Origin of the sequence: Duganella sp. 1224 (assembly GCF_013408245.1) — a bacterium.
Taxonomy (GTDB): Bacteria; Pseudomonadota; Gammaproteobacteria; order Burkholderiales; family Burkholderiaceae_D; genus Rugamonas.
Genome location: NZ_JACBYS010000001.1, coordinates 913,018 through 970,205, shown reverse-complemented (window position 1 = coordinate 970,205; position 57,188 = coordinate 913,018). Strand labels below are relative to the sequence as shown.

The window sequence follows — 57,188 nt, the reverse complement described above, 5'->3', positions numbered from 1 at the left end:
GGCTGAACGGCTGCAGCGCATGTTCAGTGGTGCGCTGCTTCAGCGCCAGCCCCCAGCCATTGACCAGGTAATCGCGCAACTGCGACACCAGCACCGATGGCGGCTGCTCGCTGTTGTCGCGCACATTGCGGCCCACCCAGCTGATATACAGCTTGTCGCGCGCGGCCAGCACCGCTTCCAGCATCAGGTAGCGGTCGTCGTCGCGGCGCGAACGGTCGCCCGGCCGCGCCATGCCCGGCTGCGCCAGCAGGTCGAAGTCGGCCTTGGGGGCCCGGCGCGGGAAGTCGCCATCGTTCATGCCCAGCAGGCAGACCACGCGGAACGGCACGGCGCGCATCGGCATCAGCGTGCAGAAGGTGACGCCGCCGGACACGAACTGGTGATTCAGCGTCGGCTCGTCCATCAATCCCAGCCAGGCTTCGCGCAGCACGGCCAACGGCACCGCTTCCTCGTAGCCGGCGCCGTCGCAGGTGTCCAGCCATTTTTTCAGGGCGTCGTCCAGCTGCGCCAGCGTCAGGCGGTCGCCCTCCTCGCCGGCCTGGAAGAAGGCGGCCAGCAGCGCGCGCGCCTGCTCGCCCCATTCGGCCGGCGAGCGCGATTCCGCCAGCACGGCGCGCCAGTGCAGCAGCGCTTCCACCAGCTGCGCCAGCGAGCCGGCCAGCGCCGCATCCAGGCCGCCGACTTCGCCGTAGGGCTCAATGCCGGCGAAACTGTCGCCGGCGCCGCTGGCGTAACCCAGCAGCATGCGGCGCACGCCGAAGATCCAGGCATTCTGCTCGCCGGCCGGCCCCAGTCCCAGGCCGCTGCGGTGGCGCTGGTCCAGGCCCCAGCGTACGCCCGAGCCTTCGATCCAGCGGCCCAGCGTCGGCAGGTCGTCGTCGTGCAGGCCGAAACGGGCGGCCAGCGCCGGCACGTCCAGCAGGTCGCGCACCTCGCTCTGGCGGCAGCGCTGTTGCGGCAGGCGCAGCAGCCATTCCAGCGCCACCAGCAGCGGATTGACGCTGCGGTCGTTGACGTCACCGATCTCGAACGGGATGTAGCGCGGGTCGCTGCGCCGGTGCTGGGCGAAGACGGCATGGATCGCCGCCGAAAAGGTGTCAATGTCCGGCACCATCACCACCACGTCGCGCGGGCGCAGCGGACGGCCGCTGTCGCCGGCGTCGGCGAACATCTTCAGCAATTGGTCGTGCAGCACTTCCACCTCGCGCTGGACGCTGTGGGTGACGTGGAATTCGATTGAGCGGTCGCTGTCCGGCGGCGGCGTGTGCGGGTGCTCGGACATCGGCAGCAGCTCGCGCACGGCGGCCTGCACCTGCGTCAGCAGCGTATCGCCCATGCCGTCGCTGAACAGGTCGACGCGCAGCGGCGCCACCTGGTCGTTGTCGGCGGCGCGGGCTTGCGCGGCCTCGTCGAATTCGTCCAGCATGCGCACGAAGTCGCGCCCCTGCCGCCCCCAGCTGGCCAGCAGCGGGTGGCTGTGCGCGTGCAGCTCTTCCAGCGGGATCTGCCCCAGGTCCTGGCCATTGCGCAGCTGCTGGCGGCGGTGCGCGCTGCGCAGCAGGTCGCGGCCTTCGATGATGTCGCCCCAGTAGTACTGGCATGGATTGGGCACCGCCAGCAGCACCTGCGTGTAGCGCGAGATCGACGCCAGCGCCTCCAGCGTCTGGAACGGCAGCGCCGACACGCCGAAGATCACCACCCGGCGCGGCAGGCGGCCCAGCGGCGCCTCGCCGGCGGCGCTGGCGCGCACGAATTCGGTGTGCACGGTGGCGCGGCCCAGGCCGCGCTCGTGCGGCGCCACGTCGGCGATGACGGCGCGCCACAACTGGCCCTGCCAGCGCTGGTCGTCCGGCAGCGGCGTGACGTCGCCGCGCGCGCTGCGCAGCTGGTCGCGGCCGGCGGCCCAGTCATCCAGCCAGTCGGCGCGGTAGACCTGGTACTGGTCAAACAGGTCGGCCAGGCGCTCGGCCAGTTGCAGGCGGCGCTCGGCCTCGCCGTCCGCCAGGAAGTGGCGCAGCGGCGCGAACACCGGGTCCGCCAGCAGCGTGGGCAGCAGGCGCATCAGGCGCCAGGTCAGCGGGCCCTTGTCGAAAGCGGAAATGGGCGGCACGCGCTCGCGTCCCAGCATGCCGCGGTAGGCGTCCCACAGGAAGCGCGCCGGCAGCGCCACGCGCGAGGCGGCGCAGATGCCGACTTCCTCGGCCAGCGCGATTTTCAGCCACTCGGCCACGCCGTTGGACTGCACCAGGAAGATTTCCGATTCCAGCGCCCCCAGCGGGTGGTTGCGCAGCCATTGGAAAACGGCAGCGCGCAGTTGTTCCATCTGGTTGCCGTGCAAAATCAGCAGGCCGGGGGTGATGCCAGGGTGCATAGGACTCTTTGGTGGATTCGACCCGCTATTATCGCTCTATCCCGGGGCGTATGCCAGCAGCTCCTGCTCGATATGTTGATCCAGCACAGCGAGCATGGCGTGCATATCCTGCACCAGCCGGCGGGCGTTGGCGGTATCGCTGTCCTGGCGCACCTGTTCCAGCGCGTGGCACAGATTCCCGAACTGCATGGCGCCGACCGCGCGGGCGGAGGATTTGGTGCGGTGTCCCAGCTCGGCGAGGTGCGCCAGATCCTCCATCGCCAGCGCTTCGTCCATCTCCCGCAGGCCATCGCGGGCGGAGGTCAGGAACAGCAGCGCATACTTGCGCATCTTGTCGGCCTTGCCGCCGAAGGTTTGCGCCAGCGCTTCCACGTCAAACAGCTCGGCCGGCGTGGCGGCGGACGGCGACATCGGGCCGGCGGACGGCAGCGGCCCGGCAGCCGCCGACTGGCGCGGCGCGAACACCGGCGACGGCGGCGCCGCCTCCGGCATCGAAAAATAGGACGGCGGCGGTGGCGCCACCCGGCGCGCCACGCCACTGGCCTCGCGCGTCCGTTGGCTCATCCACTTGGACAGCATATTGAACAGCTGCTTGGGCGCGATCGGCTTGGTCACAAATTCATCCATGCCGGCCTCCAGGCAGCGCTGCTGGTCGTCGCGGCCGGCGTTGGCGGTCATGGCGATGATCAGCGTGGCGGCCAGCTTGGGGTGGGCGCGGATCAGCCGCGTGGCCTCGTACCCGTCCATGACCGGCATCTGCACGTCCATCAGCACGCAATCGAAGCGCTCCTTGAGCAGCAAATCGATCGCCTCCTTGCCGTTGTTGGCCACGCAGACCGTGGCGCCGGCATCCTCCAGCAATTCGCGCCCCACCTGCTGGCTGAAGATATTGTCCTCCACCAGCAGGATGGCGCCGCCGCGGATGCTGTCCAGCACATCCGGCTGCACCGCTTCGTCGCTGGGCGCCAGCAGCCGCACGCTCTTGGCCAGGCGCGCGGTGAACCAGAAGGTGCTGCCCTCGCCCGGCGTGCTCTCGACGCCGACGCCGCCGCCCATCAATTCGGCCAGCTGCTTGCTGATCACCAGTCCCAGTCCGGTGCCGCCGTAGCGGCGCGTGGTCGAGGTGTCGGCCTGGTGGAACGACTGGAACAGCTGCGCCACCTGGTGCGGCGACATGCCGATGCCATGGTCGCGCACCTCGAAGCGCACCATGATGTGGTGATCGCGCTCCTCCACCGGCCGGGCGCGGATGATCACCTTGCCGTTGTCGGAAAACTTGATCGCGTTGCTGGTGAAGTTGAGCAGCACCTGCTCCAGCCGCAGCGGATCGCCGCGCAACTGGTGGGACAGGCCTGGCCAGATCTCATACACCAGTTCCAGCCCGCGCGCCTGCGCGCTCTCGCCCAGTTGGCTGGAGATATTGGCCAGCAGCGCGTCCAGCGTGAAATCCAGCACCTCCAGGTCCATCTTGCCAGCCTCGATCTTGGAAAAGTCGAGGATGTCGTTGATGATGCCCAGCAGATGCTGACCCGAGTGGTAAATCTTCTGCAGATAGTCGCGCTGCTTCGGATGGGTGACGGACTTCAGCGCCAGGTGCGCCATGCCGATGATGGAGTTCATCGGCGTGCGGATCTCGTGGCTCATGTTCGACAGGAAGTCGCTCTTGGCCTGGTTGGCCGCATCCGCCTCGTCCTTTAACTGGTGCAGCGCCGTGACATCGGTGGCCATGCCAATCACCGCCGAGTAACCGCGCCCCAGCTCCACCGGCACCTTGACGGTCCACAGATGCAGCGCCGCGCCATCGCGGCCGGTGAAATGCACCTCGCCGGAGCGCTTGACGCCATCGGCCAGTACCGGCCGCTCCAGCGCCCAGTCGGCATCGGCGTCGGCGGCCGGTTTCACTTCCCGGTCCACCCTGCCGACGATCTCCGGCACCGGCTTGCCCAGGCACTCGGCCATGCGCGCATTGACATAGAGGTAGCGCCGCTCCTGGTCCTTCATGTAGACGTAGGCGTCGACGTTGTTCAGCACCGTGTCGAGCAGCAGCCCCTGTTTGATGGCGCGCCGGCGCGACACGTACAGCACGAACACATAGCTGTACAGCAGCAGCATGCCGGCAAAGCCGGTCAGCGCGGCGATCCACGGAAAATACAGATCGAAACCGGTCAGCAGCGCGTCCTTGCGGACCTGGAAATACGCCTTCCACAGGCGGCCGTTGAAATCGATCGGCAGCACCGTCTCCAGATAGTCGCCGCTCGGGTAGGCCGGCGGCGGCATCACCGCCGTGGTGCCGGTATCGCTGTACAGCAGCCGGTCGGCCGCCTCGATGACAAGACGGCGCTGGTCGGCGCTGGCGCTGCCGTCGGCATACAGCGTCAGGTGCACCTGGCGCACGGTCATTTCATCGATGGCGTCTTCCACCAGCTTGGGAATGCTGAAGCCCGCGCCCACCGAGCCCAGATAGGCGGCGCGGCGCTCCGCCACGGTGGTCAGCGGCATGTCACGACGGTACACCGGCAGCCGCACGGCCAGGGCGAGGTGCGGCGTCGGCGTGTCGATCGGAATAGGCCGGCCGGAGGAGCCGATCTCGCCGCTGTCCCGCGACGCCGCCAAGGCGCTGGCGATGAGCGGATTGACGGCGATGTCAACGCCGAGACGCTGCGACGCCATGTTGGCCGGTTCGATGTAGGTCAGCACCTCGTAGGTCGGGCGGCGCTGCGGCGGCGTAATGGCAAAGTCGGGATAGCCGTCGGCACGCATGGCGGCGACATACTGGTCGCGCTGCGCGTCGGTGACGTGGGCCGCCCAGCTCAGCGCGTCGATGGCGGGCAGGCGGCGCGGAATATCGAGGCTGGCCACGTACTGGTGGAACTGCTCGCGGCTGATATGGTCCGAGGTCTGGAACAGCGCGGCCAGGCCGCGTGTGAGGTCGGCATACGATTTAATGCGGGCGGAAATGCTGTTCTGGGTGCTGCGCGCGATATGCTCGAAACGCTGCGCGGCGTCGTCGTCCACGGTGCGCGAAGCGGCGCCATACAGAATGCTGCCCATGCCGGCGGCCATGGCCATCCCGACGCCCCAGAAGATCAGGCGCGAGCTGCGGGAAGGCTTGTTGTTGGCCGACTTAAGCATGCATCGTGGATGAAATTATTTGCACGAGCGCAGCATACTATCAATACGGCAATGGGGCCAGCGAAAGAATTGGTGAGAATTAACTGAAAACGAATGGAACCTGCCACAGCAAGCCGTGCTCTAAGAGATGAGGCTGTCTCAAGGAGGCGATTATGCTACACAACTTGGTCACATTCATGGTGCTAGTCGCGCTGACGAATCTGCTGCATGCGGATGAGGAACAAGAGGAATTCGCGGCTGTCTTGCAAGTGCCATTTCGTGCGGACGCGCACGGCGAGCGGGTGACGACGATGCACTTCCAGCTGCCGGCCGGCGCCCGCTCCTTGCGCTGGCGCCTGACCCTGCTGCCGCGCCATGACAACACGGTGGTACGCAGCTGGCAGGCCACCCGGCCGGCAACGCCGGGCACGGCCGAGGCCAGCGTGCGGTGGCGCGACAACCTGCCATCGGGCATCTACAGGATGCGGCTGCTGGCCAGCCTGGACGACGGCAGCGCGATCGAGCAGAGCTGGCCGGTGGCGGTCGGCGCCGTGCCGGCCGCAGCGCCACAGCCGGCATTTTCCGGCAGCGCGCCGACGTCAGTCGCGCCGGCCTACCATATCTACCTGGGCAACCTGCACAGCCAGACCAACCACAGCGACGGCGGCGGCGCGCTGGACCAATGCGCTGGCGCCCAGCAACCGCAGACCGGCGCATACGGCCCGGCGGACGCGTACGCCTACGCCGGCCAGCACGGACTCGACTTCCTGATGACCTCGGAGCACAACCACCTGTACGACGGCGCCGACGGCACCAACGCCGCCGCCGGCGCCACGGCGGTGCGCGCCCGCTTTCACGACGGCCTGCGCCAGGCCGCCCAATGGCAAGCCGGGCACAGCCGCTTTGTCGCGCTGTACGGCCAGGAATGGGGCGTCATCAGCCATGGCGGCCACATCAACATCCTCAACGCCGACGCCCTGCTTGGCTGGGAACACAATGCCCACGGCGACCTGCTGGCCGACGAAGAAACGCCAAAAAGCGACTACCGGCAGCTCTACCAGCGGATGCGCCGGCGCGGCTGGGTCGGCCAGTTCAACCATCCGCAGCGCGGCCAGTTCGCCATCGACGGCCAGCCGCTGGCCTGGACCGAAGACGGCGACGCCAGCATGCTGCTGTGCGAAGTGATGAACAGCAACGCCTTTTCCACGCGCACCGATGAAGGCGAGCCGCGTCACAGCAACTTCGAGGCCGCCTGCAACGCCTTGCTGGAGGCCGGCTACCACCTCGCCTTCAGCAGCAACCAGGACAACCACTGCGCCAACTGGGGCACGGCATACTCGAACCGCACGGCCGTGCTGTTGCCCCGCAACACCGCGCTGACGCCATCGAGCCTGCTTGAAGCGCTGCGGGCGCGTCGCGTCTACGCCACCATGGACAAGCAGAGCCAGCTGATTTTCACGGCCAACGGCCACATGATGGGCGAGCGCTTGCGGAATCGCGGCAAGCTGACACTGCGGGTTCGCCATGCCAACGCCGCCGGCCGCGGCATCGCGGCGGTCAGCATTGTCCACGGCGTCCCGGGCCGCAAGGGCAGCGTCGCCACGCTGACCACGCGCGCGCAGCGGACCATCGCGCCATCACCCGGGGAACACTTTTATTACGCCAGGATCACGCAAGACGACGGCAAAATGCTGTGGAGCGCGCCAATTTGGGTGACACAATCGACACCTTGAGCCGCCGCCAATCGTGCGCAATAGAAATTTTAATTACAGTAATATTTTTGTGGCTAGAAAAGCTGGAAGCAAAGTTACAAAAACGATAAAATATTGCTGATCGCCGTGGTGCGGCAGCGCACAAAATTGCTTGACTCCAAACTATACAAGAGTATCTTTTTACCTTCCAAACCGATACCCGCTACCAGCTCTGGCCGTGCACATTCCTAAAGTTCTCCTCGTCAACGACGATCCAGCGAGCCTGTACGCGCTGGAGAGCCTGCTGCTGGACGCGGCCGATCAGCATTTGTACGAGCTGATCACGGCCAGCTCCGGCAAGGAGGCCTTGCGCCAGGTGTTGCTGCATGAGTTTGCCGTGATTTTGCTGGACGTCAGCATGCCGGCGATGGACGGCTTCGAGACGGCCGAGGCCATCCACTCGCACCCGCGCTCGGCCGGCACGCCCATCATCTTCATCACCGCCCACTACGCGGACGAGCTGAACCGTCTGAAGGCCTACCAGAAAGGCGCGGCCGACTACCTGTTCACGCCGGTGATCCCGCAAATCCTGCAGGCCAAGGTGGCGGTGTTTGTCGAGATGGCGGCCAAGAACATCCAGTTGCGCATCAAGAGCGACGAGCTGGCGCGCCTCAACCAGGACCTGCGGGTGCAGCGCCTGCAGGATCTGGAGCGCATCAACGCCGAGCTGGAACAGGAGATCAAGGAACGCAAGCAGGCGGAGCAGCGCGCCTACGAACTGTCCACGCGCGATGCGCTGACCAACCTGCTCAACCGCCGGGCGCTGATCCAGCAGCTGGAGCACGCGGTCGCCAGCGCGGACCGCAGCGGCGTCGGCTTCGCCCTGCTCTACCTCGACCTGGACAAGTTCAAGCAGATCAACGACACCTACGGCCACGACGCCGGCGACGAGCTGCTGCGCCAGGTGGCGGCGCGGCTGACGGCGGCGGTGCGCGTGGCCGACGTGGTCGCCCGTCTCGGCGGCGACGAGTTCGTCGTGCTGATCGAAGGCAAATCCGCCTCCGCCAACGCCGCGCGCGTGGGCCGCAAGATCGAAATGGCCTGCGCGCTGCCGTTCGAGATCGGCAGCCATCGTCTGAAAACCGCCGCCAGCATCGGCATCGCGCTCTATCCGGAGGATGGCGCCAACGCCCAGTCGCTGATGAAAAACGCCGACACCGCCATGTACCACGCCAAGCAGAATGGCGCCACGCCGGTGCAGTTCTTCCACGAAGAGCTGAACGTGCGCGAACGCCAGCGCGAACAGTGGACGCTGGACCTGCGCAAGGCGCTGGCGGCCGGCCAGCTGGAGCTGCGCTACCAGCCGCAGGTCGATCTGCGCAGCGGCCGCGTGATCGGCGCCGAGGCGATGCTGGCATGGCGCCATCCGTCGCAAGGCCTGCTGGAGGCCGCGCAGTTCCTGCCCCACATCCAGGAACGCACGCTGCTCGACCGCATCGACGCCTGGGTCATCGCGCAAAGCTGTTCGCAGGCCTCGCTGTGGCAAAGCCTGAACGGCGCGCAGCAAGGGCCGACGCTGTGCATCTGGCTCAACCTGGCCACGCCGCAGCTGCATGCGGACCTGGTGCACGCGCTGCTGCCGGCCATGCGCAAGCACGGCCTGCCGGCGGGCAGCATCGGCATCGAACTGAATGAAAAACTGCTGCTCGGCCCCAGCGAGCCGCTGGCGCAGCTGCTCACACAGCTGCAAAGCGCCGGCGTGCGCACGGCGCTGGACGATTTTGGCAGCGCGCGCTCGTCGCTGGCGGCTTGCAAGCGCTGGCAGCTCAATGCGCTGAAGATCGACCGCGGCTTCGTGCATGGCATCGGCAACGACGAAGGCGGCACCGACATCGTGGCGGCCGTGGTGCATCTGGCCAAGGCGCTGTCGATGCGCGTGATCGCGCTGGGCGTCGAGACGCGCCAGCAGATGGAAGTGCTGCGCCAGCTGGGCTGCCACATCTGCCAGGGCGACCTGTTTTATCCGCCGTTGCCGGCGGCCGGCCTGCTGGAGCAGACCGGCGATACCTTGATCAACTTACCTTCCCTCCTAAACAACGAGGAATAAGCCATGAATAATATGACCGACCTGGGCGAACAACTGGATGCCAAGGTGCTGCTATCGACGTTGATGGCGCTGAAAAAAGGAGACTTTTCGGTGCGCATGCCATCCGACTGGATCGGCATGGCCGGCAAGATCGCCGACACGCTGAACGACATCATCGACACCAAGGCGCGCATGGTGCGCGAGGTAACGGAGGTCAGCCGCGTGGTCGGCCGCGAGGGCCGGCTGACGCAGCGCGCCGAAATGACCAACACCACCGGCGGCTGGGCCACGATTCTCAGCTCGGTCAACACGCTGATCGACGACCTGGTGCGCCCGACCTCGGAAATGGCGCGCGTGATCGGCGCCGTGGCCAAGGGCGACCTGTCGCAGACCATGGCGCTGGAGGTCGACGGCCACCCGCTGAAAGGCCAGTACCTGCGCGCGGCCATGACCGCCAACACCATGGTGGAGCAGCTGTCGTCCTTCTCGTCCGAAGTGACGCGCGTGGCGCGCGAGGTCGGCACCGAGGGCAAGCTGGGCGGCCAGGCGCAGGTGAAAGGCGTGGCCGGCACGTGGAAGGACTTGACCGACTCGGTGAACTCGATGGCGGGTAACCTGACCTCGCAGGTGCGTAACATCGCCGAGGTGACCACCGCCGTGGCCAACGGCGACTTGTCGAAGAAAATCACGGTGGACGTGCGCGGCGAGATCCTGCAACTGAAGGACACCATCAACGTGATGGTGGACCAGCTGCGCTCCTTCGCCTCCGAAGTGACGCGCGTGGCGCGCGAGGTGGGCACCGAGGGCAAGCTGGGCGGCCAGGCCTACGTGCCGGGCGTGGGCGGCACGTGGAAGGACTTGACCGACAACGTGAACTTCATGGCCTCCAACCTGACGGGCCAGGTGCGTAACATCGCGGCGGTGACGACGGCGGTGGCGAACGGCGACTTGTCGAAGAAAATCACGGTGGACGTCAAGGGCGAGATTCTCGAACTGAAAAACACCATCAACGTGATGGTGGACCAGCTGTCCTCGTTCGCCTCCGAGGTGACCCGCGTGGCGCGCGAGGTGGGTACGGAGGGCAAGCTGGGCGGCCAGGCGCAGGTGAAAGGCGTGGCCGGCACGTGGAAGGACTTGACCGACTCGGTGAACTCGATGGCGGGTAACCTGACGGGCCAGGTGCGTAACATCGCGGACGTGACCACCGCCGTGGCCAACGGCGACTTGTCCAAGAAAATCACGGTGGACGTGAAGGGCGAAATTCTGGAACTGAAAAACACCATCAACGTGATGGTGGACCAATTGAACTCCTTCGCTTCCGAGGTGACGCGCGTGGCGCGCGAGGTGGGCACGGAAGGTAAGCTGGGCGGCCAGGCCAACGTGCCCGGCGTGGCCGGCACGTGGAAGGACTTGACCGACGGCGTGAACTCGATGGCGGGTAACCTGACTGGCCAGGTGCGTAACATCGCCGACGTGACCACCGCCGTGGCCAACGGCGACCTGTCGAAGAAAATCACGGTGGACGTCAAGGGCGAGATTCTCGAACTGAAAAACACCATCAACGTGATGGTGGACCAGTTGTCCTCCTTCGCGTCCGAGGTGACGCGGGTGGCACGCGAGGTGGGCACCGAAGGCAAGCTGGGTGGCCAGGCGTATGTGCCGGGCGTCGGCGGCACCTGGAAGGACTTGACCGACAACGTGAACTTCATGGCCTCCAACCTGACCGGCCAGGTGCGTAACATCGCGGCGGTGACGACGGCGGTGGCGCGCGGCGACTTGTCGAAAAAGATTACGGTGGACGTCAAGGGCGAGATCCTGGAGCTGAAAGACACCATCAACGTGATGGTGGACCAGCTGTCCTCCTTCGCTTCCGAAGTGACGCGCGTGGCGCGCGAGGTGGGTACGGAAGGTAAGCTGGGCGGCCAGGCCAACGTGTCCGGCGTGGCCGGCACCTGGAAAGACTTGACCGAAAACGTCAACCAGCTGGCGGCAAACCTGACCAACCAGGTGCGCGCGATCGCGGAAGTGGCAACCGCCGTGACGCGCGGCGACTTGTCGCGTTCCATCCAGGTGGAGGCGCGCGGCGAGGTGTCCTACCTGAAGGACAACATCAACGAGATGATCCGTAACCTGAAGGACACCACGCTGAAGAACGCGCAGCAGGACTGGCTGAAGACCAACCTGGCGCGCTTCACCCGCCTGCTGCAGGGCCAGCGCGACCTGCAGGCGGTGACCAAGCTGATTCTGTCCGAACTGGCGCCGCTGGTGTCCGCCCACCACGGCGTGTTCTACATGATGGACTCGCAGGAGTCCGACGCCCGCCTGCGCATGATCGCCAGCTACGGCTACCGTTCCAGCCGCAAGCTGCCGACCTCCTTCCTGCCGGGCGAGGGCCTGGTGGGCCAGTGCGCGCTGGAGAAGGTGCGTATCTGGCTGACCGACGTGCCGCGCGATTACATCGTGGTGTCGTCCGGCCTGGGCGCGGCGCCGCCGACCAACATCGTGGTGCTGCCTATCCTGTTCGAACAGCAGGTCAAGGCGGTGATCGAGATCGCGTCGCTGGACCGCTTCACCGAAACCCACCTGTCCTTCCTCGACCAGCTGATGGAATCGATCGGCGTGGTGCTGAACACCATCGAGGCAAACAGCCGCACCGAATCGCTGCTGACGCAGTCGCAGTCGCTGGCGCAGGAACTGCAGCAGACCAACCAGGAGCTGGCGGAAAAAGCGCGCCTGCTGTCCGAGCAGAATATCGAGGTGGAGCGCAAGAACCGCGAGGTGGAACAGGCCAAACTGGCGCTGGAAGAAAAAGCCACGCAGCTGGCGCTGTCGTCCAAGTACAAGTCCGAGTTCCTGGCCAATATGTCGCACGAGCTGCGCACGCCATTGAACTCGCTGCTGATCCTGGCGCAGCAGCTGGGCGACAACCCGGACGGCAACCTGTCCGGCAAGCAGGTGGAATTCGCCAAGACCATCCACGGCTCCGGCTCCGACCTGCTGACGCTGATCAATGACATTCTGGACCTGTCGAAGATCGAGTCCGGTACCGTGACGCTGGACGTGTCGGAGTACCGCTTCCAGAACCTGCGCAACTACGTCGACCGCACCTTCCGCCACATGGCGGAGGCCAAGCACCTGGGCTTCTCGGTGGAGCTGAAGGACAATCTGCCGACCGCCATGATGACCGACACCACGCGCCTGCAGCAGGTGCTGAAAAACCTGCTGTCCAACGCCTTCAAGTTCACCACCCACGGCCAGGTATCGCTGGTCATCAGCCTGGTGAACAGCGGCTTCACCAGCGACCACCCCAACCTGCTGCACGCGGACGCCGTGCTGTCGTTCGCGGTCAGCGACACCGGCGTCGGCATCGCGTCGGACAAGCTGCAGCTGATCTTCGAAGCGTTCCAGCAGGCCGACGGCTCGACCGCCCGCAAATACGGCGGCACCGGTCTGGGCCTGTCGATTTCGCGCGAGCTGGCGCGCCTGCTGGGCGGCGAGATCCGCGTGGAGTCGGTGGTCGGCAGTGGTTCGACCTTCACGCTGTTCCTGCCGTATAACCGCGCGGGCTTCATCAATTACGACACCGGCCGCCAGCCGCAGGTGCGCCTGCCGGCGCCATCGCCGCAAATCGTCTACACGCCGCCGGCGCAGAGCGAACTGGTACTGGTGGACCACAGCACCACCATCGAGCTCGATGCGGACCTGAACGAATACAGCGGCAGCGATGACCGCGGCCTGGTGGCGCCGGGCGATCCGTCGGTGCTGATCATCGAGGACGACGAGCGCTTCTCGCAGATCGTGCTGGGCTTCGCGCGCGAGAAGAACTTCAAGGGCATCGTCACCATGCAGGGCGACTCGGCCCTGAGCCTGGCGCGCGATTACCTGCCGTCGGCCATCCTGCTCGACCTGGACCTGCCGGACATCGACGGCTTCACGGTGCTGGACCGCCTGAAACGCGACCCGAGCACGCGCCACATCCCGGTGCACGTGATGTCGTCGCTGCGCGAACGCGAACGCGCGCTGCGCCTGGGCGCCATCTCCTACCTGAACAAGCCGGTCAGCAAGGAAGCCTTGCAAGAAGAGTTCTCGCGCATCCAGAAGTTCCTGCTGGGCGGCAAGCGCAGCCTGCTGGTGGTGGACGACGAGGAAGCGCAGCGCAACTCCATCATCGCGCTGATCGGCGATGCCGACATCCACATCGTGGCGGTCGATACCGGCCAGGCGGCGCTGGACGCGCTGCGCGAACAGCACTTCGACTGCATGGTGCTGGACCTGACGCTGCCGGACATCAGCGGCTTCGACCTGCTGGACATCATCGGCAAGGATGAATCGCTGCGCGACGTGCCGATCGTGATCAACACCGCCAAGGATCTGAACCGCAAGGAAGTGGCCAAGCTCAAACGCTATGCCAAGACCATCGTCATCAAGGACGCGCGCTCGCCCGAGCGCCTGCTGGACGAAACGGCGCTGTTCCTGCACCGCTCGCAGGCCAGCCTGCCGGAGGCGCAGCGCAAGATGCTGGAGGAGATCCACGCGGCCGAAGGCGGCCTGGCCGGCCGCAAGGTGCTGATCGTCGACGATGACCTGCGCAACATCTTCGCGCTGTCGTCGCTGCTGGAGCGCCAGCAGATGCACGTGCTGTTCGCCGAAAACGGCCGCGATGGCATCGAGGTGCTGGAGCGCGATCCGACCATCGAGATCGTCCTGATGGACATCATGATGCCGGAGATGGACGGCTACGACACCATGCGCGCCATCCGCCGCATTCCCAAATTCAGGTCGCTGCCGATCATCACCCTGACGGCCAAGGCGATGAAGGGCGACCGTGATAAATGTATCGCGGCCGGCGCGTCCGACTACATCACCAAGCCGGTGGACGTGGCGCAGTTGCTGTCGCTGATGCGCGTGTGGCTGCACTGACATGACGTCGCTGCTCTCCACCATCAAGGCGGCATTGCGCGGCGTGGATGAGGAACCGTCCGATCCGCCGCTGCCGGCCCTGCCGCCGCAGCCCACCAGCGTGCCGGTGATTGTCTCCGCCGGCGGCGCCGCGCGGCGCCACTCGCCGTCGTCGGTGGAGGAACTCGAACTGGAGCTGCTGCTGGAGGCGCTGTTCCAGTGCCACGGCTACGACTTCCGCGGCTACGAGCGCGCGGTGGTGGCGCGCAAGGTGCAGGCCTTGCGGCTGCATCTCGGCCTGTCCACCATCTCGGCGCTGCAATCGCGCGTGCTGCACGACGAGGAAACCTACCACGCCCTGCTGCGCGCGCTGTACGTGGAACCGGCGCTGATGTTCGACAACGCGCAGGAAGTGTCGATGTTGCGGCTGTCGCTGGGCGTGTGCCTGCACGGCGCCGCGCTGCCGCGCGTATGGCTGGCCGATTGCGCCGGCGCGCAGCAGGCCTGGACGCTGGCCATCCTGCTGGAACAGGAACAGCTGGCGCCGCGCACCGAAATCTACGCCACCTTCGCCAGCGACACCATGCTGGCCGATGCCCGGCAGGCCAGCCTGCCGATGGCGCGCCTCGGCGAACTGCAGGCCAACTACCTGCGTGGCGGCGGCGTGGGCAAGCTGATTGATTATTTCGATGTCAGCGCCGACGGCCTGCACGCGGTGCTCAAGCCGCACCTGGCCAGCCGCATCACCTGGGCGCAATACAACCTGGTGACGGACGCTTCGTTCAACGAATTCCAGATGATCCTCGGCCACCGCGCCCTGCCCGACTTCGGGCCGCTGCTGCGCCGGCGCGTGCTGCAGCTATTCGACGACAGCCTGGCGCCGTTCGGCATGCTGGCCGTGGACCGGCCGCTGGACGACCACGATCCGCTGTCGCGCCACTACAAGCCGATCCTGGCGCACCAGTCCTGGTACAAGCGCGTGGCCTGACCCGCCGTCAGCAAGCGGCGCTGGGCCGTTCGGCGATGCGGTCGCGCCACGACTGCAGGTGGGCCATGCCCTCCTGCCCCGGACGGAATTTCATCAGCCCGCGCGCGAACTCCAGCGCGCAAAACGCCGTGATGTCGGCAATGGTGAAGCGCTGCCCCGCCACAAACGGCTGCGCGGCCAAGGCCTGGTCCAGCCAGCGCGCGATGTCGCGCATCTTTTCCGCCTGCGCCGCGCCATAGTCGGGAAACTGCGGCTGCTCCAGCGCCGCCAGGCCGGGATGCACATGCCGGATCGCGTTGGCGGCGCCGAGAAACAGGTGCAGCTCCACGCGCCGGTCCGCCATCTCGATAAAGGCCCGCTCGTCGTAGCCCTCGCCCATCAGGTTGGGCTCGGGCGCATACCCTTCCAGCCAGGTGCAGATGGCGCGCGTCTCGCACAGCACGCGGCCATCGTCCAGCTCCAGCGCCGGCACCCGGCCCAGCGGATTGCGCGCCAGGTACTCGGCGCTGCGATGCTGCCCGGCGCCCAGGTCAATCTGCACCTGCTCGATGCCGGCAATGCCCTTTTCGGCGATGAACATGGCCACCCGGCGCGGATTCGGCGCCCGCGCGGCGGTGTAGAGCTTCATCGCGACTGGCCCCGTTCCAGCATGCTGCTGGCGGTGGTCGGGTTGGGACGCTCGGCGCGCGGCGGCAGCAGAATCCCGCGCTGCACGGCCGGCCGCGCGGCGATCGCCGCCAGCCAGCGTTGCAGATGCGGCAGATCGTCGACCGTCACGCCGGACCACTCGTGGGTGTGCACCCAGGCCCAGTTGGCGATGTCGGCGATCGAATACTCGCCGGCCAGGTACTCGTGTTGCGCCAGGTGCGCGTCCAGCACGCGCAACAGGCGCTTGCTCTCGCCCTGATAACGGTCGATGGCCGGCTGGATCTTCTCCGGGAAATAGCGGTGGAACACATTGGCCTGCCCCATCATCGGGCCGATGCCGCCCATCTGGAACATCAGCCATTGCAGCACCTGCGAGCGGCCCCTGGCATCGGTGGGCATCAACTCGCCGGTCTTCTCGGCCAGGTAGATCAGGATGGCGCCGGACTCGAACACGGCGAAATTGTCCTCGGCGCGGTCGACAATGGCCGGGATGCGGCCGTTGGGATTGATCGCCAGGAACCAGGGTTGCTTCTGCTCGCCGGCCATCAGGTCCAGCGTGTGCAGCGTGTAAGTCAGCTCCAGCTCTTCCAGCGCGATGGAGACTTTGTGGCCGTTGGGAGTGGCCGCTGTGTACAAATCGATCATGTCTGTGCCTTTTGCCTGGTGAACGTAGCCAGATCATAATCCCATTTGGGATTTGACAGCGCCCGCGCTTCGCCGTAGATTGCACGCTTGCCCAAAAGGCCAACATTTCAAAGGAAAAGCATGCAACGCAGTTTGATTTCGCTCGCCGTCATGGCGCTGCTGGGATTGTCCGCCGGCGCCCCCACCCTGGCCGCTGCACCTGCCGCGAAAGCCGCGCAGGTCACCACCCAGCTCCCGCGCACGGCCGTGCCGACGCACTACGCCCTGTCGCTGACGCCCGACGCGGCCAACAGCCGCTTCAGCGCCACCGTGACGATCGCGCTCGATGTCAAACAAACCACCAGCAGCCTGACCCTGAACGCCGCCGACCTGAAATTCAGCGCCGCCGCCCTCAGCGCCGGTCCGGGCAAGGCGCCGCAAGCGGCCAGCAAGATCGACGTCGACAACGACAAGCAGACCGCCACCTTCCACTTTGCCGACGCGCTCAAGCCGGGCAGCTACCAGCTCAAGCTGGACTACACCGGCGTGATCGGCACCCAGGCTTCCGGCCTGTTCTCGCTGGACTATGAAAACGGCGGCGCCAAGCAGCGCGCGCTGTACACCCAGTTCGAGAACTCGGACGCGCGCCGCATGATCCCGTCGTGGGACGAGCCGTTCTACAAGGCCACCTTCGCGCTGGAGGCCACCATCCCGGCCGGCCAGATGGCGGTGTCCAACATGCCGGTGACCTCCACCACCAAGCTGGCCGACGGGCGCGAACTGGTGCGCTTTGCCACTTCGCCCAAGATGTCGACCTACCTGCTGTTCTTCGGCCTGGGCGAATTCGAACGCGCCACCGCCGTGCAGGACGGCGTGGAACTGGGCGTGGTCACGCAGAAAGGCGCGCTGGGCCAGGCCCAGTTTGCGCTGGACTCGTCGCGCGACGTGCTGAAAGAGTACAACGACTACTTCGGCGTGAAGTATCCGCTGCCAAAACTGGACAACATCGCCGCGCCGGGCCGCAGCCAGTTCTTCAGCGCGATGGAAAACTGGGGCGCCATCTTCACCTTCGAAAACTCGATCCTGCTGAACCCGCGCGTGGCGACGCAGTCGGACAAGGAAGCCTCGTTCCTGGTGGCCGCGCACGAAATGGCGCACCAGTGGTTCGGCGACCTGGTGACGATGGCGTGGTGGGACGACCTGTGGCTGAACGAGGGCTTCGCCACCTGGATGGAAACCCGCACCACCACCCGCCTGCACCCGGAATGGAATTGGGACCTGCGCACCGTCGGCATCCGCGAAGGCGCGATGGAGCTGGACGCGCTGGCCACCACCCACCCGGTGGTGCAGCGCATCGCCACCGTGGAGCAAGCCAGCCAGGCGTTCGACAACATCACCTACAGCAAGGGCGCATCGGTGATCCGCATGCTGGAGAACTATGTGGGCGAAGATGCGTGGCGCGCCGGCGTGCGCAGCTACATGGCCAAGCATGCCTACGGCAACACGGTGTCGGACGACCTGTGGCGCGAAGTGGAAAAGGCCGCGCACAAACCGGTCACCGCCATCGCCCACGACTTCACGCTGCAACCGGGCGTGCCGCTGATCCGCGTGGCGGACGCCGTCTGCAAGAACGGCAAGACCACCATCCAGCTGACGCAGGGTGAGTTCAGCAAGGACCAGGACAACAAGAAGCCATTGAGCTGGCGCGTGCCGGTGATCGCGCAGACCATCGGCAACGCCAGCGCGCGCACGCTGGTCAGCGGCGGCAAGGGTTCGCTGACGCTGCCGGGTTGCGGCGCGGTGCTGGTCAACGCCGACCAGACCGGCTACTACCGCACGCTGTACACGCCGAAGGCCTTCGGCGCGCTGGCCGGCAGCTTCGCCAGCATGTCGACCATCGACCAACTGGGCCTGCTGTCGGAAAGCTGGGCCATGGGCCTGGCCGGCCTGATGCCGGCGTCGAGCTTCATGGACCTGGCCAACAACGCGCCGGCCAACGCCGCGCCGGAAGTGTGGCAGAAAATCGCCGGCACGCTGGCCGGCCTGCACGACAGCTACGAGGGCAAGCCGGAACAGCGCGCGGCGCTGGACCGCTTCGCGCGCGCCAAGCTGGCGCCGGTGCTGGCGCGCATCGGCTGGGAAGCGTCCAAGGACGAAGCGGGTCCGGTGGCCAATCTGCGCGAGACGCTGATTGTGGCGCTGGGCGAAGTGGGCGACGAAGGCGTGATCGCCGAGGCGCGCCGCCGTTATGCCGCATCGGCCACCGATCCATCGGCGATGCCGGCCGCGCTGCGCCAGCCGATTCTGGGCGTGATCGCCGCCAACGCAGACGTCGCGACCTGGGACCAGCTGCGCGCCGCCGCCAAGGCCGAGCAATCGAACCTGATCAAGTCGCAGCTGTACGATCTGCTGGGCGCCGCCAGCGACAAGGCGCTGGCCCAGCGCGCGCTGGACCTGGCGCTGACCGATGAACCGGATGCCACCGCCGGCGCCTCGATCATCAGCCACGTCGCCAGCAACCACCCGGACCTGGCGTTTGACTACGCCCTGTCGCACCGCGAGCAGGTGGAAAAGATTGTCGATGGCGCCTCGCGCAGCCGCTACTTCCCGGGCCTAGGCCGCCGTTCGGCCGATCCGGCGATGATCGGCAAGCTGCAGGCGTACGCCAAGGACAATCTGCCGCCAGAGGCGCAGGGCGACGTCAAACGGGCGATTTCGGCGATCGAGTACCGCATCAAGGTGCGCACCCAGCGCCTGCCGCAGATTACCGACTGGCTGAAACAGCACGCGGTATAAGCAAAAAAAAACCAGCGTCATCGCAAGATGATGCTGGTCGCAAAACGCTCGAGAGCGTGGGGATGTCCGGATGTCCGCCGACTATGGTGTCGTCTGGACTGAATTTGTGCCGGGCTTAATAGGTCCGGCAACCTGGCGCTTGGCTTAGCCTCGCGCTATGGGTGCTACTTTGCCACCGATCGGCAAGCGCAGGCTTAGGAGTTCATTAAGAATGGGGGTGGTGCCGGTGTTTAAGGCCACCGGCCAGCCCGCTGAGCCATGCGCCGCGAACATCCGCGCCGTCTTGGGCCCGGAGTCGGAAGGCGCACGCTGTCACCAGCGGAAGCGATAATAAATGGACAATATGACGGCCAAATGACGAATCTGAAATCCCACCTGATCGCCACACTGTGCGCGCTGTGGACGCTGTGGACGCTGAGCGCCTGCACGCCGCTGCCGCCACCGGCCAGCGCGCCGGCGACCGCGCCCGCCGCCAAGGCACCCGCCGCCGCGCCATCCGCGCCACGGCCCGTCACGCCGGCCGCGCCGGACGCCGGCCCGCTGCTGCGCATCGATAGCGCGCAATCGCTGATCGTCGCCACCGTGCGGCGCGGCGGCATCCTGGCGCGGCTGGGCCACGATCACGTGGTGGCCAGCCATGCCATCAGCGGCACCGTCTCGCCATCGCGCAATCGCGCCGATTTCACGTTCCGCCTGGACCAGATGAACATCGATGAAGCGGACCTGCGCCGCGCCGCCGGGCTGGAAAAGCAGCCATCGGCCGACGCCATCGAAGGCACGCGCCACAACATGCTGACCAAGGTGCTGGACGCCGACCGCTATCCCGTCGTGACCGTGCACGCCGAGCGCCTGGCCGCCGGCCAGCCGCTGCAAGTGGGCATCACGCTGCACGGCGTCACGCGCACGCTGGCGATTCCGGTGGCGCTGCGTGAAGCAAATGGCGTCATCAACGTCCAGGGCACGGTCAACCTGAAGCAAACCGATTTCGGCCTGACGCCCTTCTCCGTCATGGGCGGCGCCATGTCCGTGCAGGACCAGATGGAACTGCGCTTCGACCTCACCGCCAGATAAAAAAAAGCCCACGCACTTCCGATGGTGCGTGGGCAAAAGTTTCAAATCGGGAGAGACTTGAAAGAGCAAAGACAGTATCTCAGCCGACCATGACGCCATGATGACATCGCGTCCTCCCGCACCAAATTTCTTCAGCGGGCGATGATCAGCCGCAGGCCTAGGCCGACGAACACCGCGCCGGCCACCCGGTCCATCCACTTGCCGGCGCTCGGCGTACGGTTGATCCAGGCCCCCACCGCGCCGGAAAAATAGCCCAGCAATCCAAACAGCAGTACCGCCTGCAGCGTGAACACCACGCCCAGTTGCGCGGTCTGCCACGCGGCGTCGCCGCGCGCGGCCACCACAAACTGCGGCAGGAACGACAGGAAGAACAGCACCACTTTCGGATTGATCATGTTAGCGAACAAGCCCTTGGTGAACAGCCTGCCCAGGCTTTCATCCGGCAAGGCGCCACCCTCCACGCGCGCGCCGCCACGGCTGCGCAAGGCGCCGATGCCAAGCCAGATCAGGTAAGCGCCGCCGAGCAGCTTCAAGGCCCCAAACGCCAGCGGCGAGGCCTTGATCAGCGCACTCACGCCCAGCGCCGCCAGCAGCGTGTGACTCAGGCAGCCCAGCGCGCAGCCGAGGCCAAACACCATGCCCTGGCGCCGCCCGCGCGTCATGCCCACGCTCAGCACCATCAGGTTGTCCGGCCCCGGCGAAATGGTGATCAGCATGGCGGCGCCGAGGAAACCGGCAAACTGTTCTGGTGAGATTAGCAAGATATTTTCCTGTTGCCCAAAGTCAGCATCATACCAAAGCGGCAAGTTCTCGTTTAAAATGAAGCTCACTATCCCTCACGGACGACGGCGCACGGAACACGAATGAGCAGAGCGAGCAAGATCCTTGGCCTTTCCGCATGCCTGCGCCACTATGCCCTGCTCCTGCTGCTGGCGGGCTGCTGCTTTCACGCCGACGCCGACGCCGGCGCCGCCACCATCACCACACCGATCGCCCTGAACAGCGACAGCGTCGATCTGGCCAGGGCCGGCCAGCTGTTTGCCGACCATGGCGAACCTTATCCGGTCAACGCCGCCGGCCTGCCGGCCATGCTGGCCAGGCTCAAGCCGGCGTCCAAGGTCAATCTGCTGGGCGGCAGCTACTGGCTGTACGCGGAACTGCGCAACGACAGCCGCCAGCCTTACTGGGTGATCGATCCGAACGACACGCTGATCGACATGGTCGACATCCAGATCTACGGCGAGGACGGCAGCATCCGCCAGATGCTGACCGGCTACCGCCAGCCGCATTCGTATCTGCTCCACTACGGCAAGGACGTCGACCTGCAGCCGGGCCAGCGCTACCAGGTGCTGATCCGCTTCTCCAGTCCCTACTACGCGCGCACGCCGGTGTTCTCGGTGCTGCCGCGCACCGCCTACCAGCAACTGGTGGCCGAGGAAAACGTGCTGATTATCGGCTCGGTGGGCGCGCTGCTGGCGCTCACCGTGTTCAACTTCTTCATCTACTCGATCACGCGCGACCGCTCGTCGCTGTACTACTCGATGTATGTGCTGTGCTACGCGGTGGCCTGGGGCATGACCTTCCACCTGGCGGCCGACCTGTTCGAGTGGCACGACCTGCACTGGCACTACGTACCGTTCTTCCTGCTGCCGGTGCTCAGCACGCTGTTCTACACCACCTTCCTGCGGCTGAAGGAAAACGCTCCACGCCTGTATCTGCTCAGCCGCGTCAACATCGTGCTGCCGCTGCTCACGCTGCCCAGCTGCTTCTTGGCGCTGAGCTACGCGCACACCATCGCCACCATCGTCATCACCATCTGGATGACGATGGCGCTGACCACCGGCATCGTGGTGTGGCGCGGCGGTTACTATCCGGCGCGTTTCTTCGTGCTGGGCTTCGTGGCGCTGATGGTGCCGGGGCTGATCATCCTGCCGGCCAACGTCGGCCTGATCCCGGCGCTGGTCAGCAACGCCCAGCTGTTCACGCTCCTCGGCGGCACGCTGGACGGCGTGCTGCTGGCGTTCGCGCTGGCCGACCAGATCCGCCTGCTGCGCAACAACCTGGAACAGCGGGTCAACGAGCGCACCGCCGAACTGACCGAGGCCAAGGAACATGCGGAAGTGGTCAGCCGCCACCGGATCGACTTCCTGTCGGCCATGAGCCACGACATCCGCACGCCGCTGGCCGGCGTCATCGGCATGATCAAGTTCGCCATGCGCGACCAATCGGTGCGCGGCAGGACCGAGGAGTACCTGCGCATCGGCCTGCAGAACAGCGAAGCGCTGCTGGCCATCCTCAACGACATCCTCGACTTCTCCAAGATCGACGCCGGCCGCCTGTCGATCGAAACCGTGGACTTCGACCTGATCGCGCTGATTGACGACGCCATCGGCATCCTGCAGCAGCAGGCCGACGCCAAGAGCCTGCTGCTGCGCTCCGACCTGGCGCTGGACCTGCCGCGCTACGTGCGCGGCGACCCCACGCGGCTGCGCCAGATCCTGCTTAACCTGCTGGGCAACGCCATCAAGTTCACCGACCGCGGCGAGGTGCGGCTGGACGCCTCGGCGCTGCTGCTGGCCGATGGCCACGCCAGCGTCACCTTCAACGTCAGCGACACCGGTCCCGGCATCCCGGCCGACACCTTGCCGCGGCTGTTCCAGAAATTCGAGCAGGCCGACCACTCGACCACGCGCCGCTACGGCGGCACCGGCCTCGGTCTGGCCATCTGCAAGGAGCTGGTGGAGCTGATGGGCGGCGCCATCAGCGCCGACAGCCGGGTCGGCGCCGGCTCCACCTTCAGCTTCACGCTGCCGCTGGCGCTGGGCGCGGCGCCGGCCGCCGACGCCACCGCGCTGCCGCGCAAGGAGCACCACGCCTACCGCCTCCGGGTGCTGTGCGCGGAGGACGTGCGCACCAACCAGATCATCGTCAGCACGCTGCTGGAAGGCATGGGCCACGACATCCGCATCGTCGAAAACGGCCTGCAGGCGCTGCACGCGCTGAGCACCGCCGCCTACGACCTGGTGCTGATGGACGGCCGCATGCCGATGATGGACGGCGAACAGGCCACGCGCCTGATCCGTTCCGGCGGCAGCGAGGACTACCGCGTGCTCGATCCGTCGATTCCGATCATCGCGCTGACCGCCAACGCCAGCGACCATGACCGCGCGCGCTACCTGGCGGTGGGCATGGACGGCTTCCTCAGCAAGCCGGTGGACGAGCGGCTGCTGTACGACCAGGTGGAAAAAGTCATCGCCCAGCACCTGAGCCGCGGCCGGCCGCTGCGGCCCACCGACGCGGCGCAGTTGACGGCCGAGCGGCTGCAATCGCTGGACGAGCAGTTTGGCGTGACGCCGGCCGACGCCGCCCCGGACACGGTGCGCATCATGCCGCTGGCCGGGCTGTCGCACAAGCATATCCAGCGCATCACGCAAGCCTTCCTGGACGAGGCGCCGCGCCGGCTGGAGACAGCGCGCGCGGCGGTCGTCGCCGGCAACAGCGGCGCGGCGGCGGCGGCCATCCACGCGCTCAAGGGCAGCGCCGGCTACCTGAACTCGACGCATCTGCACTCGCTGTGCCAGGAAATGGAGGCCGCCGCCAGCGCCGGCGACCTGGTGGAGGTGATCGACATGCTGCCGGACGTGGAAGCGGCGCTGGACAAAGCCTGCACCGACCTGCGCGCGGCCGCCGCCTGAAACACCGGGGTCAGTGCCGACATTCGGACATTGGGTCGCGCGCGACCCAATGTCCGAATGTCGGCACTGACCCCGGGTTCTGCACAATGTCCGAATGTCGGCACTGACCCCGGGTTCTGCAAAGTGTGGGATTTTGGGCGACAATGGAGGGCTACGTTCACCATGCATCGGATATTCCATGAATCCTCACGATAGCGCGCTGGCTGCGCGCGACGGCCTGCCGCCCGATGCGCGGCGGCTCGCCATGCTGTCGGTCGCCATCGGCGTCGGCATGGCCTCGCTCGACACCGCCATCGCCAACACCGCCCTCCCGGCCATCGCCGACCAGCTGCACACCACGCCGGCGGCCTCGGTCTGGATCGTCAACGTGTACCAACTGGCCATGGTGGCCACGCTGCTGCCGTTCGCCGCGCTGGGTGAGGTGATCAGCTACCGGCGCGTGTGCCTGTTCGGCCTGACCGTGTTCACCATCGCCTCGCTGGCCTGCGCGCTGGCGTGGTCGCTGCCGTCGCTGGTGGTGGCGCGGCTGTTCCAGGGCGTGGGCGCGGCCGCCATGATGGGCGTGAATACCGCCATGCTGCGCGCCATCTTCCCGGCCGCGCTGCAGGGGCGCGGCTTCGGCCTCAACGCGCTGGTGGTGGCGGTGGGCTTCGCGGTCGGCCCCACGGCGGCGTCGCTGATCCTGGCCGCCGCCTCGTGGCCCTGGCTGTTCGCCATCAACGTGCCGCTGGGCGTGATCGCCGTGCTGCTGGGCCGCCGCGCGCTGCCGCACACCGCGCGCGCCAGCCACAAGGTCGACGCGCCCACCGCCCTGCTCAACGTGTTCGCCTTCGGCCTGCTGATACTGACCTTCGGCGACGCCGCCCACCAGGAGGGCTGGCACAAGCTGGCGCCGGAACTGATCGCCACGGCGGTGTTCTTTGCCCTGCTGCTGCGCCGCCAGGCCGGCCACGCCGCGCCGATGCTGCCGGTGGACCTGTTCAAGCGGCCGCTGTTCGCCTTGTCGGCGCTGACCGCCGTGTGCACCTTCGGCGCGCAGGGCCTGGCCTTCGTCTCGCTGCCGTTTTATTTCGAGCACACGCTGGGCCGCTCGCCGATTGAAACCGGCTTCCTGATGACGCCATGGGCGGTGCTGGTGGCGGTGATGGCGCCGATCGCCGGCCGCCTGAGCGACCGCTATCCGCCCGGCGCGCTGGGCGGCATCGGCACCGCCATCCTGTCCTCCGGCCTGGTGGCCATGCTGCTGCTGCCGCCCAGCCCCACGGTGATCGACATCGGCTGGCGCATGGCGTGGTGCGGCATCGGTTTCGGCTTCTTCCAGGCGCCCAACCTGAAAGCCATCATGGGCAGCGCGCCGCCGTCGCGCGCGGGCGGCGCCAGCGGCATCGTCGCCACCGCGCGGCTGATCGGCCAGGCCACCGGCGCGGCGCTGGTGGCGTACTGCTTCACGCTGTCGCCGGTGCGCGGCACCTCGTACGCGCTGATCCTGGCGGCGGCGTTCGCGGCGGTGGGCTGCGTGGCGAGCTTCTCGCGGCTGGTGGTGCGGCAGAGCCCCTGACCAGCGGTCAAGCGTGAGCCGCGCCGGCGCGGACGCTGTTACAATCTTTATCACATCTTCAGGAGATTGCAGCATGTCCAACCGTACGCTTATTCTGACCGATACGCTGTATGACTATGTGCTCGGCCATTCGCTGCGCGAGCATCCGGCGCAAGCCGCGTTGCGCGCCGCCACCCGCGGCCATGAGCGCGCCAGCATGCAGATCTCGCCCGAGCAGGGTCAGTTCATGGCGTTGCTGGTCAAGCTGATGGGCGCGCGCAACGCCATCGAGGTGGGCGTGTTCACCGGCTACAGCGCGCTGTCGGTCGCGCTGGCGCTGCCGCCGGAAGGCAGGCTGGTGGCGTGCGACATCAGCGACGAGTACACCAGCGTCGCCAGGCCGTTCTGGCAGCAGGCTGGCGTGGCCGACAAGATCGACCTGCGCCTGGCGCCGGCCCAGGACACGCTGCAGTCGCTGCTCAACGACGGCGAGGCCGGGCTGTACGACTTTGCCTTCATCGACGCCGACAAGGTCGGCTACGACGGCTACTACGAGGCCTGCCTGCAACTGCTGCGCCCCGGCGGCCTGATTGTGCTGGACAACACGCTGCGCGACGGCCGCGTCGCCATGCGCGCCGAGGACCCGGATACCGCTGCCCTGCAGGCGCTCAACATCAAGCTGCGCGAAGACCTGCGCGTCGACCTGTCGATGCTGCCCATCAGCGACGGCGTAACGCTGGCACGCAAGCGCTGACCGCCAGCGCGGCGCGTGCCCGCCACCCGGCTACTTCGGCCGCGCCGGCGTGATCGCCTCATCCGGCTTGTGCAGCGCGCCCTGGCGCAACTGGCCGACCGCCGCCGCCACCGAGCGCGCCACATTGCGCACCTCTTCCTGGAAGGCCTCGTCCTTGTCGAGCGTGGCGTGGCTGTCGGCGTACGATTCGTAGTAGCCGACATAGCGGTCCAGCGCCGACTGCTTGCCGGCATCGATCAAGCCCATCCAGTCCAGCCAGTCGGCCAGGTTGCGGCGCAGGCTTTCGGTGCCGGCCACGTCGCCGTGCACCACCAGGCCATAGGCGCGGCCGGCCAGGTGCTTGGGATAGTCCCAGCCCTTGAGCTCCAGCGCCTTGGCCTCGGCAGCTTTTTTGCCATGCGTGGTGGTGGGATCGGGATTGCCGCCGTCGGCGCACACCAGCCGGTCGATCATCAGCTTGAGCACCGACGGCGCCTGATACCAGTAGGTCGGCGTCAGGATGATGACGCCGTGCGCGGCCACCCACTTCTCGTAAATTTCCGCCATCCAGTCGTTGACCTGGCGTTCGCCGTGATTGGGATAGCAGCTGCACGGCCAGTGGCACAGCGGCATGGCGGTCGAGACGCAGCCCTTGCACGGATGGATGTGCAGGTCGTAGCCGGAGATGAGCTGGCTCAGGTCCAGCACATCCACCTCGATCTGCGCCGCTTCCAGCACTTCCTTCGCCCATAGGCTCATGCGGAAGGTCTTGGAAATCTCGCCGGGACAGCTGCCGTCATTGCGCGCCGCGCCGATGATCAGCAACACGCGGGAGCGCGTCTGCGGATCCTTCTGCCGCTGTTCGGCCACCAGCAGGCGGTCGCGCGTGGCCTTCCATTCCACCGACAGATCGTAATCCGGGTCGGCAAACTCGCTGCCGGCCTTCTGCGTGACCGGCGACTTGCGGCCGTCCTGGTAATTCTTCCAGGCGATTTCCTCGACCTGCGCCAGCGCCGCCTGCACCGGCTCAAACGTCGGGTCGGTGAACGAGCGCATGAACTGCAGATGAAACTCCTGGCGCGCCAGCGGCTGCGGCGCCTGTCCTTGTCGTACTTCGGGCATGTGGCCTCCTTTGTTCTGGACAGCTTGGCATGCCGCAGGGTCGCGCTCCGTTCGCTCACGCACACTCCTACAGGGGCACGGCATGTGCGCCTACGGCCTGCGCGACAACACGGGCTTAGCATAGCGCTACATTGTTTTGACAAGGAGACGCATCATGAGCCAACCCAATAAGCCCGATCCGCGCGGCTTCAAGCCCGGCGCCAACATGCCGCAAGAAGGCTACGATCCCAAGACCCAGGGCATGTCGCAAAGCGGCAATCACGCCACCGGCCATCCGGGCAACGACACGCCGCACACCAACCAGCAGAGCGCCGCCGCGGCAGCCACCGCCGCCACGCACCGCGACAAGAAGGCCGGCGCGCGCGGCGACGATTATAGCGACAGCAACCGCGCCGACAAACAATCGGGCAACCGCTGATTCCAGTTTACTGGACGTGGATTTCCTGTAAAATGGAAATCCATGGACATCAATCTTTTGATCGCCCGCCGCGTGCGGGAATTGCGCGACAGCCAAAGCCTGTCGCTGGAGGCGCTGGCCACGCGCAGTGGCGTCAGCCGCTCCAACATCTCGCTGATTGAACGCGGCGAGAGCAGCCCCACGGCGGCGGTGCTGGACAAACTGGCCAGCGCGCTGGGCGTGGCGCTGGCTTCCCTGTTCGAAGACAAGGATGGCGACAGCGCGCCGTCGCCGGTGGCGCGCGTGGCCGAGCAGCCGGTATGGACCGATCCCGGTTCCGGCTACATGCGCCGCAGCCTGTCGCCGTCCGCGCCGTCGCCGCTGCAACTGGTGGATGTGGTATTCCCCGCCGGTCAGCGCGTGGCCTATGACAGCGTGCCGCACAACGCCGACATTCACCAGCAGGTATGGATGATCGAGGGCGCGATGGAGATCAGCGTCGGCGATCAGCAATGGCGGCTGGCCGCCGGCGACACGCTGGCCATGCGGCTGGATCGCCACATCGTCTATCACAACCCGACCAGCCAGCAGGCGCGCTATCTCGTGGCGCTGGTCACCGCCGCCCGGAGGACCGCATGAGCGCGAGCCGCGACGCCAGCAAGGCAATGAACGCTTCGCCTGCCGCGATGGCTGCGCGCATGGCGGCCGCCATCACGGTCCGCCGCGTCGGCGCCGACGAGGCGGCGCGGCAAGCGGACGCGCTGGCGCAGGCGCTGGCCGATGTGCTGATCGATTGCGTGGAAGGCGGCGCCTCGGTCAGCTTCATGCTGCCGCTGACGCGCGAGAAAGCGCTGGCCTTCTGGCACGGCGTGCTGCAAGGCGCCATGCGCGGCGAGCGCGTGCTGCTGGTGGCGCAAACAGCGGCCGGCCGCATCGTCGGCACGGTCCAGCTGATCACCGCGCAACCAGACAACCAGCCACACCGCGCCGACGTCGCCAAGATGCTGGTCCACCGCGACGCCCGCCGCCAGGGCGTTGCCGCGCAATTGCTGGCCGCCGTCGACCAGGCCGCGCGCGACGCGGGCAAGACCGTGCTGGTGCTGGACACCGTCACCGGCGGCGACGCCGAACGCCTGTACCAGCGCGCCGGCTGGCAGATCGCCGGCACCGTGCCCAACTACGCGCTGATGCCGGACGGCGCCTATTGCGGCACCACCTTCTTCCACAAGCAGCTTTAAAAGTCCGTCTCGCCCTCGATCACGACCGGATAACCGCTGATCGCGCGCGACGCCTGCATGCCGGCCATTACCGCCGCCTCCACGCAACCGGCGTTGATGCCGGTCTTGATCCAGTCGCCGGTCAGGAACAGGTTGGCGTAGCCCGATTGGTCGGTGCGCAGGCGATAGCGGGTCGAACCGACCACCGACATCACATAGCGCTCGGACGGATCGACGTTGGCGCGCCAGTACTGCGCGTCGAAGCGCTGCACGCCGGTGGCCTCGCTGCCATCCACCAGCCATTGCCACGGGAAGGCGCCCGCCGGCCCGGCCGCCGACCACAGCGACGCGATCTCCTTGCCCAACTGATTGATCGCCCCCTGCTTCGCCACCTCCGCCATGCGCGCCGGGAAGCCATGGTCGCTCACCGGCGGATAGCTGTCCACCGGCAGCGCGCTGCAGAAGTAAGACACATTGCGCGGATCGAGCGGCGCCGGCCAGTCCTCCCGCACCAGCAACTGGTCCATCGGTGCCCAGGTGTCGTAGGGCTCGGTGAAGCCGCTCAGCACCGGCTGCTGACCATCGGGCTGATACGCCCATCCCATCTGCGTCAGATCCTTGTTGAGCCAGACCTGGTAGGCTTGCGTGGCCACCGTCCGCACCTGCTCCGAGGTCGCCAGCAACGCCGGGCTGTGCGCCAGCAACTGCGGGCACAGCGTCGGCAACGAGCCGATCGAAATGCCGAACACCACCTGGTCGAAATCCACGCCGCGCTTCAGCGTCACCGCCGGCAGGTCCTGGCCAAACGCCTCGCGATACACCTCCGGCCAGTCGGTCCAATGCGATTCCAGGTTGATGCCCCTGGCCTGCAACAGATCCGCCTGCGCCTTGTCGATCTGCGGATACAGCGGCTCGCTCGGCCAGCAAGCGAGTCCCTTCACCGGCACCAGCGGATCATAGTCGGCGCCGGCCAGCGCCACCTGCTTCGTCATGCGGATGCTGCCGATCTGCGCGCCATCCGGCACCAGCTCCTCGACCTTGTGGAAGAACTTGAATTTCACGCCGCGCTTCAACAGCGCCTGGTACAGCGGCGTAAAGATGGTATCGCCCATCCCCGCCTGCATCTTGAACATGATGCCCCCCTTGTAGGCCAGGCCGATGCGCGCCATGGCCCGCAGCATGGTGCCGGCTTCCGCGTTCGGCTTGTCGAAATTGCCGTCCTCGTAGGCGAAGATCAGGTCATAGAAGCCGCGCACCGGCGCCGACTGCACGCACAACTGCTCGTCGCCGCCGTGCTTGCGCAGCCAGTCGCGGAAATCGATGTCGTTGATGACATCGAAGCCGTGCCGTATCACGCCGTCCTCGAACACGCCCTTCATCACCGTGATGCCCAGGTCCAGGCAGATGAACAGGCGACGGATATCGTCAGCCACATCGCCGTCGGCGCGGGCGATCAACTTGTCATAGCGCGCATGCAGCTTGCCGCGCACGCCCGCCATGGCGCCGGCCAGCGCCAGGTGCTGGCCCTCGTCGGCATCCTCCGCCATGTTGAACACCATGCCGGACAAGGCGCCCGCCAGCAGCGACACATCGTCCAGCAATTCTTCCGCCGACGACACCACGCCCTCCGCCAGATGATACAGCCAGTCCGGGATGATGCCGGTGTGGTGCGGATGCGGCGGCAGTGCCATTTCTTTGGTCAGCCTATCCAGGCTGCGGATCCATTGCTCGATCCAGCCGACCATGGCCACCGCCATCTGCCACAGCGTGATCTTCTGATCGCCCTCGCCCGGCTCGCCCGGCAACGTGGGGAAGACGATGGACCAGTTGTGCCACTGGTCGCCCACCCGCTCCGACAAGGCCACGTAATCCTGCTGCTTGAAGGCGTCGCGCCACGTCGCCAGCGGCGCGCCCGGCGGACGCTCCAGCGCGGCGTAAGTAGCCTTGATCATCTTGAAGGCGTTGGAATAGAAGCCGAACCAGATATGCAGGCCATGCTCCTCGATGCGCTGTCCATGGTGCGCATTGCGGCCGCTGGCGCCCTTGCCGCCCAGGCGCCAGCCCTGCTGGTAGACCGTGATGTCGTAGTTGTTCTGCCACCCCGGCTGGTCGCTCAGGTAGTAGGCGGTGGTCATGGCGCTGACGCCGCCGCCGAGGATGGCGATCTTCTGCGGCGCGATGGACGAGTTGTCCACCAGCTCCTCGCCCGGCTGCGCGGTGAAGTCGAAATTCAGGTAGTACGGCAGGATGGCCTGCTGCGCGCCAAGCTGGAGACCCAGCGTGTCGTTGAGGGGAAAGCTGTCGAAGGCGTGCAGCACGGCCTCGTAGTCGTGGCCCAGCAGCTTGCCGCCGTGGATCTTGTCGATGGTGGCTGGCGCGGCCAGGACGGCCTGGTACACCGCCTTCAGGCCCAGGCTGTCCGGGAACTGCTTGAGGAAGATCTGGTCGATGCGCGGATTGCGCAGCAGCGAGATGATGTCTTCCCAGCCAGCGACATCCATGTTGAAGAAATCGGGGATCGACAGGAACAGTTCTATCGCCTGCTCGATCAGCTCCAGCAGGCTGCCGATCTCGCGCTCGGCGCCGTTGGCCTGCGTGGCCGTCACCTCCAGCAGCGGATGCAGGGCGATCTTGGTCTCCGGCGAAAACGGGTGGAAACCCTTGGCCGACAAGGCGCAGCGATGCGCGCCGATCTCGTATTCGCACAGATACTTCGGATAGCCAAACAGCTCTCGCCCGTTAATCAGCGCCATCGCGTCGTCAACGAAGATGTGCGCCGGGTAGTAGTAGATGTGGGCCAGTTCGCCCTCGTCATCCATGGCGCCGACCATGATCCAGGTGACGATGTCGATCTCGGTGATCCAGCCCTTGGCGTGATCGACCGGGTTGGCCGAATCGGCGTGGTTCACCTGCGTGAAGGTGATCAGCACGTACGGCGAAATCGCCTTGAACGTCATGCGCGGCCCGGCCACCGCGTTCAGTGTGCCGTCCAGCGTGGCCTGCAGTTTCGCCAGGTCGCCCTTGACGAAGAAGCCGTACATGTCAGCGTTTTTCAACTGCAGCGGTGAATGCATCATCACCGAGCCGCCCTGGTAGATGTAGGAAGGTCTGGTCGCCATGATCCTGTGCATAAAAGTTTGGACTAGCCCTAGTGTATTTCAAATTTGGCATCTGTTGCCAAAAATAAATTGCATAATGGCGGTGTAGAATGGCGCCATGGCCAGAGATCCTCATGAACCACGCGCCTGGGTGCGCATGCCGTCCGGACGGCGCCTCGATTTGCTCGACCCCACGCCCTTCGACTGGGACGACAGCGATCTCGCGCTGGGACTGGCGCGCACCTACCGCTGGGGCGGGCATTCGGCGTGGCCGTTGCCGCTGTCGGTGGCGCAGCACTCGCTGACGGTGATGCACGTGCGCATGGCCGCCTGCGCCGCCACCGGGCTGACGCTGGCGCCGCTGGCGGCGCTGCGCGAACTGCTGCACGACGCCGAAGAAGGCCTGCTCGGCTTCGACTGCATCTCGCCGCTCAAGCCCTTCCTCGGCGCGGGCTTCAAGACGCTGTCGCAAAAACTCGACGCCGCCGTGTTCCTGCGCTACGGCCTGCCCGGCTGGACGCCGAAGGAACACGCCGCCCACAAGCTGGCCGACCGCCTGGCCGCCGCCGGCGAGGCGGTGCACATCGCCGGCTGGTCGGCCAGGGAAGTGCAGCAGACGCTGAAGATCACCGCCCCGCCGCTCAGCGACGATCCGCTGCACGCGGTCTACGGCGGCACACCCTGGGAGCCATGGCCGCCGGCGTTGGCCGCCGAGCGCTTCCTCGCCGAGCTGGAGCGCCTGAAAGCGCTCAGCGACAACACGCCCTGAGATCGCGCAGACCTCTGCGCACCCACGCCTTGGCGGTGCCCAGCGGCACCCGCATGTGCGCGGCCAGTTCACCGTGCGACAGGCCATGATAGTAGGCCAGCATAATCGACTGCCGATGGGACGGATCCAGCAGGGACAGGCAGCGCTGCAAGGCGCCGCGCTCGATCGCCTCCAGGTACAGTTGCAACTCGCTGACCGCTTCGGCCGGACCTTCGTCGTCCGCGTCGCGCGCCTCGCAGGACGGCGCGGGGCAGCTCTCCAGTTCCAGCTTGCCCTTGCGCAGCCGGTCCAGCGACTTGTTGCGCGCGATGCTAATCAGCCACGTCATCGGCGCCGATATCCCTGCCACGTAGGTGCCGGCCTGCTGCCACACGTTGATATAGGTTTCCTGCAATATCTCGTCCGCGAGTTCCGCTTTGCGCACCAGGCGCACGATCACACCGTACAGGCATCTACTGGTGAGGTCATACAGCTGCCTGAACGCGGCATGGTCGTGACACGATATTTGCCGCAGCAGATCCGCCAGGCGCTGGCTGTCCGCCGTCATTTCGGGTACATCCATTACCAGCCACTATTGCAGGAAGCCGGTCAGCACGTTGTTGAAGGTGGCCGCATCCTGCCACGGCGCGAAGTGGCTGACGTGGTCCAGCATGATCAGCGTGGCGCCGGGAATGGTGGACGCGACGTATTCCAGGTGCCGGCGGCTGATGAACTCATCCTCGCTGGCGCCCACGATGGCGATGCGCGGACCTCTGGTGGCCGCCAGTTGCGCGTCGCTGTAATTGGGCTCGACGGCCTGCATCTTGCGCACCTCCGTGGTCAAGCGCCCGAATCCGCGCGGGTCGGCGGCGACGCTGGCGTATTCCGCCTCCAGCCGCGCCCCGACTTCGGCGAACAAGGGCGAGTTGCGCGGCGGCGTCAGATAGCGCTGATTCATGTTCGGTCCAAACGCGAAAATCCGCTTGACGCGCTCGGGGTGGCGCATCGCCATCACCAGGCTGATATTGGCGCCATCGCTCCAGCCGGCAACGTCGGTCTGGCCGATGCCGAGCGCGTCCATCACCGCCACCACATCGCTTTCCATCAGCTCATACGACAGCGGCTGCGTGCCGAGGGTGCTGCGGCCGTGGCCGCGGCTCTCGATCAGGATCACCCGGTGTTTGCCGGCCACCAGCGCGGCCACCTGCGCTCCCCAGCTCAGGCTGGTGGCGCGGCCGCCGTGCAACAGCAGCACCGGGCTGCCCTCGCCCACGATGCCGTACCAGATGCTGGCGCCGGCATGGTCCACATGGCCTTGTTGCGACAACGCCGGCAGCGGCGTTGCCGGCGGCAGCGTGGGGGTCTGCGCCAGCGCCCCGCCGCTCCATAACATCAAGGCGGCGATCAGGCCGGAGAAGGGAATCAATTTACTCATCGTCGTACATCCTTTTAGTTGTCGTGCCCTTTTTGCGGACACAAAATTGCGTCGAATAGTAAACTGCCGGGATCGCCCGATAAATGTGCCTTTGACGACATCACTGATCAAAAAATGAAAACAATCAGCCGCGACCACCGCCTGGCCGACCCCGATGATCTGCGCATCTTTACGCTGGTGGCGCGCCTGTCCAGTTTTACGCTGGCGGCCCACCATGCCGGCGTGCCGCGCGCCAGTATTTCGCACGCCATCCAGCGCCTGGAAGAGCGGCTGGGCGCGCGGCTGCTGCAGCGAACCACGCGCCGCGTGCACATCACGCGGGAGGGCGAGGAACTGCTGGAGCGCGCCGAGCGCCTGCTGGACGAACTGGACGAGATCGGCGCCATGTTTCAGCAAGGCGCCGACCTGCGCGGCCGCCTCCGTGTCGACATGCCAATCAGCATGGCGGCCGAGGTCATCCTGCCGCGCGTGCCCGAATTCCTCGCCGCCCACCCGGAGATCCAGCTGGAGATGTTCAGCACCGACCGCAGGGTGGATTTGATCGGCGAAAATGTCGACCTGGTGGTGCGCGCCGGCGAGATCGTTGATCAGACGCTGGCCTACCGGCCGCTGCTCACGCTCGATCTGCTCAATGTCGCCAGTCCGGCCTACGTGCGCCAGCATGGCCAGCCGCGCGAACCGGGCGAACTGGCCGCGCACTGGCTGATCAATTACCAGCCCAATCCCACCAGTCCGCCGTCCGCCTTCGAGTACCTCGACGCCGCCAGCGGACAGGCGCACCGGGTGCCGATGCGCCACAAGATCACGGTCAACAACACCATCGCCTACAACGCCGCCTGCCGCGCCGGCCTCGGCATCGCGCAGTTGCCCAAGGTGCGGGCGCTGGCGGAAATCGGCAGTGGCGCGATGCTGCTGGTGCTGCCGCGCCACGTGCCGGCGCCGATGACGATGAACTTGCTGTTCCCGCACCGGCGCACCATTCCGCGCCGGGTCCGGGTGTTCGCGGACTGGCTGGCCGGGGTGGCGCGCGACATTGTCCTGCATGCCTGAGGTCGGCCGGACAGCGCCGCCCGCGCCGGCGATTGTGCATTTCATACCGCGTTTTATGCCGCCCAGCACATTTGACTATACAACTTGCGCGCCGCTGCGCATACTTGGACGGCCACTCCCGGCACAACCGACTGTATTCTGATAATGAGATTGAAATCGACTGTATCCGCAGGCCTGCTCGGCCTGCTTTCCCTGGTGTGCTGCGTGGGCGGCGCGGCGGAGCCGGCCGGCGGCATCACCTATATCCCGCTGCAATTCCGTACCATCTCCGGCGTGCGCCCCTTCATCGACGTGGAGATGGGCGGCAAAAAGTTCCTGATGAAGGTGCATTCCGGCGCGGAGTTGACCATGATGACCATCCACGCGCACGCGCAGGCAGCCGGCGTGACCGGCATGAAGCATGTGGGCAGCTACGGCATCAGCAAACCCGGCGAGGTCAGCCAACTGGGCATGGACGCCGGCGTGCTGCCGGAAATGACGGTGGCGGGAAAAACCCTGCGCAATCTGCCGATCAGCGTGTTCGAAATCCCGCAGGACCCGCCGGTGGACGGCATGCTCGGCTCCAAATGGCTCAAGGCGCTGCGGGCGATCGTGGATTACGACAAGCTGCGCTTCGGCCTGCCCGCCACGCCCGAGGACAACGTCCTGGAAGACCAGAAACTGCTCGGCGAAGGCTATATCGCGCACCGCTTCACCTTCAATGACGCCAACGGCAGCTACCAGATCGACGGCGAGATCGACGGCGTCAAAACGCCCATGACGCTGGTGACGGTGGCGGAAAACGTCGTCGATATCGAACTGGCAAGGGAAGCCGGCATTCCGCTGGGGCCGGTCTTCGACACCTACGCCGGCCCCGGTGGCGCGGTCGGCGACGCCTATCTCGCCAAGCGCATGGTCAGGCTGGTGGTCGATGGCCAGACCGTGGTGTCCGACCGCCCGCAGATTTACGATACCTATGCCTACCACGGCGAACCGCGCAAGGCGGCGCGCGACAATGCCCACAGCGTGCGCCTGGGCGCCGATTTCCTGCTGGCCAACCAGGCCGTGATCGACTTCGGCACCAACACGCTGTTCCTGCGGCCGCTGTCGGTGACCGATCCCGCCGCCGCCGGAAAATAGCCGTCGCCAAGGTGGCCGGTTGCCCGCCTATACCAACGTATAACTATACGCGGCGGGCAAGGTTGACGAGAATGAGCTCATCAACTTCACCTGGAGAGCCAGACCATGAATACCGCATCCGTTCTCATCGCCGACGTCCACCCGCTGATCCGCGCCGGCATGGCCGCCCTGATCGAGTCCGACGGCAAGTTCACGCTACTCGGCCAGGCCAGCGATGGCGAACAGGCCATTGAAATGTGCGACCGCCTGCAACCGGACCTGCTGCTGATGGACCTGAACATGCCGGGCTGCGACGCCGTCGAAGCCATCGGCCGCATCCGCGCCCACAACCCGGACGCCAAGGTCATCGTCCTCAGCGGCCACGATGGCGAGGAAGACGCCGACCGCAGCATGCGCGCCGGCGCCCACGCCTACATGCTGAAAAACGCCCCGCTGGACGACCTGATGACCTGCATCCACGCCGTCCTGCAAGGCAAGAAGTTCATGATGCCGGAACTGGCCGTCAAGCTGGCCAGCCGCATCCACGGCAACCAGCTGACCCCGCGCGAACGCGACATCCTGATGCACCTGGCCACCGGCAAGAGCAACAAGGTGATCGCCCGCGTGGCCGGCATCGGCGTCGGCACCGTCAAGTTCCACGTCAAGAGCATCATGTCCAAGCTCAACGTCTGCACCCGCACCGAGGCGGCCATGGTGGCCGCCAAGCGCGGCCTCGTGCACCTGAATTAAAGGGGCTGGACATGCCCGGCTTCCGTGATAAACTTGCTAATTTTTCCGGAAGCCAACATGACCGTCGGGATAGACTCTGTCAGCCTGGATCCGGCGCTGCAAGCCAGTGCCGTGTTCGCCGAGTTCCAGCAGCGCGCGCAGGGGCTTCCCGCTGACGACGATTACCCGTGGCAGCAGGCACTGCGCCACAGCCTGAACGACGAACGGCTGGCCGACGCCGATGCGCGCGAACTGTTCGAGTATCGCATCGCCACGCTGCTGGCGGACGGCTGGCAACCCGGCCACGAAGCGCTGCTGGTGGCCGCCATGTCGGTATTTGGCTGGCGCGAACATCGCCAGCGCCTGCAACTGCTGGGTGACGCCGGCGCCCTGCTCGACGTCGCATGCGGCGAACGCGCCGCTTACGACCAGCAGCCGGCCCGCGAGCGCGAGCGTCAGCGCCAATTGATTGCCCGGTTGCGCGACGGCACGCCGCCCGCCACCGGCCAGCTGGCCTACGCCGCGCCGCTGCTGGAACAACTGCTGGCGCGCTACCCCACCTGGCTGGGCATGGTCACCAGCGTGCCGCACATCCTGCAATGGCGCGCGCAGTACGCGCGGGTGCCGGCGTGGCGCAAGCTGCCGGCACGGATCGGCAAGACCGGGCTGCTGATCGGCGGCGTGCTGATCGCGCTGACGATTGTGGTGGGCCTGCTGCCAGGCGGCGGCGACACCCGCCGCGCGCCGCCGCTGACCGCCGCCAACCTGACCGAGCGCGGCACCGACGCGCTGGACCAGCGCAAACTGCCGGAAGCCATCCACTACTACACGCAGGCGATACGGCTGGCGCCCAAGGATGCCACCCTGTACAGCATGCGCGCCATCGCCCACGCGTGGAGCGGCGATTTCGATCCGGCACAACACGATCTGGACCGCTCGGCCGAGCTGGACGGCGCCAATGCGCTGCTGTTCCGCGCGCGCGGCATCCTGGCTTACGAACGCAAGCAGTACAGCGACGCCGCCGATGCCTACACGCGTTCGCTGCAACTGGAACCGGACCACTTGTTCACGCTGCTTCAACGCGCCCATACCTGGCTTGCGCTGCACGATTATCCGCAGGCGCTGGCCGATGCCGACCAGATGCTGAAACTGAATCCCACCTACGGCACGGCGCCCTACTGGGTGCGGCTCCGGGTCGCCCGCGCGCAAAACAATCACGCCGACGCCATGCGCCAGATCCAGGCCATGCTGACGGCGCTACCGGAGAACAGCTACGCCTACCACACGGCGGCGCGCGCCTACATGCTGTGGCAACAGCCGGCCGATGCGCTGGCGGTGCTGAACCGCGGCATCGAGCGCAAGCCGGACGCCGACCTGTACTTCCTGCGCGCGCAGCTACGTCCGCAGGCGCAACTGGCGCAGAAGCGCGACGACCTGGCCAGGGCGCTGTCGCTGGCGCCGACGTCCTTCCAGCTCGCGCGCACCGCCGCCGAACTGGAAATCAATAGCCGCAACTTCAGCAAGGCCGTCCCCATCCTCACGCAAGTACTGCAGCGCGGCGGCGTGAACGACAGCCAGCGCGCCACCTTGCTGGGCTTGCGCGGCATCGCCTACACCGGCGCCGGCAACGGCAAGCAGGCCCACAGCGACTACCAGGCCGCCCGCGCGCTGGTTGACAACGCCATCGGGCTGAACAATCTGTGCTGGCTGCTGGCCACCCACAATACCTCGCTCGATGAGGCGCTGGCGCTGTGCGACGCCTCGCTGTACCGCCTGCCCGACTACGCCGCGGCGCTGGACAGCCGCGGCATGGTGCTGCTGCGCCTGGGACGCTACCAGGACGCCATCGCCGCCTACGACGCCGCGCTGGCGAGGCGGCCCGATTTTGCCGGCTCGCTGTACGGACGCGGCCTGGCCAGGCGCAAGCTGGGCCAGCACAGCGCCGCTGACGCCGACCTGAAGGCTGCGCGTGCCCTCGATGAGGATGTGGACGAGGACTTCCGTACCATGGGTCTGGTGCCCGCTCAGGCTTAAGGCAGAGGCCGCACTGGATGGGAGGCTCTAGACTGCCCCATTCTGATCGACACTGGAGGAACCATGTTTACCTTATCGCGCCGCCTGCTGGCGGCCTGCCTGCTGGCCTGCGCCGGCCTGGTCCACGCCGCCGCGCCGTTCGCCACCACCCAGGCGCCCGGCTACTACCGCACCACCGTGGGCGAGTTTGAAGTGACCGCGCTGTCCGACGGCACCCACGTGTTCCCGGTGGACACGGTGATGACCAACATCACGCAAAAACAGGCGCTGCAAGACCTGGCCGACGTCGACCTCAAGCTGCCGGTCCAGGGTTCGATCAACGCCTTCCTGATCAACACCGGCAGCAAGCTGATCCTGGTGGATACCGGCGCCGGCGCGCTGTACGGCCCCTGCTGCGGCAAGCTGCTGACGCATCTGCGCGCGGCCGGCTACCAGCCGGAGCAGGTCGACGAGGTGCTGATCACCCATCTGCACAAGGACCACGCCGGCGGCATCCTGCGCGACGGCCAGGCGGTCTTTCCCAATGCCGTGCTGCGGCTGTCGCAGGCCGAGGCCGACTACTGGCTGACGCCGGCCAACAAGGCCGCCGCGCCGGACTTCCTGTCCACCTTCTTCGACGCCGCCCAGGCCGCGGTGGCGCCCTACCAGGCGGCCGGCCGCTACCAGCCATACAAAAACTTCGGACCGCTGGAAGCGGGCATCGACGCGCTGCGCGCGCCCGGCCACACGCCCGGTCACGCCGCCTACCTGGTGCAGAGCAAGGGCCAGCAGTTGCTGATCTGGGGCGACATCGTCCACGTGGCCGGCATCCAGTTCCCGCATCCGAGCGCCACCGTCAAGTACGACAGCAGCGCGCCGGACGCCCAGGCCACCCGCCGCCAACTGCTACAACTGGCGGCCGGCAAGCACGTGACCGTGGCCGCCGCCCACATCGCCTTCCCCGGCCTGGGCCACATCCGCCTGCACCAGGGCGAGTACCAGTGGCTGCCGCTGAACTACGACGAAACCCCGGCCAGCAGGGACTAACCCTATCGGGTATGTCACTTATTGCAAATCTGCCGTATTTCACACTTCTGGCCTATCCTGCATGATGCGTGCTGAAACAACCTGTTCAACACCATGGGAACCGCAGCATGGCCAGTATCCAGCCCTCTCCCGACCTGCGCCCGGCGCGCATCAACGCGCTGGGCCAGTTCGCCGCCTCGATCGCGCATGAAGTCAAGCAGCCGCTGGCGGCGGTGACGCTGCACGCGCAAGCCTGCCTGCACTGGCTGGCGCAGGATCCGCCGGCCATCGAGCAGGCGCGCGCGGCGCTGCGCGTGGTGCTGGAGGCCAGCAGCATCGCCTCCGGCATGGTGCGCAGCCTGCACGGCATGGCCTGCCAGGCGGCGCCGCAACGCCAGACCTTTGTCGTCAACGACGTGGTACGCGATGTGCTGCAACTGCTGCGCGGCGAACTGCGCCAGCAAGGCATTGCCGTCAGCGAGCAGTATGCGCCCGACTATCAGCTGCACGCCGACCGCGTGCAGCTGATGCAGGTGCTGATGAACCTGGCGCTGAACGCCGTCGACACCCTCAAGGACGTGCACGACCGCCCGCGCGCGCTCAGCTTCAGCACCGCGCTGATGGACGGCGCGCTGCGCGTCAGCGTGGCGGACAACGGCGCCGGCATCGCGCCGGCGTTGGCGGACCGGGTGTTTGAACCGCTGTTTTCCACCAAGCCAGGCGGCACCGGCATGGGGCTGGCGATCTGCCGCGCCATCGTCCAGTCGCACGGCGGCCGCATCTGGAGCGCAGCCGCCGCGCCGCACGGCACCGTATTTCATCTCAGCTTCAAGGAGTACACCTTATGGACCCCATCTCGATCCTGATCGCGGACGATCACCCCCTGATCCTGGCCGGCCTGAGTTCCCTGCTGGGCACCATGCCGGCGTTTCGCGTGGTGGCGCAGGCCAGCGACGGCCAGCAGGCGGTTGAGCTGTACCGCCAGCACCAGCCGGACGTGGTCATCATGGACCTCGGCATGCCGCGCCTGAACGGCGTCGACGCCATCGAACAAATCCGCGCCGGCGACCCCGACGCCAGCATCGTCATCCTCACCACCTTCCAGGGCGACGAGGACGTCTACCGCGGCCTGCGCGCCGGCGCCAAGGCCTACCTGCTGAAGGACGCCGACTCGGCGCAACTGGTCGACTGCCTGCGCACCGTGGCCAGCGGCCAGCAATTCCTGCCAGCCGAGGTGGCCAGCAAGCTGGCCGAGCGCAAGGCCACCAGCCAGCTGTCGCGGCGCGAACTGGAAATCCTCGCCTACATGGCCACCGGCAAGAGCAACAAGATGATCGCGCGCAGCGCCGATATCGAGGTCGGCACCGTCAAATTCCACGTCAACAACATCCTCGCCAAGCTGAACGTGGCCAGCCGCACCGAGGCCGCCACGGTGGCGGCCCGGCGCGGCCTGCTCAGCGTCTTCTAAGCCTTACTTGGCCGGCACGGCGGCCAGCACCTTGTGCTGGCTGCTGGTGCGCTCCGGCGCCTTGTGCACCATGGTGTAGGCGTAGTCCACGCCCATGCCGTAGGCGCCCGAGTGTTCCTTGGCGATGGCCATCACGCCATCGTAGGTTTCGCGGCGGGCCCAGTCGCGCTGCCATTCCAGCATCACCTGCTGCCAGGTCACCGGCACCACGCCGGCCTGCACCATGCGCGCCATGGCCTGGTCGTGCGCTTCCTTCGAGGTGCCGCCCGAGGCGTCGGCCACCATGTAGATTTCGTAGTCGCCTTCCAGCATCGCGCACAGCGCGAAGGTGGTGTTGCAGACTTCGGTCCACAGGCCGGCCACCACGACTTTTTTCCTGCCGTTGGCCTTCAGCGCGTCACGTACCTTCTGGTCGTCCCACGAGTTCATCGACGACCGTTCGAGGATGTCCTTGTCCGGGAAGACGTCCAGCAGTTCCGGGTAGGTGTGGCCGGAGAAGGCTTCGGTTTCCACGGTGGTGATGGTGGTCGGAATGTTGAAGACCTTGGCGGCCTTGGCCAGCGCGACGGTGTTGTTCTTCAACACCTGGCGGTCGATCGACTGCACGCCAAACGCCATTTGCGGCTGGTGATCGATGAAGATCAGCTGGCTGTTCTGCGGCGTCAGGACTTCTAATTTCGGATTGCTCATGATGGTGTTCCATGTGGTGTAAAAGGAACCTCCATGTTAGGAGGCGACAGCGGCCCGCACCACTCATCTAAATATAGGCGGTGCGGGCGGCGCGCCTCTGCTAAGATGGGCCATCATGAAGACACAACTCACCGAACTGGCACGCGCGCTGCGCGACCTGCACAAGCAACTGATCAACCTCGAAACCCAGTATTTCGGCGCCGTCGGCAGCCCGCTGGAACATCTGCAGCTGATCACCAACCACCCGCATTTCGCCTGGCTGCAAAAGCTGTCCGGCCTGATGACGCAAATCGACGAACGCCTGGACGAGCCGGAGCCGGTCACGCCGGAGGAGGCCAAGGCCTTCCGCCAGTCGCTGGAAATGCTGATCGGCCCGTGCGAGGAAGGCGACCAGGCATTCCGCGCCAAGTACAACGCGCTGCTGCACGACGGCCCGGAGCTGGTGATGGCGCACGGCGCGGTGCGCAAGCTGCTGGCGCAGATCTAAATAAAAGCTATCGCAAAGATAGATACAATAAAATTTACCAATCGATGTGCGGAAGGTAATCTGGCAACAAGTTCCACAGATTACGAGATGACCATCATGCACATCAAAGCCCGCCTCCACGCCCTGCCCCTGCCACTCAGCGCCATGGCGCTGCTGGCCGCTTTTGCGCTGGCCAATCTCCAACTGCAAAGCGCCGGCTGGGCGCTGTTTGGCGCCGGTGTCATCCTGTGGGCGCGCTTTGACGCCAGGCAGTTGCTGAAGGCCGACCGCTACGGCCTGTCGCCCGCGCTGGCCCTGCTGGCCTACCCGGCGCTGGCCGGCGACCAGGCCGAGGTCGGCATCACCTTCGGGCTGGCCTTGCACGCGCTGGTGGTCTTTCTGATCATCACCAGCCGCCATCTGTCGGAAGACATAGCGCAAGGCTTTTCTCAGCAAAAAGAGATAAGCCAGCGTATTTAAAGTGGTTTTTTCAGATATCCACATCAATTGTGGATAAGGGTGTGAATAACCGCCACTTGACAGCCAAGAAGCCCTGTAACGACGGGCTCTACAACAAAATGCCTAATCCACAGGCAGATTTTTTCCCTCGAAAAATCAATAGCTTACAAAAAGCCCCAAGTCGCCGCGCGGCGGCGCGCCGGCACCTTGAAAAAAAAATTTCTGTGCATAAGTGGGAAGCGAGACACCGTTGTTGCGCGGCACTGCGAATTCTTTGACAAAAGTGCCCGCGAGGAATAGTGTCACTCTGGAGTTCGGCCAGTTCGACTTACCATGGGAATCTGCATGAATCAGAACGACGACGATACCGATTGGATGATAGAAGACGAGGCGCCGGCCGATCAGGCCCGCCCCGGCGGCAGCAATGCCGCGCCGGCCCCGCCGCCATGGCGCGTGCTGATTGTGGACGACGATGTCGACGTTCATGTGGTCACCAAATTCTCGCTCAGCAATGCCTGCTTCCAGGGCCGCCGTCTGAGCTTCCTGCACGCCTACAGCGGCGAGGAAGCGCTCAACGTGCTGCGCAACACGCCGGACATCGCGCTGGTGCTGCTGGACGTCATCATGGAAACCAGCGACGCCGGCCTGCACGTAGCGCGCCAGATCCGCGACTCGCTGCACAACAACCTGGTGCGCATCGTGCTGCGCACCGGCCAGCCGGGCCAGGCGCTGGAGCACAGCATCATTCTCGACTACGACATCAATGATTTCTGGTGCAAGACCGATCTGACCACGCGCAAGCTGTTCACCACGGTGATCTCGTCGCTGCGCGCCTACGCCGGGCTGGAGGATGCGCACCGCCGCGCGCTGGCACTGCAGGCCGAACTGGACGCGGCGCGTAAGTTGCTGGCGGCGGTGGACCAGCACGCGGTGATCGCCACGCTGGACGGGCGCGGCCGTATTGCCTCGGTCAACGACAAGTTCTGCCAGGTATTCCAGTTCAGCCGCGAGGAACTGGTGGGCGCCGATCCGCGCCTGCTGCACCCGACGCCGTATCCGCAAGACCAGCTGGCCGATGCCCTGCAGGCCCTGAAGGACGGCGAGGCCTGGACCGACGTCATCAGCACCTGGCGGCGCGATGGCCAAGAGGTGCGCCTGCGCGTGACCGCCACCGCCGACGAGGGCGGCGGGGCCATCATCGTCGGCAGCGTCTTGCAGGCGCTCAAGGTTCCGCTTTAAGTTTCGCTTAAGTCGCGGATTCTAGGGGCGTTTTTGCGGATATCCACAAATGCTGTGCATAACTATGTGGACAGCACCCCATTGACAACGGATACGGCCTGTAACGGCGCGGTTTTCTACAAACTGCCCATCCAACAGGCAAAAACAAATCCCTTACAAATCAATTACTTACAAAATCACATATTGGAAGGGGAATGGTTTTCAAAAAAATTCTTGTCAACATGATTTGTGCATAACTAAACGCCGGACCGGCATCTTAATGCGGCGCTTTTCGGCGCTGATCGGGGTGCAATAGCACCCGTTCGATGACTTTGGGATCGACGTTGTGCGACTTCATGTATTCAATCGCACATACGGTATTGAAACTGGACTGTACCAGGATGCCGCGGTCGACCACGGCGCTGCAGGCATCATCGTGGCGTGGGTGAAAAAGCGTAACCGGCGGCGCCGATTCCAGGCTGTGGACTAGCGAAACGTTCATCATGATCCTTGGTGAAAGTGAGGGGCTGCCGCCCCGATCGTTGATGCGCTCAAGGAGTATGGACGACGACCGCCCAAAGTCAATGTCAGGCTCCTATCATTCCGCAATAAAAAGGTTCCGTTCTATAATGCGGCATGACCGCCGAGCGCCCCCGCCCCACTTCCCTGACGGACCTGTTTGTGTCGTTCACCCTGCTTGCGCTGCAAGGGTTTGGCGGCGTGCTGGCGGTTGTCCAGCGCGAGATGGTGGAGCGCAAAAAATGGCTAACGCCGGAAGAATTCATTGAAGACTGGGCGGTCGCGCAGATCATGCCCGGCCCCAACGTGGTCAACCTGTCGCTGATGATCGGCGACCGCTACTTCGGCCTGCGCGGCGCGCTGGCGGCGCTGGCCGGCATGCTGTGCGTGCCGCTGCTGGTGGTGCTGGGCCTGGCCGTGCTGTACGCGCGCTATGGCCACCATCCGGGCGTGGCCGGCGCGCTGCGCGGCATGGCGGCGGTGACGGCCGGCCTGATCGCCGCCACCGGCGTCAAACTCGGCGCGGCGCTGCGCCAGCACCCGCTGCCGCAGTGGGTCACTGGGCTGATCGTGCTGGCCTGTATCGGCAGCGCGCTGCTGCTGCATCTGCCGCTGGCATACACGCTGCTGGTGCTGGGCGGCCTGAGCTTTGCGCTCACGTGGCGCAAGCTGAAAGGCCGCGCATGAACGACGCGCCGCTGCATATCGTGCTGAGCTTTGCCGACTGGGTCAGCCTGTTCGGTCACTATCTGCTGCTGTCGCTGATGTCGATCGGCGGCGCGGTGTCCACTTCGACCGAGATGCACCGCTACCTGGTGGTGGAACAGCAGTGGCTGACGCAGGCGCAATTCAATCACTCGATGGCGATTGCGCAGGCGGCGCCGGGGCCGAACGTGCTATTCGTGGCACTGATGGGCTGGAACGTGGGCCTGAACGCCGGCAGCTACACGGCCGCGGTGGCCGGGGTGGCGGTGACCATGCTGGGGATCCTGATACCGAGCACCACGCTGACCTATTGCGCCGCGCGCTGGGGGCACAAGAACCGCGAGTTGCTGGGTGTGCGCGCCTTCAAGCAAGGCATGGCGCCGGTGGTGGTGGGGCTGATGATCTCGGTGGGGCTGATACTGGCCTCGCCGGACGGCGCTGCCGCGACCGACTGGCCGCTGTGGGTGATTTCGCTGGTGGCCGGGCTCATCATCTGGCGCACCAAGGTGCATTTGCTGTGGCTATTGGCGGCCGGCGCGCTGATCGGCTGGTTTCTGCCTGCCTGAACCCCGAACCGGAGGGGTCTGACCCCGCATGGGGTCAGACCCCGGGCCGCCGTCGCCGTGCGGGTCAGGGGGCGCGGAGACGCGCCGAGCGTGACCTATCAGCTCCGCTCGGCACTTACCCCATTACTCCTTGATCGCTTCGATGGCGAAGGTCAGGGTCACTTCGTCGCCCACGTTAGGCGCATACGCGCCGGCGTTGAATTCCGTACGCTTGATCTTGGCGGTGGCATTGGCGCCGCAAGCCAGTTTCTTGGCCATCGGGTGATCCGCGCAGTGGAAATTGGTGATGGTCAGGGTCACTGGCTTGGTGATGCCCTTGACGGTCAGGTTGCCGTCCACGGTCGATGGCTCATCGCCCTTGAAGTTGACCTTGGTCGACTTGTAGGTGATGGTCGGGAACTTGGCGGTGTCCAGGAACTGCTCACCCTGGATGTGCTGGTCGAACAGCTTCGAACCGGTGTCAACCGACTTGGCGTCGATGGTTGCCTCTACCGAGCCGGTCTTGGCGGCGCGGTCCAGCGTGACCTTGGCGTTGGTGGTGTTGAAGCGGCTTTGCTGGTTGCTGAAGCCGAAGTGGCTGTAGCTGAAGCTGGAGAAGGTGTGGTTAGCATCGGAAACAAAGGTGTCAGCAGCGGCGAAAGCGGACATCGAGAAACCAGCGGCGATCAGCAGGGCAACGATTTTTTTCATTTAGAAACTCCTATTGTGGTGAACAAGATTGTTCGAGTGAGGACGATTATGCGCGCCACAATTAAAGTTGTAAAACGAAAAATTTACCGCTTTACTATCGATAAAATCGATCATACGGCTTACGCAGCCGCTGCGATATCGTTCCCGGCCGGCGCCTGTTGCAGGATGCGGCCCAGCAGGCGCTGCTCCAGCGCAGCAAACGCCGCATTGCCGCGCGCGCGCGGCCGCGGCAGATCGACTTTCAGGTCCAGCGTGATGCGCCCTTCTTCGATCAGCACCACGCGATCCGCCAGCGCCAGCGCCTCCTGCACATCGTGCGTCACCAGCACGGCGGTAAAGCCGCGCGCCAGCCACAGCGATTCGATCAACTGCTGCATCTCGATCCGCGTCAGCGCGTCGAGCGCGCCCAAGGGTTCGTCCAGCAGCAGCAACTGCGGCTCGTGCAGCAGCGCGCGCGCCAGCGCCACGCGCTGGCGCTGGCCGCCGGACAACTCGGCCGGCCAGTCGTCCGCGCGCTCGGCCAGGCCCACCGTGGCCAGCGTGGCCGCCGCCGCGTTCAGCGCGCGCGGCAGGCCGATGGCCACGTTTTCCAGCACCGTCTTCCACGGCAGCAGGCGCGCCTCCTGGAACATGATGCGGATACTCGACGCCAGATTGCCGGCGCCGACCCGGATGCTGCCGTGGTCGGCCCGCTCCAGTCCCGCGATCGCGCGCAGCAGCGTGCTCTTGCCGCAGCCGCTGCGGCCGACGATGGCGACAAACTCGCCAGGGTGCAGCGTCAGCCGGACGTCGTGCAGCACCTGGCGCGCGCCAAACGATTTGCTGACGTGGTCCAGGTCAAGCGCCACGCCCTGGCGGCGCGCGGGCGATGGCGACGGCGATGATGGCTGCGGCGCCGCAGTCCACGTGCCCCCCTCGCGCGGCAGCGCGCCCGTGTCGAATAAAGCGTTCGAAATATGCATGCGTACTCCTTAACGGTAGGCTGGATTCCAGCGCAGGAAATGCTTCTCCAGGCCGCGCGACACCAGGTCGGCGGCCTTGCCCAGCAAGGCATACAGCAGGATCCCGACCAGCACCACGTCGGTCTGTAGGAACTCGCGGGCGTTCATGGTCATGTAGCCGATGCCGGCCTGCGCGGAGATGGTTTCCGCCACAATCAGCAGCACCCACACCAGGCCCAGCGAAAAGCGCACGCCCACCAGGATCGACGGCAGCGCCGCCGGCAGTATCACGTCCCGGTATAGCGGCCAGCCGGACAGGCCGTAGCTGCGCGCCATCTCGATCAGGCCCTGGTCGGCGGAGCGGATGCCGTGGAAGGTATTCAGGTACACCGGGAAGAACACGCCCACCGCCAGCAGGAACAGCTTGGCCGTTTCATCGATGCCGAACCACAGGATCACCAGCGGTATCAGCGCCAGCGCCGGGATATTGCGGATCATCTGCAGCGTGGTGTCGAGCAGCGTTTCGGCACCACGGAAGCTGCCGGTCAGCAGGCCCAGCGCCAGCCCGAGCCCCGCGCCGATGGCGAAGCCGCTCGCCGCGCGCCACAAGCTGGTACGCAGATGCACCCACAGCTCGCCCGATTCCGCCAGCGACCAGAAAGCCTTGGCCACCGCCCACGGTTCCGGCAGGATGCGGCTGGACAGCCAGCCCAGTTGCGACGACACCTGCCACACCGCGATCAGCAGCACCGGCAGCACCCAAGGAGTCCACGCGCTGTGCTTCTTCATCTACGCCGCCTTCTTCTTCGGCAGGATGTCGCTGGCCATGATCTCGCCAAAGGGGCCGGTCAGCGATTGCTCGCCATGCTCCCTGCCCTTGCCCAGCAGCGGGAACACCAGCTCCGCGAAACGGTACGACTCTTCCAGGTGCGGATATCCCGAGAAGATGAAGGTCTCGATCCCCAGGTCGGCGTATTCCCTGATACGCGCGGCCACGGTGTCGGGGTCCCCCACCAGCGCGGTCCCGGCGCCACCACGCACCAGTCCCACGCCGGCCCAGAGGTTGGGGGATACTTCGAGCTTGTCACGGCGCCCGCCGTGCAAAGCCGCCATGCGTTGCTGTCCCACAGAGTCCATTTTGGCGAAGGCCGCCTGCGCCTTGACGATGGTGTCGTCGTCCAGATGGCTGATCAGCTCATCGGCGGCGCGCCAGGCTTCCTCGTTCGTCTCGCGCACGATGACGTGCAGGCGTATGCCGAATTTGACGCTGCGGCCATGCCTGGCGGCGCGCGCGCGGATATCGTCCAGCTTTGCCGCCACCGCTGCCGGCGGCTCGCCCCAGGTCAGATAGACGTCCATCTGCTCGGCCGCCAGTTCATGCGCCGGCTCGGAGGAGCCGCCGAAGTACAGCGGCGGATACGGCTTCTGCACCGGCGGGTACAGCGTCTTCGCGCCCTTCACCGTGATGTGCTTGCCCTCGAAATCGTAGCCCTTGTCGCCGCCCTCGCCCGCCAGCGAGGCGCGCCATACGCGGATGAATTCATCCGAAATCTCGTAGCGTTTGGCGTGATCGGCAAACAGGCCATCCGCTTCCAGCTCGCCCTGGTCGCCACCGGTGACGACGTTGATCAGCAAGCGGCCGTTGGACAGGCGGTCGAAGGTGGACGCCATGCGCACCGCCAGGCCCGGCGTGGTCAGGCCGGGACGGATCGCCACCAGGAACTTGAGTTTTTGCGTCACGTGGATCAGCGACGACGCCACCACCCACGCATCCTCGCAGGAACGGCCGGTGGGCAGCAGCACGCCGTCGTAGCCCAGGGTGTCGGCGGCCACCGCCACCTGCTTCAGATAGTTGGCGTCGACGGCGCGCGCGCCCCTGGAGGTGCCGAGGTAGCGGCTGTCGCCATGGGTCGGGATAAACCAGAACAGATTCAGAGACATCGTTGCTTCCTTATTGCGCCGCCAGTTGCCGGGCGGGCAGCAGTGCATCCTTGACCGCGATCGGTTTCGGGATCAGTTTCAGGTTGGCGAAGGTGTCGGCCAGCTTCTGCTGCTGCGCCGCCACCTCGCCGGTGATCGGCTTGACGCCGTAGCTGTAGCGCGAGGCGGCCAGCGCCACCACGTCCACATCCAGCCCGGTTTGCGCCGACAGGATCTGCGCCACTTCCTTCGGATTTTTCTCGCCCCATTCGTCGACCTTGGCGATTTCCTCCAGCACGATGCGGACTATCTCGCTGTTCTTCTCGGCGTACGGGCGCGCGGCCAGGTAGAACTGGTGATTGGCCACCAGGCCCTTGCCATCGGCCAGCACGCGGGCGCCGAGCTGCTTCTCGGCGGCGGCCAGGAACGGATCCCAGATCGCCCACGCATCCACGCTGCCGCGTTCAAACGCCGCACGGGCGTCGGCCGGCGGCAGGTAGACCACCTCGATATCCTTGTAGCCCAGGCCCGCCTTTTCCAGCGCCTTGACCAGCAGATAGTGGACGTTGGAGCCCTTGTTCAGCACCACCTTCTTGCCTTTCAAGTCGGCCAGGCTGCGCAGCCTGGAATCCTTGTGCACCACGATCGCCTCGCTGCCCGGCGACGGCGGCTCGTTGCCGACGTAAACCAGGTTGGCGCCGGCCGCCTGCGCAAACACCGGCGGCGCCTCGCCGACCGTGCCAAAGTCGACGCTGCCGACGTTCAGCCCTTCCAGCAGTTGCGGGCCGGCCGGAAATTCGGTCCATTTGACGGTGACGTTGCGGGCCGCCAGCCGCTGCTCCAGCGTACCGCGTCCTTTCAGCAGCGTCAGCGTGCCGTACTTCTGATAGCCGATGCGGATTTCCTGCTTTGCCGGGGCTTGCGCCTGGGCCTGGGCCTGTACTTGCGCCGGGCCGCTGGCGGCCATCACGCCAGCGGCAAACAGCAGGCCCAGCGTGTGGCGGCGGGCCGCGCGTTTTTGATCGATGCTCATCGTGCCTCCCTAGCGCGCCAGGCGGACAGGCTGCGCCTGCGCCACAAACACGTCTTCCGGCTGCTGGCGCAGCGCGTTCAGCCCCGCCGACAGCGCGTCCACGCCGGCCTGTACGCGCCAGGCGATGGCCGGATCGACCGTCAGGCCGCTGACGTCGTTCCACGCCAGTTGCTGCGAGGTGGCGTAGATGCTGGTATAGACCTGGCGCGCGTCCAGCGCGTGCAGCACCGGGCGCAGCGCGTAGTCCAGCGCCAGCATGTGCGACTGGCTGCCGCCGGTGGCCAGCGGCAGCACCAGCTTGTCTTTCAGGCCATCCTGCGGCAGCAGATCAAGAAAGGCTTTCAGCAGGCCGGTGTAGGCCGCCTTGTAGATCGGCGTGGCGATCACGATCGCATCCGCCTCGGCCACCGCGTCCACCGCGCGCTTCAGCGCCAGGTCGGTGAAGTCCGCGTGCAGCAGCGCCTTGGCCGGCAGGTCGCGCACTTGCAGCTTGCTGTGACGATGGCCCAGCGCGGCCAGCTTGTCGCCGACGTGGTCCAGCAGACGGCCAGTGCTCGAAGGCGCGGCCGGACTGCCGCTGACGAGAAGGATACTCATGGTGTGGTCCCCTGTTTTGATGGTGGCGTTCAGCATAAATCCACACTATTCAATTCAAAACGAATTGTTTTGCGCTTCGATATGCAAAATCCACAGCATGAATTTTCCGCATAAGGAAAGCCGGATTTCTTCGTGTACTGCGTTTGCAACGGTCCTCATACTGGCAAGACCAATTTTTCTCTCTCGTGGACATACCATGTCTCAAGCACTGCTTAAAACGGCGCACGACCCGGCGCCCGATCCCCTGCACATCGCCACCGAACTGGCGCAACGCCTCGCCGCCAGCGCCAACGCGCGCGACCAGGCCGGCGGCCATGCGGCGCAGGAACGCGAATGGATACGCGCATCCGGCCTGCTCACGCTGTCCATCCCCACCATCTATGGCGGCCAGGGCGCCGACTGGCCGACCGTGTACCAGGTGATCCGCATCCTGGCGCGCGCCGACAGCGCGCTGGCGCACGTCTTCGGCTTCCATCATCTACAACTGGCCGGCATCCAGTTGTACGGCACCGCCCAGCAGCAGCGCCGTTTCCTGACGCAGACCGTGGAGCAGAACCTTTTCTGGGGCAACGCCCTCAACCCGCTGGACAAGCGCACCATCGCCACCGACGCCGACTACGGCTTTCAGCTGGATGGCATCAAGAGTTTTTCGTCCGGCTCCGTGGGATCGGACTGGCTGACCATCTCGGCCTGGCATGCGCCGACACAATCGGCGCTGATCGGCGTGGTGCCGACGCGCCAGCACGGCGTGGCGGTGCAGGCAGACTGGGATGCCTTCGGCCAGAAACAGACCGACAGCGGCAATGTGCATTTTCACCAGGTGTCGCTGCCGGCCACCCAGGTGCTGCAGGCGCCCGGGGTGACGCCGACGGCGCAAGCCACGCTGCGCTCGCAGGTGGCGCAGCTGATCATGGCCAATCTGTACCTCGGCATCGGCGAAGGCGCGTTCGAGGCGGCGCGCGCATACCTGGCAAACGAGGCGCGGCCGTGGTTCGCGTCCGGGGTGGACAAGGCCGGCGCCGATCCGCTGATCCAGCACCGCTTCGGCCAGCTGTGGCTGAAGCTGCGTCCGGCCTCGGTGCTGGCCGACCACGCGGCGCGGGGGCTGGAGCGGCTGTTCCGCCTCGGCGCGGCCGTCACCGCACAGCAGCGCGGCGAGCTGGCGGTGTCGGTGGCGGAGGCCAAGGTACTGGCCCACCAGGCCGGCGTGGATGTCAGCAGCGAGATATTCGAGCTGACCGGCGCCCGCTCGACGTCCTCCAGGTTTGGCTACGACCGTTACTGGCGCAACGTGCGCGTGCATACGCTGCACGACCCGGTCGACTACAAGATCCGCGACCTCGGCCGCTATGCGCTCGATGGCTCGCTGCCGCAACCGACCGCTTATTCGTGATGACTACGCCACTGATTCGCATCGAGCATGCGAGCAAATCGTTCGGCGACTTTCAGGCCGTGCGCGACGTCTCGCTGGACATCGGCCAGGGCGACATCTTTGGCCTGGTCGGCAAGAGCGGCGCCGGCAAATCGACGCTGCTACGCCTGATCAACCTGCTGGAGCGGCCGGATACCGGCGCGATCACGGTCGATGGCCGCGTACTGACGTCGCTGTCCCGGCGCGCGCTGCGCGATGCGCGCGCCAACATCGGCATGATCTTCCAGCAGTTTAACCTGCTGCAGAACGCCACCGTATTCGACAACGTGGCCTTCCCGCTGCGTATCCACGGCGGCCAGACCAAGTCGCAAATTGCCGCGCGCGTGGCCGACTGTCTTGACCTGGTGGGGCTGGCGGACAAGGCGCAGAGCTATCCGGCGCAGCTGTCCGGCGGGCAGAAGCAGCGGGTGGCGATCGCCCGCGCGCTGGCCAGCAAGCCGGCGGTGCTGCTGTGCGATGAGCCGACGTCCGCGCTGGACGCGGAAACCACGCGCGCGCTGCTTGGCACGCTGAAGGACATCAACCAGCGGCTGGGCGTGACCATCGTCATCGTCAGCCATGAGCTGGACGTGATCGGCGACATCTGCGACCGCATCGCGGTGATCGACAACGGCGCCATCGCCGAACAATTCGCGCTGGACGACGCGGCCAGCCTCGCCGCGCCGCGCCGCACGGCGCTGGGCCGCGAACTGGCTGCCGCCGTCGGCGCCCGCGCGCTGGCCGCCATCGCCCCGCTTGTGGAGGCCGCCCATGTCTGAACTCCTGTCCTCGCTGGGCGCCTCAGCCAACGCCATCGTCGCCATGCTGCCGGAAATGTGGGAGGCGCTGGGCCAGACGCTGATCATGCTCGGCATCGGCCTGTCGTCCGCCATCCTGATCGGCGGCCCGCTCGGCATCCTGCTATTCCTGGTGGCGGATGGCCAGTCGCTGCAAAACCGGCCCGCCGCGCTGATACTGGGATGGCTGGTTAACACCGTGCGCTCCTTCCCGTTCATCATCCTGCTGGTGGCGCTGGTGCCGTTCACGCGCGTCATCGCCGGTACCTCGATCGGGCCGCTGGCCGCCGCCGTGCCGCTGTCGTTCGCCGCCATCCCCTACTTCGCCCGGCTGGTCGAACAGAACCTGCGCGAGGTGCCGCGCGGCGTGATCGAAGCCGCCCACGCCATGGGCGCGTCGGAAGCCCAGATCATCCTGCGCGTGCTGCTGGTAGAGGCCCGCTCCGGCCTGGTGCTGGCGCTGACGGTACTGGCCATCAGCTTCCTGTCCTACTCCGCCGTGGCCGGCGTGGTGGGCGGCGGCGGCATCGGCGACCTCGCCATCCGCTACGGCTACTACCGCTTCGAGACCGACATCATGGTCGCCACCGTCGCCATCCTGATCATCATGGTGCAGCTGATCCAGTTCGCCGGCAACCGCATCGCAAAACGCATCGACAAACGCTAACAAGGACCACATGAACACACGCCGTCACCTGCTGCTGGCCGCAGCCGCCCTCGCCGTCAGCCTCTCCGCCCACGCCAGGGAACCGAAGGAACTGGTCATCGGCACCAGCTCCGGGCCGTATGCGGATCAGATCAAACTGGGCATCAAGCCCATCCTCGAAAAGCAGGGCTACAAGGTGCGGCTGGTGGAATTCAACGACTACATCCAGCCCAACTTCGCGCTGGCCGAGGGCTCGCTGGACGCCAACGTGTTCCAGCACATTATCTACCTGAGCAAATTCTCGGCCGATCACAAGCTGGCGTTGTCGGAGCTGATCAAGATTCCCACCGCGCCCATCGCCATCTACAGCAAAAAGCACAAAACGCTGAACGAGGTGAAGGAAGGCACCACCGTCGCCCTGCCGAACGACCCGACCAACCAGGCGCGCGCGCTGGTGCTGCTGGATCAACTGGGCTGGATCAAGCTGCGCGAGAAAACCGATCCGATCAAGGCATCGGAAAGGGACATCGCCGCCAACCTCAGGAAAATCAAGCTGCTGCCGCTGGAGGCGGCGCAGTTGCCGCGTTCCCTGCAGGACGCCGACTACGCCTTCGTCAACGGCAATTACGCGCTGGCCTCGGGCCTGAAACTGAAGGACGCGCTGATCACCGAAAAAATCTCGCCATCCTACGCCAACCTGGTTGCCGTGCGCACCGCCGACAAGGACAAGCAATTCGCGAAAGACATTGCCGCCGCCTACCGTTCGCGCGAATTCCTCGACGTGACCAACAAGTACTTCGCCGACTACGCCAAGACCGACTATCAACTGGCGCTGGAGAAAACCCGGTAATGCCGAAACTTATCCGCTTCAACGCGTTCCAAATGAACACGGTCAGCCACCAGTCGCCGGGACTGTGGACGCACCCGCGCGACAACAGCCACCGCTACAAGGATCCCGACCACTGGACCGAACTGGCGCAACTGCTGGAGCGCGGCCGCTTCGACGCCATCTTCCTGGCCGACGTGCTGGGGGTCTACGATGTGTACGAAGGCAGCGCGGCGGCGGCCATCCGCCACGGCGTACAGGTGCCGCTGAACGATCCGCTGGCGCTGGTGCCGCTGATGGCGCAGGCCACCACGCACCTCGGCTTCGGCGTCACCTGCGCGCTGACGTATGAGCATCCCTACACCTTCGCGCGCCGCATCTCCACGCTGGACCACCTGACACGCGGCCGCATCGGCTGGAACATCGTCACCGGCTACCTGGACAGCGCCGCCCGCAACCTCGGTTTGCAACGGCAACTGGGCCACGACGAACGCTACGACATGGCCGACGAATACATGGAGGTAGTGCGCAAGCTGTGGGAAGAGAGTTGGGAGGACGGCGCCGTGGTCAACGACAAGCAGCGCGGCGTGTATGCCGATCCGTCGCGCATCCACCCGATCAACCACGAAGGCAAATACTACAAGGTGCCGGGCTTTCACCTGTGCGAACCGTCGCCGCAGCGCACGCCGCTGCTGTACCAGGCCGGCACCTCGCCGCGCGGCACCGCATTCGCCGCCCGGCATGCCGAATGCACCTTCGTCAGCGGTCCAAGCAAGACAGTGGTGAAAAAATACGCGGACGACCTGCGCGCCGCCGTGCGCGCCGCCGGCCGCGATGGCGACGGCCTGAAAATCTACGCGCAAGCGCTGATCATCACCGCGCCGACGGCGGCCGAAGCCGAGGCCAAACATGCGGACTACCAAAACCACATCGACATCGAGGCCGCATTGGCGCTGCTGTCCGGCTGGACCGGCGTCGACTTCAGCCGCTTCCCGCTGAACGCGACCATCGACTACATCGACTCCGACGCCGGCCGCTCGGCGCTGGCCTCATTCAGCCAGGCCGACCCGGAACGCCGCTGGACCGTGCGCGAAGCCGCGCAATTCATCGGCCTGGGCGGACGCGGCCCGGTGCTGGTGGGGGATCCCGCGCAGGTCGCCGACCAGCTGGAAGCCTGGCAGGACGACACCGGCATCGACGGCTTCAACCTCGCCTTCGCCATCGCCCACGACAGCATGCGCGACGTGGTCGACCTGATCGTGCCGGAACTCCAGCGGCGCGGCCGTTACCGTACCGAGTACGCGCCCGGCACGCTTCGCGAAAAGGTGTTTCAGCGCTCCCAGTGACCGTGGGTCCAGACCCATTCGTTGTGGTGCCATGCCCAGTGGCCCGGCACCCAGTAGTGGGCGGGGCTAGGCGCGACAGTGATCTTTTCCACAATCACCGGCGGCATCGGCCGCGACGGGCCCTGGTACCAGTAGCCGCGCTGCCATTGCCAGCCGTGGTCGCGCCATGCCCAGTGGCCCTGCACCCAGGCGTAGCCCGGCGCCGGCGCCGGCGGGATCACTTCCTGCACCGGCGCCGGCACGTAGCGCACGGTGGCGGGATGATCGTGTACGACCACGCGTTCAGCGCAGCCACCCAGGCCGATGACGGCGGCCAGCGCCGCCGTGTAGATGATTTTCTTGGTCATGTTATAAGTCCTCGTGTTGTGCGGCGATTGCCGCAGCCGGAGTTATAACGCGCCAGTGGCCCAATCCGATGTATAAACCAGGTTTCCCGCGTAAGCAAATGTAAGACGGCGCTCAGTCGTTGCGCATCTGCGCCTGCGAGACGTTGCTGCCCGGCGGGACGCTCTGCGTCAGCCACACGTTGCCGCCGATGGTGGAGCCGGCGCCGATGGTGATGCGGCCCAGGATGGTGGCGCCGGCGTAGATCACCACGTCGTCCTCGACGATCGGGTGGCGCGGCACGCCCTTGATCAACGCGCCCTGCTCGTCGGCCGGGAAGCGCTTGGCGCCCAGCGTGACGTGCTGGTACAGGCGCACGCGCT

Annotated in this window: 49 protein-coding genes (2 of these 49 only partly in view); 30 read left to right on the top strand and 19 right to left on the bottom strand. The window is 66.1% G+C overall.

Going from position 1 to position 57,188, the window contains the following annotated elements; translation table 11 throughout:
• Window positions 1–2,371, bottom strand: partial view of an exodeoxyribonuclease V subunit gamma gene (gene recC / locus FHW58_RS04405; RefSeq protein WP_179671829.1) — the 5' portion only. 1,052 nt of this gene lie to the left of the window's left edge; only the first 2,371 of its 3,423 coding nucleotides appear in the window; its start codon is at window positions 2,369–2,371; its stop codon lies off the left edge, out of view.
• A 36-nt stretch (window positions 2,372–2,407) separates the two neighbouring features.
• A complete protein-coding gene (locus tag FHW58_RS04400) occupies window positions 2,408–5,503 on the bottom strand; it encodes a CHASE domain-containing protein (RefSeq protein WP_179671828.1) in 3,096 nt (1,031 codons plus the stop codon).
• A 152-nt stretch (window positions 5,504–5,655) separates the two neighbouring features.
• Here FHW58_RS04400 and FHW58_RS04395 point away from each other — a divergent pair, with 152 nt between their 5' ends.
• The 4 genes from FHW58_RS04395 to FHW58_RS04380 all read left to right on the top strand — a co-directional run bounded on the left by FHW58_RS04395 (window position 5,656) and on the right by FHW58_RS04380 (window position 15,146).
• Window positions 5,656–7,215: a CehA/McbA family metallohydrolase gene (locus tag FHW58_RS04395; RefSeq protein WP_179671827.1), complete on the top strand. Its 1,560-nt coding sequence runs from the start codon at window positions 5,656–5,658 to the stop codon at window positions 7,213–7,215.
• A 196-nt stretch (window positions 7,216–7,411) separates the two neighbouring features.
• Entirely contained in the window at window positions 7,412–9,280 is a 1,869-nt protein-coding gene (locus FHW58_RS04390; RefSeq protein WP_179671826.1) for an EAL domain-containing protein, read from the top strand.
• A gap of 3 nt (window positions 9,281–9,283) precedes the next feature.
• On the top strand, window positions 9,284–14,179 hold the full coding sequence (locus FHW58_RS04385) for a HAMP domain-containing protein (RefSeq protein ID WP_179671825.1): 4,896 nt from the start codon (window positions 9,284–9,286) through the stop codon (window positions 14,177–14,179).
• Between the two features lies 1 nt (window position 14,180).
• On the top strand, window positions 14,181–15,146 hold the full coding sequence (locus FHW58_RS04380) for a CheR family methyltransferase (protein WP_179671824.1): 966 nt from the start codon (window positions 14,181–14,183) through the stop codon (window positions 15,144–15,146).
• A gap of 7 nt (window positions 15,147–15,153) precedes the next feature.
• Here the strand turns inward: FHW58_RS04380 and FHW58_RS04375 are convergent, their stop codons facing one another.
• Together FHW58_RS04375 and FHW58_RS04370 are read right to left on the bottom strand one after the other, a co-directional pair.
• Window positions 15,154–15,774, bottom strand: a complete 621-nt coding sequence (locus FHW58_RS04375) for a glutathione S-transferase family protein (RefSeq protein ID WP_179671823.1) — start codon at window positions 15,772–15,774, stop codon at window positions 15,154–15,156.
• Complete coding sequence (locus FHW58_RS04370) at window positions 15,771–16,439, bottom strand: glutathione S-transferase family protein (protein WP_179671822.1); 669 nt, start codon at window positions 16,437–16,439, stop codon at window positions 15,771–15,773. Before FHW58_RS04370 ends, FHW58_RS04375 begins: the two co-directional genes overlap by 4 nt.
• A gap of 120 nt (window positions 16,440–16,559) precedes the next feature.
• Between FHW58_RS04370 and FHW58_RS04365 the strand changes: the two genes are divergently transcribed.
• The gene (locus FHW58_RS04365; RefSeq protein WP_179671821.1) at window positions 16,560–19,214 is read left to right on the top strand and encodes a M1 family metallopeptidase; all 2,655 of its coding nucleotides are present in this window, start codon (window positions 16,560–16,562) and stop codon (window positions 19,212–19,214) included.
• Window positions 19,215–19,568: 354 nt separating this feature from the next.
• On the top strand, window positions 19,569–20,285 hold the full coding sequence (locus FHW58_RS04360; RefSeq protein WP_179671820.1) for a YceI family protein: 717 nt from the start codon (window positions 19,569–19,571) through the stop codon (window positions 20,283–20,285).
• 131 nt (window positions 20,286–20,416) lie between these two features.
• Here FHW58_RS04360 and FHW58_RS04355 read toward each other — a convergent pair whose 3' ends face one another.
• Window positions 20,417–21,001 (bottom strand): LysE family translocator, encoded by a 585-nt coding sequence (locus FHW58_RS04355; RefSeq protein ID WP_179673275.1) that lies wholly within the window; start codon window positions 20,999–21,001, stop codon window positions 20,417–20,419.
• 147 nt (window positions 21,002–21,148) lie between these two features.
• Between FHW58_RS04355 and FHW58_RS04350 the strand changes: the two genes are divergently transcribed.
• The 3 genes from FHW58_RS04350 to FHW58_RS04340 all read left to right on the top strand — a co-directional run bounded on the left by FHW58_RS04350 (window position 21,149) and on the right by FHW58_RS04340 (window position 26,271).
• A complete protein-coding gene (locus FHW58_RS04350; protein ID WP_179671819.1) occupies window positions 21,149–23,980 on the top strand; it encodes a hybrid sensor histidine kinase/response regulator in 2,832 nt (943 codons plus the stop codon).
• A gap of 178 nt (window positions 23,981–24,158) precedes the next feature.
• Window positions 24,159–25,538 (top strand): MFS transporter, encoded by a 1,380-nt coding sequence (locus tag FHW58_RS04345; RefSeq protein ID WP_179671818.1) that lies wholly within the window; start codon window positions 24,159–24,161, stop codon window positions 25,536–25,538.
• 73 nt (window positions 25,539–25,611) lie between these two features.
• Window positions 25,612–26,271 (top strand): class I SAM-dependent methyltransferase, encoded by a 660-nt coding sequence (locus tag FHW58_RS04340; RefSeq protein WP_179671817.1) that lies wholly within the window; start codon window positions 25,612–25,614, stop codon window positions 26,269–26,271.
• A 30-nt stretch (window positions 26,272–26,301) separates the two neighbouring features.
• On the opposite strand, the gene FHW58_RS04335 is transcribed toward FHW58_RS04340, so the two are convergent.
• On the bottom strand, window positions 26,302–27,372 hold the full coding sequence (locus FHW58_RS04335) for a flavodoxin family protein (protein WP_179671816.1): 1,071 nt from the start codon (window positions 27,370–27,372) through the stop codon (window positions 26,302–26,304).
• A 154-nt stretch (window positions 27,373–27,526) separates the two neighbouring features.
• On the opposite strand from FHW58_RS04335, the gene FHW58_RS04330 reads away from it, so the two are divergent.
• From FHW58_RS04330 to FHW58_RS04320, 3 genes are read left to right on the top strand one after another with little or no spacing between them, the layout of a single operon-like run.
• Complete coding sequence (locus tag FHW58_RS04330) at window positions 27,527–27,790, top strand: hypothetical protein (protein WP_179671815.1); 264 nt, start codon at window positions 27,527–27,529, stop codon at window positions 27,788–27,790.
• 42 nt (window positions 27,791–27,832) lie between these two features.
• Window positions 27,833–28,408, top strand: coding sequence for a helix-turn-helix domain-containing protein (locus FHW58_RS04325; protein WP_179671814.1), 576 nt, complete (start codon window positions 27,833–27,835; stop codon window positions 28,406–28,408).
• Window positions 28,409–28,467: 59 nt separating this feature from the next.
• A complete protein-coding gene (locus tag FHW58_RS04320) occupies window positions 28,468–29,007 on the top strand; it encodes a GNAT family N-acetyltransferase (RefSeq protein WP_179673274.1) in 540 nt (179 codons plus the stop codon).
• Here FHW58_RS04320 and FHW58_RS04315 read toward each other — a convergent pair.
• Entirely contained in the window at window positions 29,004–32,105 is a 3,102-nt protein-coding gene (locus FHW58_RS04315; protein WP_179671813.1) for an FAD/NAD(P)-binding protein, read from the bottom strand. The genes FHW58_RS04320 and FHW58_RS04315 overlap by 4 nt on opposite strands.
• A 97-nt stretch (window positions 32,106–32,202) precedes the next feature.
• On the opposite strand from FHW58_RS04315, the gene FHW58_RS04310 reads away from it, so the two are divergent.
• Window positions 32,203–32,853, top strand: coding sequence for a phosphohydrolase (locus tag FHW58_RS04310; protein WP_179671812.1), 651 nt, complete (start codon window positions 32,203–32,205; stop codon window positions 32,851–32,853).
• Here the strand turns inward: FHW58_RS04310 and FHW58_RS04305 are convergent.
• Window positions 32,834–33,415 carry an RNA polymerase sigma factor gene (locus tag FHW58_RS04305; protein WP_179671811.1) on the bottom strand — a complete coding sequence of 194 codons (582 nt, stop codon included), beginning with the start codon at window positions 33,413–33,415 and terminating at the stop codon, window positions 32,834–32,836. The two genes, FHW58_RS04310 and FHW58_RS04305, sit on opposite strands and share 20 nt — an antisense overlap.
• Before the next feature lie 9 nt (window positions 33,416–33,424).
• The gene (locus tag FHW58_RS04300) at window positions 33,425–34,267 is read right to left on the bottom strand and encodes an alpha/beta fold hydrolase (RefSeq protein WP_179671810.1); all 843 of its coding nucleotides are present in this window, start codon (window positions 34,265–34,267) and stop codon (window positions 33,425–33,427) included.
• 114 nt (window positions 34,268–34,381) lie between these two features.
• Between FHW58_RS04300 and FHW58_RS04295 the strand changes: the two genes are divergently transcribed.
• The 7 genes from FHW58_RS04295 to FHW58_RS04265 all read left to right on the top strand — a co-directional run bounded on the left by FHW58_RS04295 (window position 34,382) and on the right by FHW58_RS04265 (window position 41,651).
• Complete coding sequence (locus tag FHW58_RS04295) at window positions 34,382–35,317, top strand: LysR family transcriptional regulator (protein ID WP_179671809.1); 936 nt, start codon at window positions 34,382–34,384, stop codon at window positions 35,315–35,317.
• Window positions 35,318–35,467: 150 nt separating this feature from the next.
• Complete coding sequence (locus FHW58_RS04290) at window positions 35,468–36,436, top strand: aspartyl protease family protein (protein WP_179671808.1); 969 nt, start codon at window positions 35,468–35,470, stop codon at window positions 36,434–36,436.
• Window positions 36,437–36,541: 105 nt separating this feature from the next.
• Window positions 36,542–37,165, top strand: a complete 624-nt coding sequence (locus FHW58_RS04285) for a response regulator transcription factor (RefSeq protein WP_179671807.1) — start codon at window positions 36,542–36,544, stop codon at window positions 37,163–37,165.
• Between the two features lie 57 nt (window positions 37,166–37,222).
• Entirely contained in the window at window positions 37,223–39,178 is a 1,956-nt protein-coding gene (locus FHW58_RS04280; protein WP_179671806.1) for a tetratricopeptide repeat protein, read from the top strand.
• Window positions 39,179–39,241: 63 nt separating this feature from the next.
• Entirely contained in the window at window positions 39,242–40,204 is a 963-nt protein-coding gene (locus FHW58_RS04275; RefSeq protein ID WP_179671805.1) for an MBL fold metallo-hydrolase, read from the top strand.
• A 107-nt stretch (window positions 40,205–40,311) separates the two neighbouring features.
• Window positions 40,312–41,049 (top strand): sensor histidine kinase, encoded by a 738-nt coding sequence (locus FHW58_RS04270; protein WP_179671804.1) that lies wholly within the window; start codon window positions 40,312–40,314, stop codon window positions 41,047–41,049.
• On the top strand, window positions 41,028–41,651 hold the full coding sequence (locus tag FHW58_RS04265; RefSeq protein ID WP_179671803.1) for a response regulator transcription factor: 624 nt from the start codon (window positions 41,028–41,030) through the stop codon (window positions 41,649–41,651). Before FHW58_RS04270 ends, FHW58_RS04265 begins: the two co-directional genes overlap by 22 nt.
• 3 nt (window positions 41,652–41,654) lie before the next feature.
• On the opposite strand, the gene FHW58_RS04260 is transcribed toward FHW58_RS04265, so the two are convergent.
• Window positions 41,655–42,341 (bottom strand): hydrolase, encoded by a 687-nt coding sequence (locus tag FHW58_RS04260; protein WP_179671802.1) that lies wholly within the window; start codon window positions 42,339–42,341, stop codon window positions 41,655–41,657.
• Between the two features lie 115 nt (window positions 42,342–42,456).
• Between FHW58_RS04260 and FHW58_RS04255 the strand changes: the two genes are divergently transcribed.
• The 3 genes from FHW58_RS04255 to FHW58_RS04245 all read left to right on the top strand — a co-directional run bounded on the left by FHW58_RS04255 (window position 42,457) and on the right by FHW58_RS04245 (window position 44,505).
• Window positions 42,457–42,828 (top strand): hypothetical protein, encoded by a 372-nt coding sequence (locus FHW58_RS04255; protein WP_179671801.1) that lies wholly within the window; start codon window positions 42,457–42,459, stop codon window positions 42,826–42,828.
• A gap of 96 nt (window positions 42,829–42,924) precedes the next feature.
• Window positions 42,925–43,287, top strand: coding sequence for a hypothetical protein (locus FHW58_RS04250; protein ID WP_179671800.1), 363 nt, complete (start codon window positions 42,925–42,927; stop codon window positions 43,285–43,287).
• A 324-nt stretch (window positions 43,288–43,611) separates the two neighbouring features.
• The gene (locus FHW58_RS04245; RefSeq protein WP_179671799.1) at window positions 43,612–44,505 is read left to right on the top strand and encodes a PAS domain-containing protein; all 894 of its coding nucleotides are present in this window, start codon (window positions 43,612–43,614) and stop codon (window positions 44,503–44,505) included.
• A 256-nt stretch (window positions 44,506–44,761) separates the two neighbouring features.
• Here the strand turns inward: FHW58_RS04245 and FHW58_RS04240 are convergent, their stop codons facing one another.
• Window positions 44,762–44,989, bottom strand: a complete 228-nt coding sequence (locus FHW58_RS04240) for a hypothetical protein (protein WP_229265048.1) — start codon at window positions 44,987–44,989, stop codon at window positions 44,762–44,764.
• 131 nt (window positions 44,990–45,120) lie between these two features.
• On the opposite strand from FHW58_RS04240, the gene FHW58_RS04235 reads away from it, so the two are divergent.
• Both FHW58_RS04235 and FHW58_RS04230 read left to right on the top strand, forming a co-directional pair.
• Window positions 45,121–45,690 carry a chromate transporter gene (locus tag FHW58_RS04235; RefSeq protein ID WP_179671798.1) on the top strand — a complete coding sequence of 190 codons (570 nt, stop codon included), beginning with the start codon at window positions 45,121–45,123 and terminating at the stop codon, window positions 45,688–45,690.
• Window positions 45,687–46,274 (top strand): chromate transporter, encoded by a 588-nt coding sequence (locus tag FHW58_RS04230; protein ID WP_179671797.1) that lies wholly within the window; start codon window positions 45,687–45,689, stop codon window positions 46,272–46,274. Before FHW58_RS04235 ends, FHW58_RS04230 begins: the two co-directional genes overlap by 4 nt.
• Before the next feature lie 123 nt (window positions 46,275–46,397).
• Here the strand turns inward: FHW58_RS04230 and FHW58_RS04225 are convergent, their stop codons facing one another.
• The 6 genes from FHW58_RS04225 to ssuE all read right to left on the bottom strand — a co-directional run bounded on the left by FHW58_RS04225 (window position 46,398) and on the right by ssuE (window position 51,455).
• A complete protein-coding gene (locus FHW58_RS04225; protein WP_179671796.1) occupies window positions 46,398–46,964 on the bottom strand; it encodes a YceI family protein in 567 nt (188 codons plus the stop codon).
• Between the two features lie 119 nt (window positions 46,965–47,083).
• Window positions 47,084–47,926, bottom strand: a complete 843-nt coding sequence (locus FHW58_RS04220; protein ID WP_179671795.1) for an ATP-binding cassette domain-containing protein — start codon at window positions 47,924–47,926, stop codon at window positions 47,084–47,086.
• Between the two features lie 9 nt (window positions 47,927–47,935).
• Window positions 47,936–48,694 (bottom strand): aliphatic sulfonate ABC transporter permease SsuC, encoded by a 759-nt coding sequence (gene ssuC, locus FHW58_RS04215; RefSeq protein WP_179671794.1) that lies wholly within the window; start codon window positions 48,692–48,694, stop codon window positions 47,936–47,938.
• The gene (gene ssuD, locus FHW58_RS04210) at window positions 48,695–49,840 is read right to left on the bottom strand and encodes an FMNH2-dependent alkanesulfonate monooxygenase (protein WP_179673272.1); all 1,146 of its coding nucleotides are present in this window, start codon (window positions 49,838–49,840) and stop codon (window positions 48,695–48,697) included.
• A gap of 16 nt (window positions 49,841–49,856) precedes the next feature.
• Entirely contained in the window at window positions 49,857–50,858 is a 1,002-nt protein-coding gene (locus FHW58_RS04205; RefSeq protein WP_179671793.1) for a sulfonate ABC transporter substrate-binding protein, read from the bottom strand.
• 9 nt (window positions 50,859–50,867) lie between these two features.
• Window positions 50,868–51,455, bottom strand: a complete 588-nt coding sequence (ssuE, locus tag FHW58_RS04200) for an NADPH-dependent FMN reductase (RefSeq protein WP_179671792.1) — start codon at window positions 51,453–51,455, stop codon at window positions 50,868–50,870.
• A gap of 196 nt (window positions 51,456–51,651) precedes the next feature.
• Between ssuE and FHW58_RS04195 the strand changes: the two genes are divergently transcribed.
• From FHW58_RS04195 to FHW58_RS04175, 5 genes are read left to right on the top strand one after another with little or no spacing between them, the layout of a single operon-like run.
• A complete protein-coding gene (locus FHW58_RS04195; protein WP_179671791.1) occupies window positions 51,652–52,848 on the top strand; it encodes an acyl-CoA dehydrogenase family protein in 1,197 nt (398 codons plus the stop codon).
• Window positions 52,848–53,645, top strand: coding sequence for a methionine ABC transporter ATP-binding protein (locus FHW58_RS04190; protein WP_179671790.1), 798 nt, complete (start codon window positions 52,848–52,850; stop codon window positions 53,643–53,645). The genes FHW58_RS04195 and FHW58_RS04190 overlap by 1 nt, the downstream gene beginning before the upstream one ends.
• Window positions 53,638–54,330, top strand: coding sequence for a methionine ABC transporter permease (locus tag FHW58_RS04185; protein WP_179671789.1), 693 nt, complete (start codon window positions 53,638–53,640; stop codon window positions 54,328–54,330). Before FHW58_RS04190 ends, FHW58_RS04185 begins: the two co-directional genes overlap by 8 nt.
• Window positions 54,331–54,340: 10 nt before the next feature.
• Entirely contained in the window at window positions 54,341–55,159 is an 819-nt protein-coding gene (locus FHW58_RS04180; RefSeq protein ID WP_179671788.1) for a MetQ/NlpA family ABC transporter substrate-binding protein, read from the top strand.
• Window positions 55,159–56,481: an LLM class flavin-dependent oxidoreductase gene (locus FHW58_RS04175; RefSeq protein WP_179671787.1), complete on the top strand. Its 1,323-nt coding sequence runs from the start codon at window positions 55,159–55,161 to the stop codon at window positions 56,479–56,481. The genes FHW58_RS04180 and FHW58_RS04175 overlap by 1 nt, the downstream gene beginning before the upstream one ends.
• On the opposite strand, the gene FHW58_RS04170 is transcribed toward FHW58_RS04175, so the two are convergent.
• Together FHW58_RS04170 and epsC are read right to left on the bottom strand one after the other, a co-directional pair.
• Window positions 56,466–56,828 carry a YXWGXW repeat-containing protein gene (locus tag FHW58_RS04170; protein WP_179673271.1) on the bottom strand — a complete coding sequence of 121 codons (363 nt, stop codon included), beginning with the start codon at window positions 56,826–56,828 and terminating at the stop codon, window positions 56,466–56,468. The two genes, FHW58_RS04175 and FHW58_RS04170, sit on opposite strands and share 16 nt — an antisense overlap.
• 112 nt (window positions 56,829–56,940) lie before the next feature.
• Window positions 56,941–57,188, bottom strand: partial view of a serine O-acetyltransferase EpsC gene (epsC, locus tag FHW58_RS04165; protein ID WP_179671786.1) — the 3' end only. Its footprint extends 676 nt past the window's final position; only the last 248 of its 924 coding nucleotides appear in the window; the start codon falls outside the window, past its right edge; the stop codon is at window positions 56,941–56,943.

What these genes read in the sequence shown, in the direction of transcription:
- FHW58_RS04275 (WP_179671805.1), top strand. Translation starts at nt 39,242, where the DNA reads ATGTTTACCTTATCGCGCCGCCTGCTGGCGGCCTGCCTGCTGGCCTGC.
- FHW58_RS04190 (WP_179671790.1), top strand. Translation starts at nt 52,848, where the DNA reads ATGACTACGCCACTGATTCGCATCGAGCATGCGAGCAAATCGTTCGGC.
- FHW58_RS04355 (WP_179673275.1), bottom strand. Translation starts at nt 21,001, where the DNA reads ATGCTGATCACCATTTCGCCGGGGCCGGACAACCTGATGGTGCTGAGC.
- FHW58_RS04280 (WP_179671806.1), top strand. Translation starts at nt 37,223, where the DNA reads ATGACCGTCGGGATAGACTCTGTCAGCCTGGATCCGGCGCTGCAAGCC.
- FHW58_RS04345 (WP_179671818.1), top strand. Translation starts at nt 24,159, where the DNA reads ATGAATCCTCACGATAGCGCGCTGGCTGCGCGCGACGGCCTGCCGCCC.
- FHW58_RS04260 (WP_179671802.1), bottom strand. Translation starts at nt 42,341, where the DNA reads ATGAGCAATCCGAAATTAGAAGTCCTGACGCCGCAGAACAGCCAGCTG.
- ssuE (WP_179671792.1), bottom strand. Translation starts at nt 51,455, where the DNA reads ATGAGTATCCTTCTCGTCAGCGGCAGTCCGGCCGCGCCTTCGAGCACT.
- FHW58_RS04225 (WP_179671796.1), bottom strand. Translation starts at nt 46,964, where the DNA reads ATGAAAAAAATCGTTGCCCTGCTGATCGCCGCTGGTTTCTCGATGTCC.
- FHW58_RS04205 (WP_179671793.1), bottom strand. Translation starts at nt 50,858, where the DNA reads ATGAGCATCGATCAAAAACGCGCGGCCCGCCGCCACACGCTGGGCCTG.
- FHW58_RS04320 (WP_179673274.1), top strand. Translation starts at nt 28,468, where the DNA reads ATGGCGGCCGCCATCACGGTCCGCCGCGTCGGCGCCGACGAGGCGGCG.
- FHW58_RS04370 (WP_179671822.1), bottom strand. Translation starts at nt 16,439, where the DNA reads ATGATCGATTTGTACACAGCGGCCACTCCCAACGGCCACAAAGTCTCC.
- FHW58_RS04295 (WP_179671809.1), top strand. Translation starts at nt 34,382, where the DNA reads ATGAAAACAATCAGCCGCGACCACCGCCTGGCCGACCCCGATGATCTG.
- FHW58_RS04285 (WP_179671807.1), top strand. Translation starts at nt 36,542, where the DNA reads ATGAATACCGCATCCGTTCTCATCGCCGACGTCCACCCGCTGATCCGC.
- FHW58_RS04335 (WP_179671816.1), bottom strand. Translation starts at nt 27,372, where the DNA reads ATGCCCGAAGTACGACAAGGACAGGCGCCGCAGCCGCTGGCGCGCCAG.
- FHW58_RS04395 (WP_179671827.1), top strand. Translation starts at nt 5,656, where the DNA reads ATGCTACACAACTTGGTCACATTCATGGTGCTAGTCGCGCTGACGAAT.
- FHW58_RS04250 (WP_179671800.1), top strand. Translation starts at nt 42,925, where the DNA reads ATGCACATCAAAGCCCGCCTCCACGCCCTGCCCCTGCCACTCAGCGCC.
- FHW58_RS04360 (WP_179671820.1), top strand. Translation starts at nt 19,569, where the DNA reads ATGACGAATCTGAAATCCCACCTGATCGCCACACTGTGCGCGCTGTGG.
- FHW58_RS04175 (WP_179671787.1), top strand. Translation starts at nt 55,159, where the DNA reads ATGCCGAAACTTATCCGCTTCAACGCGTTCCAAATGAACACGGTCAGC.
- FHW58_RS04240 (WP_229265048.1), bottom strand. Translation starts at nt 44,989, where the DNA reads ATGATGAACGTTTCGCTAGTCCACAGCCTGGAATCGGCGCCGCCGGTT.
- FHW58_RS04185 (WP_179671789.1), top strand. Translation starts at nt 53,638, where the DNA reads ATGTCTGAACTCCTGTCCTCGCTGGGCGCCTCAGCCAACGCCATCGTC.
- FHW58_RS04300 (WP_179671810.1), bottom strand. Translation starts at nt 34,267, where the DNA reads ATGAGTAAATTGATTCCCTTCTCCGGCCTGATCGCCGCCTTGATGTTA.
- FHW58_RS04400 (WP_179671828.1), bottom strand. Translation starts at nt 5,503, where the DNA reads ATGCTTAAGTCGGCCAACAACAAGCCTTCCCGCAGCTCGCGCCTGATC.
- FHW58_RS04365 (WP_179671821.1), top strand. Translation starts at nt 16,560, where the DNA reads ATGCAACGCAGTTTGATTTCGCTCGCCGTCATGGCGCTGCTGGGATTG.
- FHW58_RS04325 (WP_179671814.1), top strand. Translation starts at nt 27,833, where the DNA reads ATGGACATCAATCTTTTGATCGCCCGCCGCGTGCGGGAATTGCGCGAC.
- FHW58_RS04220 (WP_179671795.1), bottom strand. Translation starts at nt 47,926, where the DNA reads ATGCATATTTCGAACGCTTTATTCGACACGGGCGCGCTGCCGCGCGAG.
- FHW58_RS04380 (WP_179671824.1), top strand. Translation starts at nt 14,181, where the DNA reads ATGACGTCGCTGCTCTCCACCATCAAGGCGGCATTGCGCGGCGTGGAT.
- FHW58_RS04230 (WP_179671797.1), top strand. Translation starts at nt 45,687, where the DNA reads ATGAACGACGCGCCGCTGCATATCGTGCTGAGCTTTGCCGACTGGGTC.
- FHW58_RS04350 (WP_179671819.1), top strand. Translation starts at nt 21,149, where the DNA reads ATGAGCAGAGCGAGCAAGATCCTTGGCCTTTCCGCATGCCTGCGCCAC.
- FHW58_RS04170 (WP_179673271.1), bottom strand. Translation starts at nt 56,828, where the DNA reads ATGACCAAGAAAATCATCTACACGGCGGCGCTGGCCGCCGTCATCGGC.
- FHW58_RS04385 (WP_179671825.1), top strand. Translation starts at nt 9,284, where the DNA reads ATGAATAATATGACCGACCTGGGCGAACAACTGGATGCCAAGGTGCTG.
- FHW58_RS04180 (WP_179671788.1), top strand. Translation starts at nt 54,341, where the DNA reads ATGAACACACGCCGTCACCTGCTGCTGGCCGCAGCCGCCCTCGCCGTC.
- FHW58_RS04310 (WP_179671812.1), top strand. Translation starts at nt 32,203, where the DNA reads ATGGCCAGAGATCCTCATGAACCACGCGCCTGGGTGCGCATGCCGTCC.
- FHW58_RS04340 (WP_179671817.1), top strand. Translation starts at nt 25,612, where the DNA reads ATGTCCAACCGTACGCTTATTCTGACCGATACGCTGTATGACTATGTG.
- FHW58_RS04270 (WP_179671804.1), top strand. Translation starts at nt 40,312, where the DNA reads ATGGCCAGTATCCAGCCCTCTCCCGACCTGCGCCCGGCGCGCATCAAC.
- FHW58_RS04305 (WP_179671811.1), bottom strand. Translation starts at nt 33,415, where the DNA reads ATGGATGTACCCGAAATGACGGCGGACAGCCAGCGCCTGGCGGATCTG.
- ssuC (WP_179671794.1), bottom strand. Translation starts at nt 48,694, where the DNA reads ATGAAGAAGCACAGCGCGTGGACTCCTTGGGTGCTGCCGGTGCTGCTG.
- FHW58_RS04195 (WP_179671791.1), top strand. Translation starts at nt 51,652, where the DNA reads ATGTCTCAAGCACTGCTTAAAACGGCGCACGACCCGGCGCCCGATCCC.
- FHW58_RS04265 (WP_179671803.1), top strand. Translation starts at nt 41,028, where the DNA reads ATGGACCCCATCTCGATCCTGATCGCGGACGATCACCCCCTGATCCTG.
- FHW58_RS04315 (WP_179671813.1), bottom strand. Translation starts at nt 32,105, where the DNA reads ATGGCGACCAGACCTTCCTACATCTACCAGGGCGGCTCGGTGATGATG.
- FHW58_RS04375 (WP_179671823.1), bottom strand. Translation starts at nt 15,774, where the DNA reads ATGAAGCTCTACACCGCCGCGCGGGCGCCGAATCCGCGCCGGGTGGCC.
- FHW58_RS04235 (WP_179671798.1), top strand. Translation starts at nt 45,121, where the DNA reads ATGACCGCCGAGCGCCCCCGCCCCACTTCCCTGACGGACCTGTTTGTG.
- FHW58_RS04245 (WP_179671799.1), top strand. Translation starts at nt 43,612, where the DNA reads ATGAATCAGAACGACGACGATACCGATTGGATGATAGAAGACGAGGCG.
- FHW58_RS04330 (WP_179671815.1), top strand. Translation starts at nt 27,527, where the DNA reads ATGAGCCAACCCAATAAGCCCGATCCGCGCGGCTTCAAGCCCGGCGCC.
- FHW58_RS04255 (WP_179671801.1), top strand. Translation starts at nt 42,457, where the DNA reads ATGAAGACACAACTCACCGAACTGGCACGCGCGCTGCGCGACCTGCAC.